Here is a 57308-nt window from a genome sequence, read left to right on the forward strand (position 1 = left end):
GAGAAGGCATACCGTTGGAATCGGGAAAAATACTCTAGCAAACGGCGTTTTGTGGACATTTGGTCTTTTGTCTTGACCTTACTGTTCAAACTTTGGCTATACAACAAATCTTGGAGTTATCCGGGAGGTGTGACTGATGTAAAGCAAGCTGCAAGACGCAAAACCCAAGCAGTCTGGATTCGCAATACTCTATTGGATTTAGGACCAACCTTCATCAAAGTTGGGCAACTGTTTTCTACCCGTGCTGATATATTCCCTGGTGAATATGTAGAAGAACTAGCCAAGTTACAAGACAAAGTACCCGCATTTAGTTATGAGCAAGTAGAAGCGATCGTTGAGAAAGAACTAGGCAAGAAAATTCCTGAACTCTTCCATAATTTTGAACCTATTCCCTTAGCTGCTGCTAGCTTGGGGCAAGTACACAAAGCTGTACTACATACAGGGGAATTGGTTGTTGTCAAAGTGCAACGTCCTGGACTAAAGAAGTTATTTGAAATAGATTTACAAATTCTCAAAGGAATTACCCGCTACTTTCAAAACCATCCCAAATGGGGACGGGGGCGAGATTGGTTAGGTATTTACGAAGAATGTTGCCGCATTCTTTGGGAAGAAATTGATTATCTCAACGAAGGCCGTAACGCCGATACTTTTCGCCGTAACTTTCGTGGCTATGATTGGGTGAATGTCCCAAGAGTATACTGGCGTTATGCCACTTCCAGAGTGCTGACTTTGGAATATCTCCCTGGAATTAAAATTAGCCAATACGAAGCTTTAGAAGCAGCAGGTTTGGATCGAAAAGCGATCGCTCGTCAAGGCGCTCAAGCCTACTTACTACAATTACTCAATAGTGGCTTTTTCCACGCCGATCCTCATCCAGGTAATATTGCCGTCAGTGCAAATGGCGCTCTGATATTCTATGATTTCGGCATGATGGGGCGGATTAAGTCCAACATCCGCGAAGGATTGATGCAAACACTGTTTGGCATTGCTCAAAAAGATGGCGATCGCGTTGTGCAATCTCTGATAAATTTAGGTGCGATCGCCCCAACTGATGATATGGGCCCAGTCCGGCGTTCCGTCCAGTATATGCTGGATCATTTTATGGATAAGCCCTTTGAAAATCAATCAGTTGCAGCAATCAGTGACGACCTTTACGAAATAGCTTATAATCAGCCATTTAGATTTCCAGCAACTTTCACTTTTGTGATGCGAGCCTTTTCTACCCTAGAAGGGGTAGGCAAAGGCTTAGATCCAGAGTTTAACTTTATGGAAGTTGCCAAACCGTATGCAATGCAACTTATGACCGATATGAATGGTTCTGAGGGGAATAGCTTTCTTAACGAATTAAGTCGCCAAGCAGCTCAGGTAAGTAGTACCGCCTTTGGTCTACCACGTAGATTAGAGGATACATTAGAGAAGCTAGAGCAGGGAGATATGCGCTTGCGCGTTCGGTCTATAGAAACTGAACGCCTGCTGCGGCGACAGAGCAGTATTCAGCTCTCAATAAGCTATGCTCTGTTAATCAGCGGTTTTACGCTTTCAGCTACTATTTTAGTGGTTAAGGATTATGTATGGTTGGCACTGCTGCCTGGTTTAATTGCAGCGGCGCTTTCAGCGATCATGATCCGATTACTTTTACGCCTCGACCGTTACGATCGTATGTATTAATTGTTGCAAAAAATTTATGAAACTTAATTTCACGGGTTTTAGCGATCCGGGACTTATTCGTTCTAATAATCAGGATGCTTACTATATAGACCCAGAAGGACGATTTTTCGTTGTTGCCGATGGTATGGGTGGTCATGCCGGAGGTGAAGAGGCAAGTCGCATTGCCACTGGAGAAATTCAGGCGTATTTAGTAGCAAATTGGGAAACTTCTAAGTCTTCTCAAGAATTGCTAGAGCAAGCTTTGTGGGGAGCCAATGAAGCAATTTTGCAGGATCAGCAAAATCATCCCGAACGCGCCGACATGGGGACAACAGTTGTAGCAGTGATTTTTCGCTCTCCTGAGTCGCCTTGGTGCGCTCATGTTGGCGATTCGCGGCTGTATCGCTTCCGCGAGTCGCACTTAGAACAGGTGACGGAAGACCACACTTGGGTAGCACGAGCAATCAAAATTGGTGATATCACTTTAGATGAAGCACGATTACATCCTTTTCGTCATGTATTATCGCGCTGTTTGGGGCGCGAAGACTTGCATCAAATTGATGTGCAACCACTAGATGTAAAAGTTGGCGATCGCTTGCTGTTATGTAGTGATGGTCTTACAGAAGAACTTGTCGAGCAGAAGATTGCTAACTGCCTCCAAGATAGTCCTTGGCTTGATAAAGCCGCCATCTCTCTTGTTGAGGCTGCCAAAGAGCATGGAGGGCACGATAACATTACAGTTGTCATCGTCTCGCTTGAAGAAAATAGTCATTAGTCATTAGTCGATGCTTAGTAACTTTAAACAAATAACTAAGGACATAGACGCGCCAGCGGCTTCCCGCAGGGTAAGACAAAGGACAAATCTGGTAAATATACTCAGTAATTTGTTCAGCGTGAGCATTTTTCCTTTTTACAATTTGATACAAATATTTTTAGCCTCTAAAATGACCCAAAGAGGCTAAATTTGTATAAATTGGTAAATTGACATCTTGCACGTAATAAGGTAAAGCGACTATAATTCACGCTTATTACCATTAATTCTCCAACCTCCTTAAAATTTCCGTCCTCCGAAGCTTCTTCCACGCTTACGGAGACACAATCTTAGGCTTTTTAAACACAAAGACTAAGACGGGTTTTGCATAGCACAAAATATTCTCTTTAAAAGAAATTTGTGCAAAGCAGAATGAATTAAAGAGGTAGTTATACCTATCTAAGACCAAATAGAGCTTATTTTCCGGAATATGGTTCAGCTGACTTGGGTGGTATATCAGTAGGATTAGGTGCAATATATCAGAGCAGAAAAAGTCCACACTTTGGATGTGGGCAATCTGTCAAACAATTGTTATCTTTCGTAATACGGAGGAACAAATGTTGGACAGATATGAGTCCAAATATTATCCCATTTGGACTTCTGTGAGCGATATCACCTTTACACGTTGTTTTTTCGGAGTAATTATGAATCAACCAATGAAACTATCCTTGGAACAGCAATTCAGCATCTGCTCATTTGCTACTCAGGTACAAAATATGAGCCACGATCAAGCTAAAGATTTTTTAGTCAAGCTATATGAGCAAATGGTCGTGCGCGAGGCAACTTATCAAGAGCTTCTTAAGCATCAGTGGGGCTTAGATTCCGGTTCCACTATGGCATAGAGTCGTTCTAATGTCGCAGTGGGCGACCTCCTTCTCTTGCTTGGTTCCAAGGAGGAAAAGAGCTGGGGATGCCGGGGCGTCAACTTCGATAACTAAATTCCACAAGATTGCACAAAAGTTCAATTCACGAAATTAACTAAGAATGAGTAAACATTGTCTACGCCATATCTGCTGGAGTCTAGACTAACTTTAGCGTTGCAGGCTAAATCTGTTGTTTGCTTTAGCCAAACTTCTTGTTGTTTCGTCTAGCGGTGGATCAAACCTGCGTAAATTGACAATCCACTAGAATATTTGCACAGGAAGATTTAGAGATAATTTGGATACCACTGCTTTAACAGCTAGTGATTTCACTCTTTATACATATAACTAGAAGTTACATCTTTATATATCTTTTGTTTATAAAACGTTACATTCTTGGAGCGACCACCTATAAAACACGTAACATAAAGAAATTATGCCTAGCTGGAAAGATCGTATGGAGAATCTGTATCAATACTTTCCAGTTTTGTTATAATCTGAGGCTTAATCTTTTCGTACTCGTTTTTGAGTAAGCTTTTACTCATTTGCGGGTCGGCAGAGGACATCAACGTATTGCTCATTGTGACCCACTCTTGCAGTCGTTGCCGCTGGGCAGAAGCGACGCTAGAAAGTAAGATGTGGGTACAGTGATTTGGTGCTTCTCGTGCGAAGAATAAGAGGCGGTAGTAACCTGTGTGCTGTAATAACCGAGCAATTTCTTGACCAAGGCTGGTTTTGAGATCGAGGTAATAAGGCAACCATTTAGCGCCATGCTTGCGATTGTAGATGACAGTAATCCATAGCAGCATGGGATGGGGGATAGAGATGAACAGAAATTGGTTATAGCGTGTACAGAGTAAGCGTTTTTGAATTTCCTCTTGCGGTAGCATCACCCACAAAGCTGGTAAAACCTCCCCATTGGTATGAATGGGCTGGGGAAAAACAATATCGGCAATTGGTTTATTTTTGGGCCAAGAAATGGCACGAGCGATTTCATCGTTTGACCAGGATACCCGTAAATCGGCTTTGGTCTTTTGTTCAAGCTCAGTGCTAGCTGTAGTAGCAGGAACGAGGGAATGGCTGGCTTGCTGAATTTTGCGTGTATGCTCAGGCTTTTCTAAAGATGCTAAAACTCTGAGGATTTCAGTAATACTTTGAGGGCGATCGCATGCTCTTTTAGCTAGACAACTCATCACCAAATTTTCAATTTCTTTTGGTAGTTCTAATCCAGGCGCAGCCTCAGCAAAAGAACGTGGTTTTTGATAGTGATGTGTTTTATACCACGCACCAAAAGAGTGAGTTGGTGCCACCAGTGGCATTTTGCCTGTCAGCATCTCAAACATCATGACGCCCAAACTATAAATATCAGCACGGTTGTCTAATTCCTTACCCTCCATCTGTTCGGGAGAAGAATAAGCCAATGTACCCAAATAAAATTTTGTATGGTCGCCATCTGACTGTAATAACTTAGCAATACCAAAATCTAGAACTTTGACCAATTCTCCAAAACTGGGATCTTGAATCACCAGCATATTGCTTGGCTTGACATCGCGATGGATAATTGGGCAAATAGTGCCATCAACCGGGATGCCATCATGGGCGCACTGTAACCCCAGGCTGAGTTGACGCGCCATACTGAGGAATCTTCCTAAAGGTAATCGTTGCTTGCGAATAATATTGTTCAGGCTTTGTCCTTGTAAGTATTCCATAACGTAGAACGGGGTGTTATTGTCATCTACGCCATAATCCATAACTCGGACAATATGGATACTTTTTTGCCCTAGTAAAGCACAGGTTTTTGCTTCTCGCTCAAAGCGGTCTTGCAATCGCATCTTTTCATTTTGGATTGATAGAGCCAGAAACTTAACCGCAACAGGTACACCTCCCAACAATGTATCTTTAGCACGATAAACCCGACCCATTGCTCCAGTACCGATTAACTCTTGGAGTTGGTAGCGTTTGCTGAGTAAGCGACCAATGTTGGGGTCTGACATAGAAAATTCGACTCCAAAAGCAGGTTGTAAATGTTTGGGAGGACAAGTGCATTCAAAAATTGTGGTGTAGTTTTAGTTTGCCCAATTTTGACTAATGCGCTATCACTCTTGGCATCTCCTCTTCTCTACAAGACGTTGGTTTATGTTGGGAGAAGACGGCATTAGTTTGGCTACACGAAACCTTACCTGTCTTTGTAGGTTAACAAACCCTTCAATTCGCATTAGTCCACGAAGGTAGGCTTAATTTATATAATAACGAATTATATTCACCCAATACTTTTAGAACATTTTATTATTACCTAATAATCTTTTTAACCTTCAAACTAATTGTTACTATGTAATGATGCATTATTTATTAGTAAACCTATTATATTCTAAGTGTTATTTTTTCGTTTTTTCTGTTGATTAGGATATAGATCGAAAGTTGATTTATTATTCATCACATAGTATTGAATTCGACGTTCCACAATACTATTAAATCGGGACATGAAATCATAAAAGAAACCTGGATATTTCCTGATTTCTGTGAATGCTGTTAACCATTTTTTTTGTTTTATAGGTTCTACAACTTTAAGATAAGCTAGATTTTTCTTATAGATTGAGAGATTATAAGATAGAGCACGCATTAGAGTAGGATTTTTTTTCACAATGTCTTGTTGCATGAAAGAAGTAGTAGCTTTGCAATATTGATTTAGACGTGGTAATTGACTTTGATATACAAGAGAACCAGGGCGTGAACGGTAGAAATAATAGGGTTTTGGCTCAATAAAAAACCTAGCTCCTTTGATTAAGCATTTCATGTCAATCCAAAAATCTTGACCCATTCTAATTTCTTCATCGTACTCGATGCCGTTCTTAATCAGGAATTCTCGTTTGAATAGAGGCTTGCTTAAGCCAAGATGCAAACCTGGTTGCCCATAGACATCAGTTTCTACAAAATAAACGATATCAATTTGGAAGATTTTATCTATACATTCTCCACTTTCTTGAATCAATGTACTCCAAGGAGATGTTGTACCGTCTTCGATCAAATAAACATCATCAGCAATCATGTCTGCATTTGTTTTATTTGCCAGAGACACAAGCTTTTCCAATCTTTCGGGAGCATACCAATCATCTGAATCAAGTACAGCAATCCATTCTCCTTGGGCTGCTCTGAAGGCGCGATTACGTGCAGCCGCCGCTCCAAGATTTTGCTGATTAACTATCACTTTGAAACGTCGATCGCTGAAACTTTTAGCGACTTCTACAGTTTTATCACTTGAGCCATCATCGACCATGATAACTTCAATGTCAGTGAGTGTTTGCTTTAAGGCTGACTCTATTGCCTTCCCAATATAAGTTTCAGTATTGTAAGCAGGGATAATAACGGAGACTTTAGGATTCACGAAACTGAACTCCTGACTACATAGTTAGGTAAAATACTAAAATTCTGACCATAATTCGATCGTTTCTTTTTTACTATACAACTCAGTAGGTCGGTGAGAATAAACGATGAGTGGTTAAAGTTGGGCAGGAGGATATTAGGCGTTGGTAAACCAGTGCGTTGCCAGAGTTTTTTGAACGGCGGTGTTTGGCTTAGAAGAACAGCAAAGCGGTGAAGCAGCACTGCTTTTAAGCTGACTGACGCTCTAGGCTAGCTTCCATTGTGTTAGTTAAAAAATGACCAGCCAAGATACCACTACTGAGGTAATATGTATCTTGCGAAATCCGGTGTAGGGTTTCAAAGCCACTACGACGCTGACGATCGCCTAGTACCCAGTAACGCTGTACGATCGTATCCAGACCAATCCAGCCTTCGCCTTCAACCTGCCCCAAAATATTATGTTGTAGTAAAAAAGTATACTGACGCTCTCCATCATGCAACCGCCCCTTATATTGCAGAGAGATTTCAGAGCGATCGCTACCTGGGAATATCAGTTTTGTGGCCATAGTGAACCAGTTATCTCGATTCCAAGCGACCAAGGTCATACCCTTGACGCTAATTGGCATACCATTACGTTCCAGCCAATTTCCTTCCATTGCCCAGCGTCCTGGTTCCAATAAAAAAGTATGAGCCACCTTTTGTTCCCTGTCTTGCTCGAGTGCTGCCAAGACTATAGTTATAGCAGTGCTAAGTTACGAGTGCTGAGTTGCGAGTAAAGAATGAAGAAATTTTTTATCTTGTTTATTGTTCCTGACTCAGCATTCAGAATTGACCTTGGTGAATTTCTCCCAAAAGTACTTCTTGAGGTGCACCTGTAGCAGTAGGTAGGTTGCCAGGAATACCCAAATGTCGCCAGTAGGCTAAAACTGCGAAAGCGATCGCTTCTTTAAAATCTGCACTCAAGCCGACTTCATCTGTCGTCGAGACTGGTATCGATCCCAACAACAACTGTAACCTTTGTTTCAAATAGAGATTGCGACTACCACCACCACATAATAGTACTCGTTGTGGCATTTCTGGCAAAAAAGTGTGGTAACTATGAAAAATTGAAGCAGCTGTAAGTTCTGTGAGAGTTGCTAGTACGTCAGCAGGATTGAGTTGGTATGCTTGAGCATCTTTTAAACACTGATGCAAGTAAGTCACACCAAATAATTCGCGTCCAGTGGATTTGGGTGGCGGTAGATGAAAGTAGTCTTGGTTGAGCCATTGTTCTACTAATTGATGGCAAGGAGTACCACTTGCTGCCCAATTACCATCTTCATCATAAGTTTTAGCACCATTGCTTAAATGCTCCACCGCTAGATCCAACAGACTATTTCCTGGGCCAGTATCCCAACCACGAATTTTTAAGAGCCAGTCTCCATGCCGAGGCGGAATATAGGCAACATTGCCAATACCACCAATGTTTTGAATACAACGTCCTTCCTGGAGATGACTGAGCAAATAAGCATCGACCCTGGGAACAAGAGGTGCACCATGACCACCAATAGCAATATCAGCAACGCGGAAGTTGCTCACAGTCGCAATGTTCGTAAGATAGGCAATTAATGCACCTCGCCCTAGTTGAAGACTGTAACCCAAGGGACTGCCCAGTGACGTTAGCGGATAGCTAGGGTTTAGCTCGTGGGTAGTGAGCATTTCTCTCCCCCTACTCCCCTGCTCCCCTGCTCCCCCTGCTCCCTCTTTGGGTGGTCGATGATAAACCGTTTGACCGTGGGAACCAATGAGAGTGGCGCGCTGATGACCAATTTGAATATTTTGGGCGGCTTGGGCAAAGACTTGGGCGATCGCATCATCTATTTCTGCTAATTCTGCCATTGAGATGGCAACGCCTGCACCAACAGCTAATATTCTTTCTCTGAGTTGGGCTGGATAAGGATATGTTGCCCCGGCGAGCAACTCAACTTTGAGATCCAATTCTGTACCGGAAATCTCTACCAACGCAGCGTCTATGCCATCTACGGATGTGCCACTAATTAAACCAATAACGCGAGTAGGGACAACAGCTTTTTCAGTTGGATGCATCGATCGAGATTCTTTTGTTGATTGCAAGAGTTTAGTTTAATTCATGTTAATAGCTATGTCAAAACACTCAGGTTGCATAGTTGACTATAGAAGAAAAAGTAAATAGAGCGAAGGAAGAATCTCAAAACCAATAGCAATGACCACGAATCTATTTATATTTACCAGCAAACAAAGAATTTAAAACAATTTTGTTTGTTATCTTGATCGATCCTTAATCAGGACAACATTTGAAGATACAAATTCTTAATATATGCAGGCTAACTTTACATATTTTTTATCTTCAGATAAAGAACAGATATCCTATCCACTTTCACGGCAAGTGAAACTACTTATTTATATTCGAAAATAGGGCAAATTATTGGCTAAATCCAGGAATTTTTCAATAAATACAAATCCAGTAGTTTCATCCTATTGTTTCTTCTAGAAGACACTACATAATGAATCCAAGTCGCACAACGAACTTTTCAAAAATTAAAAATACAGAATTTCAAAATTATGTCTCTTACAAAAATTGTTTGTATCGCTGCTTTATCTCTATCTGCAATCTCCTCATTTATCTATGCAGGTTCTGCCCAAGCTATATCCTTCCAAGTAACCACTGGCATTGCAGGCCCTAATGGAGAAACTGACCAAGGTGCTTTTTCTGAGTTTACTCAACTTCCCGGTACGACAACTGTTAACTTCAATAATGGTCAAGCACCAACCACCGGTTTTGCTAAATACTCATTTGAGAATAACAGTGGAACCAGCAGTGTGAGGTCAGATGTATGGGCACCTGCTGGGGCAAATGGTGAGGTCAATAATGGGAACTATTTGGCAGTTTTCAACGGCGATAAAGTCACAATTAACCTTGCAAGTTCCCTCAATTATTTCGGTATTGACTGGGGAGCTATTAGTTCTGGTAACGTTTTTTCCTTCTACAATGGCGATAATCTAATCAAATCATTTTCAACTGAGGATGTGAATCCAGTTGCTCCAATTCGTGCATCACAGCATGGCGGTGAAGGAAATGGCTACCTTCACTTCTACTCAGATAGTAGCAACGATATTTTCAACAAGATTGTCATTACCCAAACAGGTGGTGGTGGATTTGAAAGCGACAACCATTCTTTCCATCTAGGAACTGACAAATTTACAGGTTTTGACCCTAAATCTGTTCCTGAGCCTAGTATTACATTAGGTATGCTGGCTGTAGGTGGTATGTTTCTACGCAAGCGCAAGAACGAAAAGTTACAAAGTGTAAGACAATCTCATTAAATATATCAATTTGAGCTAAGTAAGATTTTCTCTATACTCTAACCTTAGCCTGTACAAGCATTTCAAAACTTAGTTAATATTAAATACCAATCAGGGTGAGTTTACTTAGTTAAACTCGCCCTAATCCTTTTGCCATTTATAATCGGGGCTTATTCTACGGTCAATGCTACGCGCAGCAAGCTGAGAAAATTTTCTTTAACTAGACTTTTTATTCATGCAAAATTGGGAGAAGGGGTTGGGGGATGTAGCAAGATCCCGTAGGGTGGGCAAATTTTACATTTCATTTGTGCAAGGGGTCTACTCAATACTGCTTAGAGCTTAACCAAACCGGATTGAGAGTGAACCGTAATTTTGACTTCTATAGGTTGTTGCATGAATAAAATATACGTGGATTAGTTTAGATATAATAATGACTCATTCTTTGTTGTCCTAACTGGAGAAATTAATGGGTCGCGCCAAAAAGGTTGTCCTGGCATATTCTGGTGGAGTGGATACCTCAGTTTGCATCCCCTACCTCAAGCAGGAGTGGGGTGTGGAAGAGGTGATTACCCTAGCAGCAGATTTAGGTCAGGGAGATGAATTAGAGCCAATCAGAGAAAAAGCTCTGAAATCGGGTGCAAGTGAATCCCTAGTGGCGGATGTCAAAGACAGCTTCGTTAAAGATTACGCCTTTGGAGCGATTCAAGCCAACGCCCTTTATGAAAATCGTTATCCTCTAGGAACCGCTCTTGCTCGTCCACTGATTGCCAAAGTATTAGTAGAAACAGCCGAAAAATATGGTGCTGATGCGATCGCTCACGGTTGCACCGGTAAAGGCAACGATCAAGTTCGCTTTGATGTCTCTGTCACTGCCTTAAACCCCAACCTGAAGATCCTCGCACCAGCCAGAGAATGGGGGATGAGCCGTGAGGAAACGATCGCTTATGGGGAAAAGTTTGGTATTCCCTCACCAGTTAAAAAATCTTCTCCCTATAGTATTGACAAGAATTTGCTTGGTCGTAGTATTGAAGCTGGTTTACTCGAAGATCCGTCATTTGAGCCACCAGAAGAAATTTATGAAATGACCAAAGCGATCGCTCACACTCCCAACGAGCCAGAGTACATCGAAATTGGTTTCCAGGGTGGTATTCCTACAACCCTCAACGGTATAGCCAAAAAGCCAGTTGAGCTAATTGAAGAACTCAATCAGGCGGTAGGAAATCATGGCATCGGACGGATCGATATGATTGAAAACCGTCTAGTGGGGATCAAATCGCGGGAAATCTACGAATCACCCGCGATGTTGGTGTTAATTCAGGCACATAGAGATTTAGAAAGCTTGACCTTAACGGCAGATGTCACCCATTACAAGCGTGGGATTGAAGAAACTTACAGCCAAATTGTTTACAACGGTTTGTGGTACAGTCCACTCAAAGTTGCACTCGATGCCTTTATTCAAAAGACACAAGAGCAAGTCTCTGGAACTGTGCGAGTGAAGTTGTTCAAGGGTAACTCTACAATAGTTGGGCGTTCGAGCGATAATTCCCTCTATACTCCCGATTTGGCAACCTACGGAGCCGAGGATAAATTTGACCACAAAGCCGCTGAAGGCTTTATATACGTTTGGGGACTACCGACTCGCATTTGGTCAAAGCAGATTAGGGGTTAAGAGTTAGGAGTTGGGAGTTAGGAGTTAGGAGTTAAAAAAGCAAAATACAAAAGTAAAAGTTAAAAAAATTCACTTTTTACTTTACTCTTTACTCCTCACTCCTCACTTCTGACTTAGTTTATGCTTGACTTACTCTTCTGCTGCACCTTTAACTTGGCGAGACTCCAGCCACAGGGGCACAATAATTAAGGCAGCGAGGATTAGTAAAGCTGCGATCGCAAATTGACCCACCCAAGCAACCAATTGTTCTAAAGAGACTATTTTGCCAGCAAAAAAAGCTAATGTCACCATCAAACTAGCCCAAGCAACTGCTCCTAAAAAGTTGTATAAAAAGAATTTTCTAAAGGGCATTTCAGCTATACCGGCTAGTGGTGCAGCAAAAACTCGTAACAATGCCAAAAAACGCCCAAAAAACACCCCTTTAGCAGCGTTTTGACTAAATTGATCTTTAATACTCAGCAGCCGCACTTCAGAAATCCGAAATATGCTGCCAACTTTTACCAGAAAAGCCCAACCGCTAACTCTACCAATCCAATAGCCACAAGTACCACCAATGACAGCACCCATGATTGCGTCACCGAGAACCAGCCAGAAATTTAGTTCATCGCTGCCAGCTAAAAACCCGCCCACTAGGGTCACGGTTTCACCAGGAAGGGGAATGCCTAAATTTTCTAGCAAAATTCCGAAAAAAATTGCCCAATATCCGTAATTATGAGCAACTTCCTGGATATTTTCTAGTGAAATCAGCTCTAAAGACATTCCGCACCGCCGTCTTTACAAATTTTTACTTTTACTATATTTTTGCTTGTTTTTGGGTGGGGTGTCAATCAAACTAATACATAGCTTTTAGTCTATAGTAACTGTTAACTTTTGACTATTAACTATACAATTTTTGGGATTCTTACCACATGTTCATAATTTATTAAAAAAAGATTAAAAATTTTATAGAAAATTTATAAATATCCCTTTAAATTATGAAAATCTTGTAAAAGATACGGTTGATACCGAAATTGTTAGGCGCTTATGCCTATATTGATGAAAGTTATCACAAATTATACGACATGGATACTGAATTAATTTATCTTAACTGTAGGACTGCAATTGCCCAAATATCTGGGTAAAAGAGTCATTTCACCGTTGAAAGAGAAGAAGTATTGATGTCTTTTTCAATTTTTTGTCAAGTGTTCCAATTACCCTGTTAAATTCATGGCTTTTACACAAGAACTTCAAGTGATTTTGTTCAAACCCCAAGGAAGCATAGATTTGGAAGGCGGTAAGGCTTTGAGCCAACAGATGGCTGGAGTAGTACCTCAAGCTTATCAACTCTGGGTTATCGACCTAGCAGAAGTTAACTTCATGGACAGCTCTGGGTTAGTTCCTTTAGTAAAAGGCTTAAAAGCTGCACGTCAGAGTGGTTGCCGCTTGGTTCTATGCAACGTACAAGCTCCTGTACGGTTGATTTTAGAACTTACCCAACTCGATACAGTGTTTGAAATTTTTCATACTTACCAAGATATTTTTACCAACTCAAAGATAACAGTCTGATGCTAGCAGACTAACTAATAAATCTACCTAAAGAAGGATGGTGGAGTCAAGCAATATTTGCATTTTTTCACATTCTCTTAAGATAACAGTCTGGTGCTAGCAGGCTGATTTTCTTTATTGTCCAGAGAATAATGTTGAGAGAAACTGATGTCTTTGAGCTAGGTAGTATAAATTGCATTATTGGAAGTCATCTACCTAAAGCAGTAAAGTCAGAAATTGCCAAAATCGATCGAAGCAAATGCAACTATTCGTGACACTCCCCAGCCTTTTAAATACAGGGTTATGCAAATTACTCTAAGCTAATTGTTTTATATGGGACGTAACTAGTGAAAGGAAGCACGAGGTAAGAAAGGTTAGATTTTCAGCTTTTAGGTTATTTCTAACTTTATAGTTATTTTTGCCTCGATCTACTACTTGGATGCCTCCAAGATGCTTTGATGCACCAATTTCTTACCTCTTAGATTCCACCATAAGTGTAATTTTAGGCATTCTGGGGAGTCGAAATATTAGTTTGTTCGGATGCTGGACGGGGAAAATTTGGTAAATCAATACCGCTGTGACTAGCATTGCGAGTCTTGAGTGCTAAACGGTAACTCACACTTTGCAGTTCTGCTTGCAGTTGGCGGTTTTCCCGTTGTAGCATTGCTACCTTTTCTCTCACTGGCGTCATCCGCTCCTCAAACTTCCGACGGTAAATTTGAGGCAACTCTTGTACTACTTGCTCTAACATCCGAGTGCGATCGGTAAGTTCTTGAACTGACTGTCGCAATTGATAAATTTCGGAGTCACGAGTTGTAATTTGCTCTTGATAGAACGCCACCTGCTGTTCCACAGCTTGAAGTTGTTCTTGTAAAGCGTGTAACTGAGTCAGATCGCGTTCAAATTCCGGCTGCTGGGGCATAAAACTAGTGTTACCCTTTACCAGGCGGAAGAGTTCTTGAGATAGTTGTTGCACTAATTGATCGCGAAGTTGCAGCTCTTGGCGTAGCTGCGATACTTCCGTCGAGAGAACTTGAATATTAGGTGTATCAGATTGGCTCACAGTAGCTTAAAGCTCCCATTCAGAATCTTGTCCACTCTTAGGTATAACTGCGGGAGTACTACCTTTGGCAAGTATTTGTTAATTTAGCATTCCCAAACAAGTGACGAAAAAAGAAAAAGACAAAATTTTATTGAATGGGAGTGGGGATTGGACATTTAGTTTCTTCCCTAGTTCCTAGTCCCCAATCCTCAGTATCTTAAACTGTTGCAGGTGTTGCAGCTACTTTAGTAGGCTTTTCTTTTTCCTCTTTAGGGGGTTTTTCTTCTTCAATGTCCTGTTTAATTGTCAAATAGCGAATCACTTCTTCACTCAAACGCATGGCGCGTTCAAAGGGAGCGATCGCAGTTGCAGGCGCACTGTAGTTTAATTGGATGTAGATGCCATCCCGGTGTTTTTTGATTTCGTAAGCCAGACGGCGCTTACCACGATTTTGAATTTGGATCTCCTCAGCGCCTTGATCGCGAAGCAAATTCTGATATTTAGTAACTGCTTGCTCTACCTGTTCCTCTCCCAAGTCAGGACGGAGGATGTACATTGTTTCGTAATTTGTAGTCATATTTTTCAGTTTCCTCATGGACAAAAGTGGCTGCTGATATTAATTTATACCTAACTTTATTGAAAAAGCCAGTATTAATCAACATCTGAAGCAACAAGGAACTATAATCTTACCAGTTTTCAATTTGAATCATTAGCCAAATCGCCGAAGTTTAGATTTTTGGATGTCCCTAAATGAAAACTAGGTTGGGAGGCAATCCTGATATTTGTTTAACAAGATCGATCGAGCTATCAGGTTCGCTAAGGGGTATCTTTCTTTAAAGGGCATCTTAGTAGCGATCGCTTTTTTGCTCATGGCTCAATCGGTTCGCTAAACAGCTAACTGACGATTGCTACCTGCTCACAGCAACTAAAAAGCAGAAAAAAGGTATTCATCAAGGTTATGGCGCAGCGCTACGTGCGGATTCAAAATCCAGAAGGACAGATTTACTATGGGTTACTACAGCTATCCCTGAATGTGCAGGTGCTAGATGCTCCACCCTGGTTACAAGGACAACCCACTGATTTAACTTTGACACCAGAAAATTACCAAATTCTGGCTCCCTGCGCTCCCTCAAAAATTGTGGCGGTGGGTAAGAATTATGCAGATCATGCAGCCGAAATGGGAACTCCAGTACCTTCTGAGCCATTAATCTTTCTTAAGCCACCTACATCTATCATTCCATCTGAGAGGGAAATTAAGTATCCTCGCCAGTCACAAAGAGTTGACTATGAAGGAGAGTTAGCTTTAGTGATTGGCGATTATGCCTTTGAATGTACGCCAGAGGTAGCCCAAACCAAAATTTGGGGCTACACGATCGCCAATGACGTAACAGCGCGGGATTTACAAAAACAAGATGGTCAGTGGACGCGAGCCAAAGGTTTTGATACTTTCTGTCCTTTGGGGCCTTGGATTGTGCGGGAATTAAATCCAGGAGCGAGATTGCAGACTTTTGTGAATGACGATGCTAATCCAGTCCAATCTGCCTGTATCGATCGGATGGTGTTTTCCCCCGATGTTTTAGTTTCCTATATCAGTCAGGTGATGACCCTACTCCCTGGTGATTTGGTGCTTACAGGTACGCCGGAGGGTGTAAGTGCTTTGCATCCAGGCGATCGCGTCCGCGTAGAAATTGAAGGTATTGGTCGCCTGGAAAACACCATAGTGGCCCGTTAACTTCTAACGCACTTGCATATACACTGCATCGGAAATCGCTGGAATTTCTGCATAACGTCCGCTTACAGACTGGATGACTGAATATGCGACTGCTCCCACTATGCCAATAAAAATGGTTGTGGATAGAGTTTGGATGGCAAAACCACCGGAGGGAACTAGTCCCACAACATCAGTTAGGATGCTAAACAAAAAGATAATGATGTCCAAAAGGATTGCTTGCATGGTGTTGAAACGAATAAAGTGACTAATTTTTTCGTTTCTTACTACCAGCAAAAATAAAGCAAAGAAAATAATCATTCCTGCATAACGCACGCCATAGTAAATTCTCAACAATGGCAGAAGCGGCAGAAACAGTAGTTGTAGTGGTGGAAACTCTGAGAGCAAATATCTACCAAATACAAAAACTTCAATTAGAGGAAGCAAATAAGGCAAGGAAGCAAAAATCCGATCTGAAACTGTTGTAGACCCGCGCCAAGACATTATGCGTTCTCCTGTGGTTAAATTTTAATAGTTACTTGAGCTTAGGATAACGCAGTTGCTTGGTCTTGCTGAGAAATTCAACTATTCTATCTGGGCGATGCGAAAGCCCATCATGCACTCATACTGGTCTGGCTGCTGTTGAGTAAGTTTGCGAATGGCTTGACCACAGCGCAGTTGACCCCCACGCCAACGGGGTTGACCGCTCCCGTCAGCGAGTAAACAAGACTGGCAAACTTGCTCAGGGGCAAGGATTTGCTCGTCCATTAAAATGACTAGCATCGAATCCCTCCTGTAAATCCTCATTGTCAACCCACATTTCACTCAAGGGAAGACGTGTTTTATAGCGGTTCAAAGAGCCACTTCAGATAGATTGGATGCGTTTTGCGTGGTTAAGTGTTGTGATTTGCGATCTCGCTTTGCGCCTAACTTGGGCGATCGCAGAGGACACTTAAGAACCACATCCTACCTCTTTGTAGCAAAAATGTGGGCAATTACGATTCAATAACAATTCTCAAGTGAATTTTAATTTATTGTACGTTGTGTCTATTGCAAAGTGGAAATTCTAGTAAAAAATAATACAAAAATTTTTGCACTAAGTTGAGCACAGACAACTAACGGTATTCATTGCATCCCTGTTAATTTAGCACTAGGATCTGTGAAACTTAATATTCAGAAAACAACAAAAGCTTTACGCACAAGCAACACGGCGACTTATTGAAATTCCTTTGAGGTGAGTAGTTAAAGTGTGGGAAGTCAAGTCAGTAAAACTGAGTTAACTTGATAGCCATTTAAGTGAGGCATTTCTAAAATACTGAGGTAAACTTGCAAGCAAGTTAATCCACAATATTACTCAGCGGCTCGTCGGTCTGGGCATCACTTACAATGGAACACTGGCAATTTCTGATACAGAAACAAGGCGCTCGCTCGTGGCATATCCTAGAATCGCCAAATTTGGAAATTTTGGAAGGACAGTATAGAGTTTTGGCTCGTTCTAACCTTCTTAATACAGACGTGGAAGTGCGGGTAACTCACTCTTCAACCGAGGAAGTTCAACCAACGCGGCGAATTTTCAAGCGATCGCGTCGCACTAATTCAGAAGGCATAATGGCGGTAATTCCTTTTACCTACTTCCAGCCGGGAGTTTGGGAGTTGCGCTGTTCCGGCGATTTGATGTCGGATCTGCTCGGTAAATCTTGGCAATACAGCGTGCAAGTGCAAGTCTTCTCGCTGTTAGCAGAGAGAGAGCCGAGGAAAAATTTAGGATCGAGTTCACCTGACGATCGCCTAGATACTGTTTCTGAAAACTTGGAATCTAATGCCCCAGCAGAAACTGCAATTACGTTATTTACGTTTGAGAAAGCGATCGCAGTTTCTGAAGGACTGGCAATTACTACAGATGGCAACCTCACTGTTGCACCAGATGAAGAGAACTTGGAATCTAATGCCCCAGCAGAAACTGCAATTGAGCTAGATAATGCGATCGCAGTTTCTGAAGGACTGGCAATTACTACAGATGGCAACCTCACTGTTGCACCAGATGAAGAGAACTTGGAATCTAATGCCCCAGCAGAAACTGCAATTGAGCTAGATAATGCGATCGCAGTTTCTGAAGGACTGGCAATTACTACAGATGGCAACCTCACTGTTGCATCAGATGAAGAGAACTTGGAATCTAATGCCCCAGCAGAAACTGCAATTGAGCTAGATAATGCGATCGCAGTTTCTGAAGGACTGGCAATTACTACAGATAGCAACTTTGTTACTACTGTTGCGTCAGATGAAACGGAAGAAGATGAAGATATAGTTATCGATCGGCCTGTAAGTCCTGTATGGCTTAAAGGAGAGACGGCAGAGCAGATTTTACAAAATTTAATAGATTTAGCTTTACCCACCTCTGAACTGCTGCCCCAAGATGAAAAAGTTACAGATTCTTCGGCAACACAACTACCGCCACCATTACTGCTAACTTTAAGTCAGGATAATTATATTGCTCGTTGGGGACAAGCTCTTATAATCAACGGGTACATAGAATTCCAAGAAAAGACAAATCTAGATTGGGATGAAACATCATCTTCAAAAAGCTTGCGGGCGCTTGAAGTAGAAATTGAACTGCGATCGCCCAATAACTCGAAAATCTTGACTAAAGTACGGCAACCCTTATCAGATAAGGAGTTGCCCTTTAGTATCAATACCTCAATTGATATTCCTGCTGATTGTGAATCCAAGCTAATTTTGGCAGACATCAGTTTGTATGGTAAATTCGCTGATGGCGGTGAAGTCATGCCGTTAGCCACCCAGTCCTTCACCATTACAGCAGATGTAACAGAATTACTGGCAATCACAGCCGCAACAAAATCCAGTACATCTTTAAATGACCTTGTAGCAACATCGAACTCATCTGGTGCTTTCACAGAAACAGAGACACCTGTTAGGCTCGATTTGAAACTATTAAATTTGGTCAAGACTCCAAAAACAGACCAGTCTCAGATAGTTCATCTATCTCCAAACACACCTTTACCAGCGCAAATTAACCTGCAAGTTCTGCGAGAAGCTAATCTGCGGACATCTAAGTTCAAGAATTCAAGCATTTCGTTGCCTCAATTACCGAAACTACCCCCTATTCAAAGTGATGCCAACATTCCCACAGATGTTGTTGCAGAACCACAGACACGGGAGGAGCTTGTAGAAAAGGATACTATTATAGCCACCATCAACTTAGAGCAGTTGGTCATCAAGCAACGTCGAATGCCAATACTTGAGACTACTTTGCCATACTTGAAACGGTTACAAGCTTTGCCAGATGATGCCGAAGAAAAAGTAGAAAATAATGTTCTTCCAGATGCATTGGAAGTTAAAGCGGCTGAAGACTTACCAAAATTGGACGCAACTGTGGCTGAAGATGAAAATATACCTGAATTAGGAGTAGGGGACGCACAATTTCAGGAAGAATCTGTTGCTGAAGTCGAAGCCCCGCAAAATTCGCAATTCCAGGAAGAAGTTGCTGAAGTTGAAGCCTCACAAAATTTGCAATTCCAGGAAGAATCTGTTGCTGAAATCGAAACCCCCCAAAATGCACAATTAATTACAACCGGAAACCTTTATTCATCTCCCCTGTTGAGGAAGTGGATGCAGAGCCAAGGATACTCCTTGCCTGAATCTATCAACGATCTGCAACCTCAAGATTACAATAACTATGTTCCACCGCAGCAGATACCCCTTCCTCCTAGTGCAGAAAATGCGAATGTTGATGTTAACTTGCCATTAGACCTAGATGCCAACACGGAGAATAATCTGAGCGAAGATTGGAGCAGTTCACCACTTCTCCTGACTGAAACGCGCAAGGGAGAAGAGACATGGGAAGAAGTCGCAGGATTGGCTCGTGAACTGGAGAACTTTGGGGAAGATATAGACACAGCGCAGGAAGTGGAACTAGGGATTGGAGAAAATACGGAAATAGAAAAAGTACTAGAAGAACCAACAATCTCATCGGCTCTGTTAACACAAGTACCGCCCCCTCCCCCTCCAATAAAAATAAATATAGCGTCAGCTTGGTTGGCGCAAGAAATCGTTGTAGATGATACAGATAGCGAACTGGAAGGCGATACAAAGGAGAGTGACACCTTTGAAGAAAAGGAGCAACCACTTTTATATTCATCTTCTTCCTTACCTCTAATTGCGGCAGCCACTGAGCCTTTGCCAACTCCACATTTGTATGTGCCAGAAGGCGAATTAATTGCTGGCAAGTCTGTCATAGTGCGCGTAGTACTGGCAGAAGTACCTCTGCAAGTTGTTGTCAAGTTATGGCTTGAAGATTATCAAACTCGCTACTTACTAGATGGCCCCCATTTGTTGACAAATTTACTTCCTAATGCATCGGGAGGATTGGAAGTGATGACACAATTAAACATTCCCTTGGGCTGTTTGGAAATTCGCTTAGGAGCGATCGCACTCGATCTTACAACTCAACAGGAGAGTCACAAAGTCACAATAGTGCGAACCGTGATTCCTCCAGACTTGCCAAGCTTGCAACTAGATGAACTCCTAGGTATGTAACTCAGGTATGAAGGGTATTGGGCATTGGGCACAAGAGGCAGAGGGAAAAGAACTTGTACAATAACTCTCCTCTGCTCCCCTGCTCCCCTGCTCCCCATCTCCACATCTCCCAATTATCCCCTGTGTTAAAAATATGAAAGAATTTCAAAAATTTGGCAGAATTTGCAGTAAGCTCATTTTGAATTGTAGTGTGATTTCATAGGAACCTTTAACTATGGCAACATCTTTTTTACCTACTGTCTTGGCTAGTACTTCGTACTTGTCTGCTATCTTCGTGCCCATAATTGGTTGGGTTTTGCCAGGTGCGGTCTTCGCGTTTCTGTTTTTATACATTGAAAACGACGATATCAGCGATATCAACTGATACTGATGTAGTCATTAGTCACTTGTACTGAGCGAAGCCGAAGTATTAGTCATTTGCAGAAAACAAATGACAAAAGACAAATGAGAAATGACCAAAATTAATACCGCCCATCTCATAGAGACAGGCGGTTTTTTTAACGTTGATTTCTCAACAAATGCTAGAAAAATTCTAACTTATAGTATTCGGTTCAAACTAACTAATGTTAAATCGAAGAACCGAGTCCGGCGTAGGCACCATAAAAGAAAATGCCCAAGACTGTAATTATACCTAAACCTGCGATCGTAGCGACGACCCACAGGGGAATTCTCCCACTTCCAGACACAGCTTCTCTCCTCCCTTAACAACAAATCAACACACGTTCATAAACCAAGATTAACAACAGTACTTCTAATTAGTTAAAGAAGTAACTGGAAAACAGAATACCCAGAACGAAAATCATTAGTAATCCCAGGTATAAAGAAGTCCGGTTTAGTTCAACCGGCTGATTATTGGGATTGGGGGATCTTTCTACCATAATTGCTCCTAACGTTGAATAAATTGCATTGCGGCGATCGCGCCCAAAAAGAATACAGTTGGTACACCCAAAGTGTGTACTGCCAGCCATCTAACGGTAAAAATTGGATAGGTAACTGGTTGATTGATGTTATTTCCGCTAGTCATGATCTCAAACTACTTTCCAATAAATTCTTCAACTTGTTTTTTAGCTTCAAAACGGTTCTTCACAATGGGCACTTCCTGCCGCGCTGGTGTGAAATACTCGTTGGGACGGGGTGTGCCAAAGGCATCATAAGCCAGTCCGGTGCTGACAAATAACCAACCAGCAATAAATAATGCCGGGATGGTGATGCTGTGGATTACCCAGTAACGAACGCTAGTAATGATGTCCGAAAACGGACGTTCTCCAGTGGTACCTGACATTTAGCTCCCTACCTTATACATAGAGTGTTATTGAGTTTATTATCCTACAAAGATAAGAAAGAGTTACAAGTTGCAACGTTCTTCTCAGAAATTGTACGTTGGGAATGGGGCATTGGAAGAGGCAGAGGGGAAATAACCTACTGCAACTTCTTCTCTGCTCCCCTGCTCCCCTGCTCCCCTGCTCCCCTGCTCCCCTGCTCCCTACTCATTAAGCCGCCTCTGGGGAAGTTGCTTCAGGGTTTGGTAGATATTTGAGCAAAACGCCGCGATCGCCAATTATAAATCCCCGCTCTGGCTCTAAGAACACAATCTTGTACAAATTAGCCGCAACTTCTTCTATGTCACGGTCTTTTTCCCAAGTTTTGCCACCGTCGCCACTCCGTAGCAAATTACCGCTACCGCCACCTACCCAAATTTCATCGGGTGTGCGATATGCCAAATCCAGCAAACCCCAACTGGTGGATAACTCTGGATATTTTGCCTCTTGCCATTCTTCAGGTTTAGTTGGATCACTAAACTGAACTTGGCCTCCTCTAGCTAGCAACCACAATTGCCCATTGTCACCAAAGCCCATGTTTTCTACTCGCCGAGAACTATTGCGGTTATGGGGTACCCAAGCATCTTGGCCTGGTTCCCAAGTCGAGTAGAAGCTACCCTTAGCAGAAACAGCAATATATTTACCATCAGGAGAACGCTCTAAGTTACGCACCACACCCACTGCTGATTCCACCTGGGCTTTCCAGTTTTTGCCGCCGTCTGTGGTCTTATATATGGCTCCAACATTAGTAGCCATTTCAGCTGTATTGTCTGCTAGCGCCTTAACTGCGATCGGGCTACCAGGTAGCTTTTCGCTCAAGGGAATACGCGACCAAGAAGCACCTTCATCGGTTGTATGTAGTAAAAGTCCAGGCTCTCCGGCAATCCAGCCTTCTTTACCTGCAAAACTTACTGAGTCAAAGCGATACTTTTGCTCATCCAGTTGCAGTGTTATTGGTTTCCAGGTATTACCACCGTCATTGGTTTCCAATAGGGTGGCATTGCTACCGACTAAGTAGCCATGCTCAAGGTTATCAGTAAAAGCAATATCCAATAAATTCGAGTCTGTTGGCACAGAAATTACTTTCCAAGGGTTGTAGCTAACAGAGGGAACTTGGCTACACCCTATGCACATCACGACTACTATTAACAAGGCAAATATTCGTTGCCAACCTTTCACAATTGAATGCATCAGTATTTCTTAGTTATTTCTAAATTTTTGTAGGAGTTGGCAGCCAGGATGCTGTAAAACCCTGGCTTTTTCATTTTGAATTTTGTTAGCGCAGTGTAAACCCTCTGGTAGAGAGCGTTATTTGGAATTGCTTAAAGGCTGTCATTGTAAGCCGTAAAGACTGATAAAAAACAAGAAGCCAAGAGCCAAAGCACCAAAAATTAGGATATTTTTTTGGGTTGGCGTTAGGTTGTTAACACCCAAACCATAACCAAGATTTTCTTTAAAGCCGGATGCAGTACCGGCGGGGCCGATGTTGGCAAAAGCGGTCTTTTTAGCAGAACAAACTGGACAGCGCCAATTTATGGGCAGTTCTGCAAAGCTTGTCCCTGAAGGAATATCATCTTTGTCGTCTCCCTTTTCGGGTTCGTAAACATAACCGCAGGCGCGACACTCGTAGCGGTCTAACACCGTAGTCTCAACAGCTGGTTCGCTCATGGCTAAGGCCTCGCAAAGGAGAAATCTTAAATATACGTTAAAAATTATGACATAATTGTTAGACTTTTCTATCACTAGCAAAAGTGAATCAAATACTTGAAGTGCGTCTGTTTCCCAGATTTCAGAAAAACCAAACAGATATAATGTAAAAGAAAGTTACGCAGTTAAGGGATTGGGCGTTGGGTAAAACAGTTCCGAGTTCCGAAAGTTCTGAGTAAAGAAGTGAGATTCCCTACTCAGCATTCAGCACTCAGCACTCAGCACTCAGCACTCAGCACTCAAAACTCACTACTTAAAATAGTCCATAAGCGGTAGATACTCATTGTGTTTGTCCTCAGCGGTTACGAGTACCTTCTAGGTTTCTTCATCATCTGTAGCCTAGTACCTGCCTTAGCGCTCTCAGCTTCCAAGCTCCTACGACCCAGTGGTTACGCTCCAGAACGTCGCACCACTTATGAATCTGGGATGGAACCCATCGGGGGAGCCTGGATTCAGTTCAACATCCGCTACTACATGTTTGCTCTGGTCTTCGTCGTCTTTGATGTGGAGACTGTATTCTTGTATCCTTGGGCGGTAGCTTTCCACCGTTTGGGGCTATTAGCTTTTATTGAAGCGCTAGTCTTTATTGCAATTCTTGTAGTCGCTTTAGTTTACGCATGGCGTAAAGGAGCTTTGGAATGGTCTTGAATTCTAACTTAACAACCCAGGGTAAAGAACGAATCATCAACCCCATTGAGCGTACCAATGTCACTCAAGACCTTTCAGAAAACGTCATTTTGACGACGGTTGATGACCTCTACGACTGGGCGCGGCTTTCTAGTTTGTGGCCGTTGCTGTTTGGTACTGCTTGCTGCTTTATTGAGTTTGCAGCTTTAATTGGTTCCCGATTTGACTTTGACCGTTTTGGACTAATTCCCCGTTCTAGCCCCCGCCAAGCCGATTTAATTATTACGGCAGGGACTATTACGATGAAGATGGCTCCCCAACTGGTTCGTCTTTATGAACAAATGCCAGAGCCAAAGTATGTAATTGCGATGGGTGCTTGCACAATTACTGGCGGGATGTTCAGCGTTGATTCTCCTACAGCAGTGCGCGGAGTCGATAAACTGATTCCTGTGGATGTGTACTTACCTGGTTGTCCTCCCCGTCCCGAAGCAATTATCGACGCAATCATTAAGCTGCGGAAGAAAATCTCCAATGAGTCTATGCAAGAGCGGGATAAGATTAAGCAAACCCACCGCTATTACAGCACGACTCATAACCTGAAGCCGGTAGAGGAAATCTTAACTGGTAAGTATTTGCAGTCAGCAACTCGCTCTGCACCACCGAAGGAATTGGCGGAAGCAATCGGTATGCCAATACCACCTGCACTGCTGACAGAAAAGGCGCAAAAGGAGGAACAAACCCGTGGCTGAAGAAGAATCTAAACCAGTACCAGCAGCGAAAGAAGAGTCATTGGTACAAGCGGGTAAAGTTTCCCAGTGGTTGACGGAAAACGGCTTTGACCATGAGTTTTTAGCACCAGACAAAAATGGTGTAGAGATAATTAAGGTGGCAGCAGATTTTTTGGTTCCCACCGCTACAGCCCTTTATGCTTATGGGTTTAATTATCTCCAGTTTCAAGGTGGCGTTGACCTTGGGCCAGGACAGGATTTGGTGAGTGTGTATCACTTGATTAAAGTCGGTGATAATAGCGATCGCCCCGAAGAAGTTCGAGTTAAGGTGTTCTTACCACGGGAAAATCCTGTAGTCCCTTCTCTGTACTGGATTTGGAAAACCGCAGATTGGCAAGAGCGCGAGTCTTACGATATGTTCGGCATTATTTATGAAGGGCATCCAAATCTCAAGCGGATTTTGATGCCGGAAGATTGGGTAGGTTGGCCTTTGCGGAAGGATTACATCTCGCCTGATTTCTACGAGTTGCAAGACGCTTATTAGAGATTGCTGAAGAGAGACGCGATGAATCGCGTCTGTACAAGATAGTGGTTTCGGCAATGATTAACCCCTTTCCGGTGGCGGAGAGGGGTTATGTTTTTGGTGTTTTTATATAAAGTCGGTTGACAAAATTTGCTGTAATTCATTGGCTGTATTTACAGTTTTAATTGCCTGTTGAATTGCTTTTAATTTCTGCAAATCCGTAATTTGAGAGATCATCGGCATCAATTCTAAACCTTGATTGCCAAACTTAATTTCTAATGCCAATTCAATTCCTGAATATAACTCTTCTTTTCTTCCTCGCAGTTCTCCGCGTGCTTCTCCGCGTGCTTCTCCGCGTGCCTCTCCGCGTACTTCTCCTTCGCGTAAAATTTCTTGATACCAAGGCGATTCATGTAATACAGCCATATCCCACCTCATAATTTCTTGAACGAGCGTACTCTCTAAAACAAACGTAGCAAAAAAAGCCAAGACTGTTTCTAGTTGGTTTAGTTGTTCATCAGCACGAAGAATTTGTAATGCTTCTCTAATAGTAGATTCATTTTCACCACCTTTGAGAATTGGTACAAACGGCAGTAAGGATGGTAAAGGTTGTTGAAAAGCAATCTCGACATCAACTTCCCACAGGTTAATGACACGGTAATCTTGAATAGCACGTAACCCAGCAATATTTGATGCGTAACTTGTCGGTATTTCAGCGTCACTTGCCTTGAGGATATTAATTAGTACTGGATACGTTGGCAAATTATATTTTTCTTCTGCAAGTGCTGCATAAGCACGCATCCTGCGCGGCATTTCTGGTTTATAGCGGAGTTGTAATTCGTTAAGAACGAGAAATTTTCCATACTGGGGACTTTCGACACGGATTAAAACATCACTTTCTCGACTTATCCACTGAAATTCTGAGTTGAGAATTTCGCCAGCAACAATATCAGGAATTTGCGTTACCCATTTTACCCAGTTATCAGGTGCAAGGCTGATTAAGCGTTTGGTGCTGACATCGGCGGGTTTGATCATGGGGTTATAAACGCACTGAAAGTTATCAAATAATTGTACTTAAGACTGGATTACAGATATTTAGATTTTTGATTGGACTATTTAGGGAAAGCGATCGCACCCAATCTGAGATAATTTGAGACTATGCGATCGCTCCCAGAATCTTTATCATAATTGGTGCGATCGCTAAAATATTCAGTAAGATTTCGTGGTAATCGGAATCGCTTTCTCTACCGTTGTATCTGTATTTGTGGGAAGATTTAACGTAAATATTTAAAGTAATATGTCAGAAACACCCCAAAACGACGGCATTTGGATTGTGACGGATGATACCCCTCAAATATCGATTCCTGATGGTGCTAAAGGCGGGAGTAATAATACACGCAGTTGGGGAGACGAAACTATCAGGGAAAGCACTGGTAGCAAAGGGGTAGGAGATGCCGTTAAGGTTAGCGCTCAAACATTAGAGCAAAATATGACTCACTTTCTCAAACTCGTGGGAAGTTTGTTTAGTCAAGCTGAACAGCAAGCAAAAGTCAACTCCAAGATGCAGCTAGATGAAATTGAGCTATCGGTAGAAATTAGTGCAGATGGGGAAGTTAAATTAATTGGCAGTGGTGTCAAAGCTGGGAGTAAAGGAGCGATTAAGCTGAAGTTCAAGCGCCAAGAATCACAGTGAAATGGCAAAAAATTGGGCGATCGCGATCGGAATTAACCAGTATGATTATCTGCAACCGCTAAACTATGCCAAGCGGGATGCACTGTTAATGCAAGAGTTTCTGAGGAATGAAGCCGGATTTGAGCGGATATTCTTCTTCTCAGATGACTCCCCTGAACTTGCTGGAAAATCGACTCGCCCAACTCGCACTAACTTACTGCGAGTCTTGCGACAGTTATTTGACAATCCCTTTATGGGAGCAGGGGATAATTTCTGGTTTTTCTTCAGTGGTCATGGGATAAGATACGCTGACCGTGATTATCTCATGCCCTGTGATGGCGATCCAGAGGATATTGAAAACACGGCAATTGCGATTAACTTTGTAACTGAACGTCTGCGTCGCTGCGGTGCTGATAATGTTGTCTTGATTCTGGATGCTTGTCGCAATGAAGGCAAAAAAACAGGTGAAGGAATTGGGCGACAAACCGCAGAAGAGGCACGTCAACAAGGAGTTATCAGCATTTTTTCTTGTATTCCCCAGCAATATTCTTATGAAATTGAGGCTTTACAACAAGGTGCTTTTACTACTGCATTACTAGAAGGGTTAGGAATTCAAGGTCGATGCGCTACTGTTGAACGATTGGAGCAATATCTCAAGTTTCGTGTGCCTGAACTGGTTCGTCAGTATAAGAATACAAGGCAAACGCCTTATGTGATTGCTGAACCTGTGAATAAATCTCACCTAATACTTGTGCCACGATATGCAACTCTAGCGGATATCGCCACATTGAAAAATGATGCTTACCAAGCAGAAGTAAACAGGAATTTAGATTTAGCAGAGCAATTATGGATTCGGGTATTAGCTGCGGCTTCAGGGCAAGATATGGATGCAATCAAAGCAATTCAAAGAATTGAAAGGTTGCGGTGGAAACCTCAAGAACCATCTTCACCACGACCTAATCTTAGTATTGAAAATTCTACTAAGGGAATATTTGCAGTTGAAAAAAATTCCTTAAAAACCTTTCAATTTGAAGTCGTGACGGTAGACGCAACGGGGACAATCACCAACCGCAACAACTGTGAAGCGAAATATTTTGTAGAAGATTTAGGAAATGGTGTCACCTTAGAAATGGTGCAGATACCAGGGGGAACCTTTATGATGGGTTCACCGGAAGGAGAAGTAGAGAGATATAAAAGTGAAAGCCCACAGCATCAGGTGGCTGTTCCTAAGTTCTTCATGGGCAAATATGAAATCACCCAAGCGCAGTATCAAGCGATTATGGGAAGCAATATTTTTCACAAAATTATAGGTAATGCTAACAATAATCCTTCCTCTTTCAAAGGTGAGAAACGACCTGTAGAAAATGTTAGTTGGAATGATGCAGTAGAATTTTGTAAAAAGTTGAGCCAGAAAACAGGAAAAACTTATCGACTACCTACTGAAGCAGAATGGGAATATGCTTGTCGTGCTGGAACCAAGACGCCATTCTATTTTGGGGAAACGATTATCACTGAGTTAGTCAATTTCAAAGGCAAAGAAACAAAACCAGTCGGTTGTTTTCCAGCTAATGCCTTTGGTTTATACGATATGCACGGCAATGTTTGGGAGTGGTGTCAAGATTACTGGCATAACAATTACAACGGCGCACCTACTGATGGCAGTGCTTGGTTAACTGGTGAAGATAATACTCATCGGCTGCTGCGCGGTGGCTCTTGGCTCTATGGTCTCTGGAGCTGTCGTTGTGCTGATCGCGGCCTTGATATCCCTGCGTACCGCAACAGCAATATTGGGTTTCGGGTGGTTGGGGTGGTTGCGTGAGGACTCTTTGCCCACGCCAACCTACAATTAAGTCTAATTTAGAGTTTGACAACACCCTTAGTCTTTTTGCGATCGCACTCAGCATCTCTATCGTAATTGCTGCGATCGCTAGACTAATTAAAATCCTAAAATCTAGCTCATATTAATTATTCTAACTTTTGTCTAATTAAGATTTCAACTTCCTTAATATCAGCATTCGATTTTGGGATGTCAAAAGTCTCTGGAGACGCTTCAGAAGTTAAACGACAGAATATAGGATCGTGGTGCGTTGTCACAAAGGCCAACGCACCCTTATCTAAAGAAGCGGCAACTCCAAACAATTACTTCACAGATGTCACTGTTTGGTTTACTACTGGACGTGGTTTCTTGCGGTCTGACCTGCGCGTTCCACCAGCCATTTCATACTCATCACTATTTTTGCCATAGCAAGATGCAACATTCAACAGCATTTGCTCAGAATAAGTATTCAACTCACGTTCTGCTTCTAATAATGCATTGTGTGTCTTATCTACTATTGTTTGTGCTTGATTATAAGCGGCTAGCTTTTCTCGTAACTCAATTACTTTAGTGTTGTAAGTAGCAATTGAAAACCCATTACTAAAGTCTAACTCAGGGTTAATTGTCTGCATTCCTTCAATCCGTCGTTCAGCCTTGGTCAGTGACATGGAGTTTCGTTTGCGTTGCGTCATATAGTTTTCCTGTTTGGATTAATTTATAAATAACCATGAGCTTAAACACTGAGTTATTTATATATCATCACAATACGCAATAGGCAGATGCACCAGCCACAGTGAAGTTACAGAATTATAAAAGCATTGGATGGCATTAGCCAACTAGATAGATGCGGGTATATTTGCTGAAATTTGTTAAAAAAAGAAGGTTTTGAAGTCGCAAAAGCTGGTTTTGAAGTCACAAAAGCTGGTTTTGAAGTCGCAAAAGCTGGTTTTGAAGTCACAAAAGCTAGTTTTGAAGTCGCAAAAGCTAGTTTTGAAGTCGCAAAAGCTGGTTTTGAAGTTGCAAAAGCTAGTTTTGAAGTCGCAAAAGCTGGTTTTGAAGTCGCAAAAGCTAGTTTTGAAGTTGTAAAAGCTGGTTTTAAAGTCGCGGAGCTTTATCTCATGTAGAGACGCGATTTATCGCGTCTAAAAGACTGACACGTTAGAGAGACGCGATAAATCGCCGTCTCTACAATGAATGTACTCGTCAATTATTCGTTGACAGACTACTAACTAATAGTAACAACAGCTACCATCGCATCGGCTAGAAGGGAATGAGACGAAGCACATTAAAAATTTATTTTTATAACTGAAAATTTTATTTTATTTATGTGTTAAGTAGCTTTTAGGATGTTATCTGTATAATCTATCATTCAGTTTAAATTATCGAATGTATAATCTATCATTCAGTCTGATTGATTATTGACCTCTGTTACTTATTGATAGGTTAAAATTTGGAGATTGGGGGATCTCTTTTTAAGACATAACATCCCACTCACCTAGTAGTTATTTATTAACTGAATTTGAGAAGTTATGTAGACATACTCTATCTTAGACATTGCCTAAAGTTCTACTTCAAAAATCATGAGCCATTATATGGATAGTTACATTTACAGCACTATCCAATGTCTCAAGACTTATTAAACTCCTTTCAAGAAGCATACAGCAATCTCGAACTGTTTCCGTTGATGGAACGGAACGAAATGGAAAGATTTCGAGTCGAATATGGTGATGATTTGATTGCAGACCTGAACCAATTAGTAGAAGATAGTCCTAATGGAGATGGCAAAATTGTCTTTACAGGACATCGGGGATGTGGTAAGTCTACTTTGTTGGCTGAATTTAGCCGACAAATTCAAGATAAATATTTTGTAGTTCTGTTTTCTATTGCTGACAAAATTGAAATGTCGGCGGTTAATCATATTAATATACTGTTTGCGATCGCAGTTAATTTAATGACAGAGGCAGAAGCACGCAAAGTTGATATTCCGCAATCGACTAAAGACGCTCTTTATAAGTGGTTCGCTACTCGCACTCGCACTGAAGAATCAAATTTGCAAGCAGAAGTTAGTATCGGTTTTGACCTTTTAAAGTTGATTAGTTCTAAATTAAAAGCTGATGCTAGCGTTCGGGATGAAATTAAGCAAGAGTTTGAACGCAAGTTATCAGATTTAGTTGCCAGAATTAACGAAATCGCTGCTCTCATTCAAGCTGCAACTAAACAAAATGTTTTAGTAATTATTGATGATTTAGATAAACTTGACTTAGGAAGAGTTAACGAGATTTATCGAGATAACATTAAAGCTCTTTGTCAACCTAACTTTCAAATTATCTACACTATCCCGATCGCAGTCCTTCGAGAAACATTTATTAGCACAATTATTGCCACTGAAACTAACGATCAAGTTGTGGCAATGCCTGTCTTAAAAATATTTGATAAAGGTAAAAACCGCTTCCCAAATGCCCAACCTCGCCCGGAAGCAACAAAAATTCTCGGTGAAGTTTTACAAAAGCGGATTCCTAGTGAATTAATTGCGCCTGAAACTGCTGAAAAAATCGTAATTTACAGTGGTGGTGTATTACGAGAGTTAATTCGCATTTCTAAGGAATGTTGCCGTATATGTTTGCGAACTATCCGGCGAAATCCTTCAGCCGAAGTTATTATTGATGATAAAATTCTCTTGCAAGCAATCAATAAAATACGCAATGATTTTTCGATACGCTTAGGAAAAACTGATATCGATATTTTGCAGAGTGTGTACGAACAATTTATGCCCAATGACCCCAAACAAGCAGAGTTTTTAGATTTGTTACATGGGCTGTATGTTCTAGAGTATCGCACTGATGAAACTTGGTATGATGTTCATCCAATTATTATCGAAAGCTTGAGAAGACAGGGAGCCATTAATGTTAAATGAGGAATTATTGGATGATCAAGGAGAAAATCAAGATGCGTATGATGATTTAATTGTTTCTATTGAAGCTCAAAAGCGGGGATTAAATTTACTGATTGCGGTTTGCGATGATGCTAGCTTTCGCGATGAGATTATTGCTCAATATGAAGCTGAACTACAACCCGCCTTGCGTGCATATCGAGTAACTTTAGCACGTCAAGAACCTAGTCTCAAAGCTGCTCTTAACCAACTGGTACAACAAGAAGAATATCTCCGTCAGCAAAACCCGGCAGTAATCACTGTGACGGGTGCTGAACAATTGTATTTTCTCAGGTTGGGAAATGAGCAATCGGAACAGGAGAAATTTTTTGGTTACTTACAGTGGACAAGGGAAGGATTGCGCGAATTTCCATTTGCGATCGTGCTTTGGGTAACTAACCAAATTTTAGTCAACCTAATTAAAAAAGCTCCTGATTTTTGGAGTTGGCGCAACGGTGTATTTCGGTTTGAATCTCAAAAGACAAATGCTATCCCTGGTAAAGAATTAGAAAATATCCGCTTTGTTTTTCGAGATACAGAATTAGCTAGTACAGATACTAATGAAACTAATCGCTTTTTTTTACCCATTCAAGATTTACACAGGTTAATCGAGAAAGTAGAACAAGAACGAGGAACTAAAGACCCCACCTTGGCTACGTTATACTCAAGGTTGGGTGATATTTACCAAAGCAGATTAGAACGGGGTGAATCTCAAAATTATCAAGAAGAACAGGAATTAGCAATTAAATATTGGCGTCAGGCGAGTGAGTTACAAAATGAATTGGGTTTGCAGATAGACTTAGCTAATAGCCTCAACAATTTAGCAGGAATATATCGTGCAACAGGACACTACAACGAAGCCGAACCCTTATATAAACAAGCTTTAGAACTGAGGAAACGCCTGTTAGGAGAAAATCATCCTGCTTTTGCCACGAGCCTGAATAATTTGGCAGGACTCTACAAATCTACTGGACAATATAATAAAGCAGAACTCCTATATCAACAAGCTTTAGAACTGAGGAAAGGATTGTTAGGAGAAAACCATGCCGATGTCGCTGCCAGTCTGAACAATTTGGCATTACTATATGATGAACAAGGACGCTATGATGAAGCAGAACCTCTGTATTTGCAATCATTAGAACTCGAAAAACGTCTGGTTGGCGAAAATCATCTTTCTTTCGCTCTTATACTAAATAATTTAGCGCTACTTTATTATCATCAAGGACGCTACAGTGAAGCTGAACCCTTGTCGCAACAAGCAATAGAACTAGATAAGCAATTTTTAGGAGAAGAGAATCCCGATGTTGCAACAGATTTGCACAATTTAGGTTTAATATACCGCGCTCAAGGACGCTACGAGCAAGCCGAATCTTTGTTTTTGGAATCATTAGAACTCAAGCAGCATGTATTACAAAAAGCGCATCCGCTATTAGCAGATACGATCTATGCTCTTGGTTATATGTACAGGGAACAAGGACGTTACAATGAAGCAGAACCCTTATGTATAAAAGCCTTAGAACTTGATAAGCACCTATTGGGAGAAAATCATCCCAATGTTGCCGAAAGTCTGAATAATCTGGCAGAAATTTATCGTGAAACTGGACGTTACGGTGAAGCAGAACCGCTTTATTTGCAAGCTTTAGATATTTGTGAGCAAGTCTGGGGTGTAAATCATCAGCGTAGTCTCACTGTTCGTCAAAATTTAGAGAAACTTGCCACAGCAATGCAGAATAATGGAGAGTGCGATGTCTTGTCTACGACACGCTGCGCGAACGACAACCCCTTTGGGGAACCCATTGCATAGAGCAACAATATCATTTTAGGTTAATCTAGCCTAATCTAGAGATAGCAACATGGCTAAAGATGTTTTCCATCAACAGGTTAAAAAAGCATTAATTAAGGATGGGTGGATAATTACTCACGATCCTTTTACAATTCGTATTAGTGAAGCAATTAAACTACAAATAGACTTAGCGGCTGAAAATGCTATTGCCGCAGAACGTAATACAGAGAAAATAGCTGTTGAAATTAAGAGTTTTATTGCAGATTCAGATATCAGTGAATTTCATACTGCACTCGGACAATATCTCAATTACTGCCAAGCTATTGAAGAGAAAGAAGCAGACAGAGTAGTTTATTTAGCCGTTCCGCTCGAAACATATCAAGACTTTTTTCAACTTTCTTTTGTCCAACGCACCCTTCATCGTTACCAAGTTAAGTTGATAATTTACGACCCAAAACGTGAGGAAATTCGGCTATGGATAAAATAGAACATTATCGACAATTTATCAAACAAATTCTGAGCGAACATCAACAAATCACGTCTGATAACGATACTGTCAAATCACAATTAATTTTAGACAACGAAAACGACCATTATCAACTAGCTTACGTTGGCTGGCAAGGAGATAAGCGGGTGTTTGGCCCGGTCATGCATTTTGATATTCAAGATGGGAAAATATGGATTCAGTATAACGGTACAGAAGAGTCTGTTGCTGAACGATTGGTTGAGTTAGGTGTACCCCCTTCTGATATTGTTATTGGGTTCCATTCTCCTTTTAAGCGCCAGTTTACTTCTTATGCTGTTGAATGAACTTTAACTCAAGTGATGAATAAATAAATATTGAACAAGCAGTGAATAAATAGAAAAGCGATCGCTTCCCATAGATACCCAACCTCTTAAACAAGTCGGGTATCTCTGGAAAGCTTGCTCAATTGTCCTTCAAATAAATCTACTAGCGAACTCCAACAAAACCAGCTTGCTCAATTGCTCTTTGCCCTTGGTCAGTTAATAAAAGATTGGCATAAGCATTTCCAATCTGCTGTTCTGAACCTTTATTCTGCTTAATAATCACAAACAAATTAGCAATCATCGGATAGCTGCCATTTTTGATCGCCTGAGTATTTAGCTGGTTGCGCTGACGCGGACATTGCTCAGGCGAAACCATCGGCTCTTGGTAGGGGGTAATTAGCTGACCGGAAGTGCTACCCAATGGCAAAGCCTTCACGCTACATTGAAAGACTACTGAACGGGCAGAAGCATAATACACGCCACCAGGGGTTTTACTGAGTTGGCGCACTCCCTCTGTGGCAGAGTAGACATATTGCACATTAGAGCCAAATGCTTGCCCCTTTAAGTCGCTATTGTTAGGAAATATTACTGTATCTGCGTCCTCTGGTCGTTGAGAAAAAGCTGTGATGGGTAGATTTGGCCCACCGACTTGATTCCAGTTTGTAATTTTCCCTAAATAAATTTGCTGCAATTGTTCAACAGTTAAACCAGGCACATTAAGTGATGGGTTGACTACCACTGCTACGCCATCCATACCCACTTGACGTTGCTCAAGGGTGAAGCCTCGCTCTTTTGCCGTAGCTTGTTCTTCATCTGTGAGGGGACGGGAAGACTGAGCAAAGTCTAGTTTCCCATCAAGCAACATCCGAATGCCGGAGCTAGAACCAGGACTAGCATTAACAGGGTTTACATAGCGTAATTGTAGTTCCGGGCGATCGCTCTGGATCTGAGCATCTACCAATTGCCGAATAGATGCCCAAGCCGTACTACCTCCGTAGTTGAATGATGCAGGGGGAACATCAGCAACTGTCTGAAAAGTTGATTCATTCTTAGAGACGCGATTGAAATTTTGATTAGAGGAATTAACACTGTTGCCGGACAATAAATTTGGCTTCAATAACCACCAAAGTAATCCGCCAATAACCATAAGTGTGAGAACTTTACCAATAATCAAACCTCTGAGAAAGAGAGAGATTTCGCTGTTAATTAAAGCTTTTCTTTGATTTGTATTGTCCATATTTTTAAATATTGTTTCATTGTATTTATCTTACAGGAATATCTAAGTATTTATCCTATAGTAATCATGAAATATTTAAATTTAAACTAAATCTGTAATAGCTAGTTAATAGACAGTCTGATGATTGCTACTAGATAATTAACTTTTCTAAGGTAGTGAAATTAAATTTACTCTTTGGTAGTTTTTGCAATGGTGCAATTGCTTTGACAGATTCTTCTGTTAGGTGCTGATTTTAGCTAGTAGACTACTTATATTAGTTAGCGGGAACTCAACCTTTCTATAAAACTCTTTAGTGGAGTAGGTTGGTTTGGAAGCGATGTCCCCGTCTTAAGGAATGTATATATTAAAACTATTACTATCAAACTCGTAGTTGCACCAAGACCGATGCCCAGGAGCAAAATAAAGTTTCTATAAGTTAGCAAATAGGTATCATCAGCCTTGTGGTTGATGTCAGCAGATTGTGAAGGCTGTGATAACGCTACATCAGAATTAAGTGCTTGTAAAGCTTCTGTGGCAGACTGATAACGTTGGTTGTAGCGATCGCGAACCATTGTATCTAAAATATTTGCCAGAGCATCACTTACCTCTGCCTTGTCGCGCCAGATAACTTCTCCAGTACTGGGATCTTCTGGTAATTGCTCAGGCATTAAACCTGTTAAAGCTTGAATGCCAATCATCCCGACTGCATAAATATCGCTGCAAAGTTTTGGCTTTCCCTTACCCTGTTCGCTTGGCATATAGCCAGGAGTCCCAACCGCAATTGTTAAGCCTGCTCCCAAAGCACCAATTCTCTTAATACTCCCAAAATCAATTAGCACAATCTTTTGATCGGAGTACCGCCGCATTAAGTTTTGAGGCTTAATATCTCGGTGAATAATATCGTGCTGATGAACGAAAGCCAGTACTTCTAAGATGTCTTTTAATAAATTTACGACTGTATTCTCGTTCAAACGCTGACCTGGGATAATTTCTTGAGTCAAGGCATGACCGTCAATATATTCCTGAACTAAATAAAAATCCCCGTCTTCATCAAAATGAGCAAACAGTCTCGGAATTTGATCGTGGTTGTTGCCTAGCTGGTATAAAACTTCTGCTTCCCTATCGAATAGCTTTTTAGCGATGGGTAGAACAGCAGGGTTGGAATCTTTCGGATGGAAATGTTTGACTACACAATGAGGTTGTCCTGGTAAATCCAAGTCAATGGCCAAGTAGGTATCACCAGAACCGCCACTTCCTAACTGTTTGACAATCTCAAAGCGATTCCGAAGTGTTTTTCTGTTAAAAGAGTATCGATGTCTGTTACGTATAGCACCCCCTACTAAGTAAGTATTACCAGATTCTCCGCTTCCCATCACTTTGACAGTTTCAAAGCGACTTCGGAGTGTTTTTCTGACTAGAGGGTTCTGGCTCATGTGGCGTATACTACTTCTTAATTTACTGACCATTCAGAGCTTGAGTGAGGTTATGAATAACTGCTTGCTGCTAGATTTGCTGATATTTGCGGCAGTTAGCCATCGCGCGACCTATGCTTTAGATATTTTTGGTGCTTAGTTGCTTGACTGCTTTGTTTAATACCCTTATAAGTATCTTAATACAAAATTCATTTATGAAATACTTCTGTAATATTATCACTTAAGTAAATTTAGCACGAGTCCCCAGTATTTAAACTGTGGGCAGAGAATAATATTTATGAGTTAAGATGCCTATTTATTTTAACTATTAAGTCTGATTACTGACAAAACCTTGAGGAGTTAAATTTAAAAGCACAAATAACACTTAAAGTGTTCGCTACAATTTTGTTGTCAGATTTTAGTCGTTACTAACTGCGATCGCGTTGTCAGATCGATGTGAGTTTGACGAAAAAACTAAAAAAGATTGGGTAAGTTTTTGAGATAGTTAGGTGTAACTTTTCAATCACTCACGCATTTTACGAGCTCGATATACTCCTAATTCTGGCAAATCTTGAATGCGTATTCGCTTCTACGAAATGCCACAATTAATATGTGTGATCCCAATTGTTAAAAAAATCCATTCCTACCTACCCTTAGCAAGGGGAGGGTGCGCGTCAGCGCAGGTTAGGTTATCTACCGTAAACATTTTTTTGGTATCAACTACTTCAATGAAAAAGCAAAATTGCGAATTGCAATACTTGCAATCTCTCCAATAACTTCAAATTTCTACTTTTATGACTAGAAGAAATATTAGGATTGTATTTCCTTAAATTAAATCCGTATAAATTTGCGAACTTTCTTTATTTATTGGTTTACTTAGTCCTTAGAACATCAATTTACAGTATATTAACTGGTTCTTCAATACTTTCTCTAAAACATCCTACTTTTCCGACTTTTCCCACCTTTTACTTTACTCGCATTCATATCACTTCCAATCACTCAGTTGCATCTAGCAAAAGTAATAGTTCAAATAATTGAAGCTTGTTTTTATATATTTTTTATTTAACTTTTTTAAATACACTATAAGTATAATTTATAGTTAAGCCATAAGCCAATACAGTTCAGTTAAGAAAAATTGTAGGTTAGGTTTCGCAAAGCCTCAAACGCCACTTACTTGCTACCTGAAGGGAACGCTAAAAGCGTAGCTTGCTTCCCCGTAGGGGTACAAGTCGGGAAACCGCAAGGGCGTAGTGGCTCCCCAACCTACGTAGTTTAAGGTTTTTGGGGCTAACCCAAGCGTATTGTTGTATGAGGTAGCACTGCTACGTCTTTAATACTCTTATTTCACTGATATTTTTATTCTGTTAATAAAAAAAGCCCCCTACTGGGGGCTTATTAAGTTGTCCGCGTGGATTAAACAACTAGTTAATTAATACTTACAGTAGATACAGTAATCCGAACAAAATAATCCAAATCACGTCAACGAAGTGCCAATAGATTTCGGCTGCTTCAATACCAAAGTGCTTTTCGTTACTATAGTGACCCGGAAGGCGCGATCGCCACAAAACAGCAACAATTGCCAAAACGCCGATAGTCACGTGCAATCCGTGGAAACCAGTCAAAACGTAAAATGCACTCGCAAATAAATTGGTAGTTAAACCAAATTCTAAATGGGTATATTCATATACTTGACCAACCAAGAAGATAGCACCCATTGCTGCGGTAATTGCTAACCAGATTTGCGCACCCCGCGCATCGTTCTTTTTGATAGCAGTATCGGCATTGTGCATGACAAAACTACTAGAAATTAGATTGATGGTGTTGACTCCAGGTAACAAAAGTTCTAATTCTGGAGTCCCTGCTGGCGGCCATGCAGGTAAGGTAGCACGGAAAGCCAAATAGGCTCCGAACAACCCCATAAAAATCATCCCTTCAGCAACCAGGAAGACAATCAGCCCAAACATCCGATGGTCTGGATGTTCTTCATGATGACCGACGGACGCTTCCGCTGCATGGTGATGATTTAGTTCGGTTTTAGCTGGGTCAATAGTTTGACTTTGCATGAATTTTTATAAGTGGGGAATGGGGAATGGGGAATGGGGAATGGGGAATGGGGAATGGGGAATGGGGAATGGGGAGTAGAGACGCGATTAATCGCGTCTGTACAGGAGTTAGGAATTGTCATAACTCTTCACTCCTAACTCATAACTCTATTTACGATCTTCGGGATTAGCAGCAACCGCTGGATCGGGTTCTGCTCTTAATACTGAGTTCGGCCCGCCAGATAAGATGGGATTGGGATCGGATAAGGGTACACCTTGATTAGCATTTTCCAAACCGTAGTCGTAGGGGCCTGTAGCCAGTACTGGGGTTCGATCGAAATTCTCGATCGCTGGTGGTGAGGTTGTCATCCACTCTAAGGTAAGTGCCCTCCAAGGATTATTACCAGCTTTCTCGCCGTATAACCAACTCCAAATCGCATTGATGATGAAAGGGAATGTCGAAACTGCTAGTATATAAGCGCCATAAGTGCAGATTTCGTTGAGAAAGGTAAATTTGGGGTCATACTGGGCGATACGGCGGTTCATGCCCATTAATCCCAGCTTGTGCATTGGTAAGAAGGTCATATTTAGACCAACTATTGTTAAGGCAAAGTGAACCTTACCCCAAAATTCGTTTACCATCCGTCCCGTCATTTTCGGGAACCAGTGGTAAATCGCCGCATAAATGCCGAGAACACTACCACCAAAAAGAACGTAGTGCAAGTGTGCCACCACAAAATAGGTGTCGTGAACGTGAATATCAAAGGGCACTGCTGCCAACATCACGCCACTGATCCCGCCGATTACAAAGGTGCCAACAAAGCCGATGGCGAAGAGCATGGCGCTGTTAAGCCGGATTTTCCCGCCCCACATGGTTGCTAACCAACTGAATATTTTAATTCCCGTGGGTACGGCAATGATCATGGTGGTGATCATAAAGAACATCCGCAACCAACCGGGGATACCGCTGGTAAACATGTGGTGCGCCCAAACAATTAGCCCCAGAAAGCTAATGGCAAGAGACGAATAAGCGATCGCTTTATAGCCAAAAATCGGCTTGCGGGAATGAACGGGGATAATTTCTGAAATTGCTCCAAAGAAGGGCAAAATCATGATGTAAACGGCTGGGTGGGAGTAAAACCAGAACATGTGCTGGTATACCACTGGGTCGCCACCGCCAGTTGGGTTAAAAAATGTCGTTCCCGCCAATAAGTCAAAAGCCAACAGAATTAGACCAGCTGCTAGCACTGGTGTAGATACCAAAGTCAATGCCGAGGTAGCAAACATCGCCCAGCAGAACAAGGGCATTTGGTGAACCCCCATACCAGGGATACGCATCTTGAGCAATGTGACGAGGAAATTGATTGCCCCTAAAATCGATGACGTACCTAGTAGGAGAACGCTCATAATCCAAATTCCCTCACCTACTTGACCTGTTACCAAGCTCAGGGGAGGGTAGGAAGTCCAACCCGCATCCGGTGCATCGCCTACCACTAAACTAGCGATCAACAATAAACCCGCAGGGGGAATCATCCAAAAGGCAACAGCATTCAAGCGTGGGAATGCCATATCCTTTGCCCCAATCATCAAGGGAATGAGGAAGTTAGCAAAACCCGCACCGGCTGGCACGATCCACAAGAAAATCATGATCGTGGCGTGCAGCGTAAATAAGCTGTTGTAAACTTCAGGGGTGACGAAATCGACTTCTGGAGTTCGCAGTTCTGTACGAACCAAGTCAGCCATCACGCCACCGATACAGTAAAAAATGAATGTAGTGACTAGGTATTGAATCCCAATCACCTTATGGTCGGTGTTGAAACTAAAGTAGTCTTGCCATTTTCTAATCCCTGGCTCCTCATCAAGAGCAGGGGCGTTGGCAGTTTCTTGCACTTGAGCTTGGGTCATAGTCATTAGTCATTGGTCATTAGTCATTAGTCATTAGTCATTGGATTTTGACTAAATAACATATTGACTAATGGTGAACTTGATGGAGGATTTCTGGCTTAATTCCCATGTCCTTTGTATAAGGAGCAAGAAATTCATTTGGGGATAGATTGGCAGGGTTAACAGCAATGGCTTGATTTAGCGTTTCTTTACTAGCAACTAGCTGTTCTTGCATCCATTTATCAAAGGCTTCTTGTGGCTCAACAACTACTGGTGCTCTCATTGCACCGTGGTAGGGGCCACAAAGTTCAGCACAGATTAGGGTATAATCTCCTGCTTTTTGGGGGGTGAAGCGAATCTCGCTTTGCCTACCAGGAATCGCATCTTGTTTCAGGCGGAACTCTGGTACCCAGAAGGCATGAATGACATCGTTGGCGGTCATACTGATTTGCACTTCTCGCCCGATGGGGACGTGCATTTCACCTGTAGTTATACCAGTTTCAGGATAGGTGAAAATCCAGGCATATTGTAGACCTGTGACGTTGACTTGTAATTCAGCTGGTTTACCTGCTTTATCAGGAGTTCCCCCAATTGTCGGAGCTACAATACCTACACCTGGGGCATTCCGCAGTTGGGGAATTTGGTCAGCATTACGAACTTCTGCCGTAGCTGGATCTTGCATTGCCTCATCAGATTTTTCTTGATTGAGGTTGGGTTCAGTGCTGGGAGGAGTATCGCTTAAAGTTGCAGCGATCGCACTTCCAGGCATTGCCATTGACTCCTGACTCATCGGTGCTTCATGGATAGCATGGGGATCAAAGCCACCGATTTCGTTGTAGACATCAAAGCTGTAAACAGAAATACCAATAACGATAATTGCTGGGATCGCCGTCCAGAGAATTTCTAAAGGTACATTGCCCTCAACTGGTGGGCCGTCTTCATTGTCACCTGCACGCCGACGGTATTTAAATGCAGAGTAAATTAAAACACCTTCAACGAGCAGAAATATACCCGTAGAAACGATCATCATCGCGTTGAACAGACCATCCACTAAGACGGCTTCATCCGTGGCTGCTGCTGGCAACAGACCGTGATTTTGACCGTACCAAAGGCTGGCGAGCGTTAGCACGATGCCAATGAGTAATGTCCAGATTGAACTTGGAATCTTCACGGCTTACTTAATTGAATTTACTACGTTATCTTAAAGCTGCTCACTTACTAAGGTAGTCTAGGCTGTCAGACATGGGGGAGAAAGGTCTGAAATTTTTATTAATTTTTTTGGCTATTTCATTAATTTTGAGTATGAGTTTACTATCATACAACGCCAAAAATAGATGCAAATCAGTAAAAAAATTTAAGGAAAAATTTAGGATGTTTAAATTAATTGCCATTAATCAATTTTTCACATCTTGAAAAATACCTAAAGCTTCAGGCAAAACCTTGTTGAAGTGATTCAAAGTATAAGTGAGTGCTAATCTATAAACCTTTAGCCTATACGCTAGGGTGGAGATGGGACACTAAAAGAAAATTGAAAATTTTAAGAGATCCACCAAAAGCGGGCAGAAGGTATCCTTCATGAGCGAATTTGTCCTACAACAACAAAATGAAGCGGCGCTTCAGCAGCAAAAACCCAAGGAAATGATTCGTCGCTTGGTGTGGAAAATATGCATAGCCACCTTAATTTTGATGGCAATAGGCAGCGCCACCCGCGTGATGAATGCTGGACTTGCTTGCCCAGACTGGCCCTTATGCTATGGCGAACTGGTACCAGCCAAGCAAATGAATCTCCAAGTGTTTTTGGAGTGGTTTCACAGATTGGATGCAGCTTTAATTGGTTTAAGCGCGATCGCACTTTTCGGTTTGTCCTGGTGGCATCGTCGTTTCTTACCCAAATGGCTGCCTTGGGCATCAACATTCGCCCTATTTTTAATTGTCTTCCAAGGCATCTTGGGTGGACTCACCGTCACCGAACTATTGCGGTTTGATATCGTTACCGCCCACTTAGGAACGGCGCTGTTATTTTTTAGCACCCTCCTAATTATCGGCACAGCGCTCACGCCCTATCAGGGAAATGGAACGGTTGGTAAGTTGCCTTGGGTCGGTTTAACTGCCGCTATTCTGGTTTACCTGCAAAGTTTGCTAGGTGCTTTGGTAGGCTCTCGCTGGGCGCTACACCAATGCCTCGGCGGTTCTCAACTTTGTACTGTAATGTACAGCCATATTGCTGGTTTGGTGCCGCCAACAGTAGCAACCTTGGCAATGGTATTTATCTGTTGGCGGACACCAGCACTACATCCAGCCTTGCGGCGACTGGCAAATATGGCTGGTGCGTTGCTAACCTTACAAATCTTGTTGGGATTCGCCACTTTCAAATTACACCTCCAAGTCGAGCCTCTTACAGTTTCTCACCAAGCTATAGGAGCTACTTTGCTAGGTACTTTGGTGGCTTTCACAGTTTTATCACTACGTGACTCAGTGAGTGCTGAGTCACGGGTGCTGAGTGCTGAGTAGGGAATGGAGGAGATGAGGGAGCAGGAAAAGAACTCCTAACTCTTGTACAGAGGCGATTAATCGTGTCTCTAATCTTAACTCAGCACTGATGATGCGTCTGTGTTTTCATTTGCCTGAAAGAGCCAGCTTGAGCGGGGGCTGCATATACAGCAGATTTCAAGGAAAGTGTTGTACACAAGCTTGCGTCTCAAAGCTAGGTATAAAACCTGTTTTACTTCTGAATTCTGAATCCTGACTCCTGAATTCTGCTGTAAGTTGTTGAAAAATAAGGAACCAGAGCCAAAATGATTGAGACTAATGTCTCTCGCCACCACCAAACATTTTTACAGGTAGTTCAAAGTTATTACCAGCTAACCAAGCCTCGGATTATTCCGTTGCTGTTGATTACCACAGCTGGGAGTATGTGGATTGCTGCTAAGGGAGAAGTAGACCCATTGCTGTTGCTAGTAACTCTCACTGGTGGCACTTTGGCTGCTGCAAGCGCTCAGACAATTAACTGTATCTATGACCGGGATATTGATTATGACATGGAGCGGACGCGCCATCGTCCGATACCTTCGGGTAAGGTGCAGCCACGCGATGCTCTAATTTTTGCGATCGCACTGGCGACGATTTCCTTTACACTCCTAGCAGTATTTGCCAACTTGTTAGCCGCGCTGCTAGCTTTCTCTGGCATCGTCTTTTATATTTTGGTCTATACCCACTGGCTAAAACGCCACACCACCCAGAATATCGTTGTTGGTGGGGCTGCTGGGGCAATTCCGGCGTTAGTGGGTTGGGCTGCTGTCACAGGTACTTTAAGTTGGTCAGCATGGTTAATTTTTGCCATCGTCTTTTTGTGGACACCACCCCATTTCTGGGCTTTAGCTCTGATGATTCGGGACGATTACGCAAAGGTCGGGATACCAATGCTACCTGTGATTGAAGGTGATACGGCAACCGTGAAGCAGATTTGGTACTACACGCTGGTGACAGTATTTGCAACCGTGTTATTGGTTTATCCCTTGGGCGCGAGTGGAATTCTTTATGCTGCGATCGCTCTAAGTCTGGGAGGATTATTTATCCACAAATCTTGGCGGTTGTTGCAGAATCCAGAGGATCGCACTGTCGCTAGAGAGTTATTTCTTTATTCCATCTCCTACATGATGCTGTTGTGTCTGGGGATGGTAGTGGATAGCCTTCCCGTTACCCATAATCTAATTAATGCAGCGATCGATCAGTTGCATTTTATTGCTTAGGGGATGGAAAATTTAGCGATCGCGTTTGGTAAAGGGGCGCGATCGCATTTTCATAAATTAAAAAATATACATAATAATTAGAGTTTGGCGGATTTGCGATGTCTACGACGGGCTACGCCTACGTGAGTAAAGTTTCAGTCATAAGTGAATTTATTAAACATTAATTACACTTACCTATTTATCCATTTTTAATAGCTATGGAAAAAGCAACGCAAGTAATTCGTCACGAGTGAAACCAGCATGAGCAGCAACATCTCTCAGTATGGCGTTAAGAGTACCAATTTTAATCGGGTCATGGGCGGGAACTGTGATATGATGCTCACCATTCTGTTGAGTAGTTAACCGAATGTGACTGCCCTTTTGATGACTGACCTCGTATCCTAGAGGAGCAAGAGCGTTAACTAATTCTAAACCAGATAAGTCTCGTGGGAGCTTCAAGAAGCTATTACCTCATCACGGACTATGTGTAACCGAATAATTTTAGGACGGTTTTGTTCATTAGGAAAATGGCAATGAACCGCATCACGGATCATTTCGCGTAGTGTTTCTATATTGTCAGCCTGAGTAAAAATTGACTCGGTTAAAGCTCTAGCTGTATAACCACCATCTGGATCATCTTCAACGAGAAATACAATTTCAGTCATAGCGAATCTTTTCATAAATACTAGATTTTACAGTCCACACTCTTCACATCGTGAGAAGATTAAACTTATTACTAATGTCATACCAAGAAGTCCAAAACATGGCAAATGTCCTTTTGGAGCTTTTATGGTGAAAGTAAGGTCATAAAACCATACAGCAGGCTTTTGTTCAAAAAACAAATCTGCCTGAAAAAATAATTCCTTTCTTCCTATTTTAGGACGCAGCCATCCTACTTGAGTGCCAAAACGACACAAACTTTCCTCATCAGCCTCTTGGTTTCCTCTTATATTTTTTTGCCAAATTTGTTTTTGTATACTTAAACCGAAATGCCCATTGCTATATTTAGTCCAGAGGTTGTCAATGGTGTGAAGTTCATGACAAGACAATTTTTTTACGTCTTCCAGATAGAGTGAGCCTTGTTTTTCTCTATCAGCTATTTTAAGTAAAATATCAAAAGTTTTTTCATTAGCATCTTGCCATCTGCCAGAAGCTAGTAGCTCATTAAGTCTAGCAAAACTTGCTGTTACTGATGAATTTAGATTATGATGCGGCGAACTTTGATAGTTTAGTTGACTAGCTTTAGTAGTTTTTATATATTTTCCATATCTGAATTTAGAAGATGGAGAACTGACAGCATTAACAATTTTTATTACTTCCTCAGATGATTGATAGCGTTCCTTTACATAATCCTGAATTAATTTATCCAAAACTTGCCCTAAGTGAGTAGTAATACTTCTACCTTGTGGTAAGTACTTTCTCCAAATCCAGCAACCCCTGAGCGCATCATAAAGTTCATCAGAACCATCTGCTTTTGGTAAACATTGCGTTAACAGCCGAATACAAGTTACACCCAAACTATAAAGATCACTTGCAGGGAATACTTGACCGCGCATTTGCTCTAGCGCTGTATATCCAGGCGTTCCTACTCTTGTACCAACACCTATAAAAGTTTTTGTAATTTGTTTAGAAACACCAAAATCAATTAATATTAACTTGCCATCCAGACGGCGCATGATATTTTCTGGCTTGATATCTCGATGAATTACACCACGTTCATGGATAAACTTCAGGATAGGCAATAAATCAGTTAAAATCTGTTTTATCTTTTCTTCGCTAAAGGCTCCCTGCTGCTGCAATTCTTGTAATAAATTCTGCCCCTGAATCAACTCTTGTACCAAATAAAGCCGCTTATCCTGTTCAAAATAAGCAATCAGGCGGGGAATTTGCGGGTGTTCTCCCAAATCATACAGACGCTTCGCTTCTTGCTTAAATAATTCCGTTGCTTTCTCAAGTGCAGCCGTTCCTTCAAATTGAGGGACAAATTGCTTAATTACGCAAGGTTCATCTATCCTATCTGCATCCGTAGCTTCATAAGTTCTGCTAAATCCACCCTCACCCAAAAGTCGTATTACTCGGAAACGGTTTCTAAATAATGGTGTAAGTGTTTGTCCACACTTAATGCAAAACTTATTGTCATCAGGGTTAAACGGATTTGTACAACTGGAACTAGAACAGTAAAGCATATTTGGGAATAAGCAGAGGTGTCTATGTTCAGTTTTCCCAACTTATGCTTACTGGGTTTCACGAGTCTTTATATTTTTGAGCGGATTTACTTCTAGTGGCGGCTACAGTCTCAAGTTACTTTTGCTAGCGTAGTGATATAAGGTTTATCGCTCCCCAGTATGCGGCTGGAAGCAAAAGGATTAATATGGCTCATTTAAATCAGCGTCGTCCCCAAAATGTCAACGGCGATTTTTATGTAGATACTACCTGTATTGATTGTGATACCTGTCGCTGGATGGCTCCTGAAGTATTTTATGATGTTGATGACCAATCGGCTGTTTATCATCAACCAGCGAATGAGGCTGAAAGATTAGCCGCGCTTGAAGCACTTTTAGCTTGTCCTACTAGTTCTATTGGCACAGTTGAGAAACCAAAAGATATCAAAGTTGCTCAAGAAAAGTTTCCAATATTAGTAGCGGAAAATTTTTACCACTGCGGCTATCATTCTGAAAAATCTTACGGTGCTGCTAGCTATTTAATTCAACTTCCAGAAGGTAACATTTTGGTGGATTCTCCCCGGTTTACGCCGCCTTTAGTCAAGCGTTTAGAAGAATTGGGGCCAATTCGTTATATGTACCTAACTCATAAGGATGATGTGGCAGATCATCAAAAGTTTGCCGAGCATTTTCAGTGCGATCGCATCCTTCATGCTGATGATATTACTGCGGGTACTCGCAATGTAGAAATACAGCTAACAGGTTCCGAACCATTTACTTTGACACCAGATTTATTAATTATCCCAGTTCCCGGTCACACCAAAGGACAAACCGTCCTACTTTATAAAAATAAGTTTCTGTTCACTGGCGATCATCTCGCTTGGTCAGAAAGCTTGCATCAATTAGCTGCATTCCGCGATTTCTGCTGGTATTCTTGGTCAGAACAGATTAAATCAATGCGTAACTTGGCTAATTACTCTTTTGAGTGGGTACTACCAGGTCATGGGCGAAGGTTTCATGCTGATAGAGAAACCATCCGCCAGCAGATGCACAAGTGTATTGAGTGGATGGAATCTGTGAATTGACCAAATAATTTATAATTATTCGGTTATATGGCAAAACCCAACGATTGACCTAACCCCCTAACCCTCTTCCCGACGCGGGAAGGGGGAAATTTCAAAGTTTCTCTCCTTTTAGGAGAGAGATTTAGAGAGAGGTCAGACTATATTGCATACAAACCAGAAGCGCTATAACCTGGGTTTTAGCACCCTTTTAACCAAACACGGATTATGAAAAAGCTGATCAACAAGCCGGAAGACTTTGTGCGGGAAAGTCTAGAAGGTATGGCGGCGGCTCATTCCGATTTAATTAAACTGAACTACGATCCTGCTTTTGTCTATCGAGCCAATGCACCTATTCCGGGTAAAGTAGCAATTATTTCAGGTGGTGGCAGTGGACATGAACCAATGCACGCTGGCTTCGTGGGCAAAGGAATGCTTGATGCAGCTTGTCCTGGTGAGGTTTTCACTTCACCTACTCCAGACCAAATGCTAGAAGCAGCCAAACAAGTAGATGGAGGTTCAGGTATCCTTTATATCGTCAAAAATTACAGTGGCGATGTGATGAACTTTGAGATGGCAACAGAGTTAGCCCGTGGTGAGGGCATTCGATCGCTAAATATTTTGATTGATGACGATGTAGCAGTGAAGGATAGTCTCTATACCCAAGGACGGCGGGGTGTGGGAACAACAATACTGGCGGAAAAAATTTGTGGCGCGGCGGCTGAGGCTGGGTATGATTTGCCACAAATAGCAAATTTATGTCGCCGAGTAAATCTAAATGGGCGAAGTATGGGAATTGCTCTAACATCTTGTACAGTCCCCGCTAATGGAACACCGACATTTGAATTAAGCGATCGCGAAATCGAATTAGGTATCGGTATCCACGGTGAGCCAGGAACAGAACGTACAGCTATCAAACCAGTAGATGAGATTACCGAAATTTTGACGCGATCGCTCCTTGAGGATGCAGCATACAGCCGCACACTGCGCGAGTGGGATGAAGACAAAGGAGAATGGGTAGATGTAGAACTAACAAATCTCCCATTTGCAAAAGGCGATCGTTTATTAGCTTTTGTCAATAGTATGGGTGGAACCCCAATTTCTGAGCTGTATATTGTTTATCGCAAACTCGCCCAAATCTGCGAACAGCAAGAATTACAAATTGTGCGAAATTTAATAGGCCCTTACATCACATCTCTAGAAATGCAAGGTTGCTCCATTACCCTGCTGAAATTAGATGATGAGATGATCCGGCTTTGGGATGCACCAGTCAAAACACCAAGTTGGCGCTGGGGAATTTCATAATCACGAACTTGTACTGAGCGTAGCCGAAGTATTACGAATTATTTTAATATGGTGAGTCAGGCACAAATATTACAATGGTTGCAAGCTTATGCAACCGAGATAGAGCAGAATAAAGCATATTTGACAGAATTAGATGCTGCGATCGGAGATGCCGATCACGGGATCAATATGGATCGGGGCTTCAAAAAGGTAAGCGCTCAGTTACCAACTCTTACAGACAAGGACATCAGCAGCATTCTCAAAGCCGTGAGTATGACCTTAATTTCTTCTATTGGCGGTGCTAGTGGGCCTCTTTATGGCACCTGGTTTTTACGAGCCAGTACAGCAGTAGTTGGTAAGCAAGAATTAACAGAACAAGATGTTTTAGGAATACTCCAAGCAGGCTTAGACGGTGTGCTGCAACGTGGCAAAGCGCAACTAGGAGACAAAACGATGGTGGATGTGCTATCTCCATCTGTAGCCGCTTTTGGGCAAGCTGTAGAAGAAAGTAAGGGAACGCTGGAAGCTATGCAACAAGCTGTAGTAGCAGCCCACAAAGGATTGCAGGAAACTATACCAATGCAAGCGAAAAAGGGACGGGCTAGCTACCTGGGGGAACGGAGTATTGGACATCCAGATCCAGGAGGGACATCTGCTTATTTGATGTTGAAAAGTTTGTTAAGGGTATTGGAAACCTAAACATTACCACTTATCTAATTATCTGATTCACAACAGATGCACTCTGAATAAGCCATTTACCTCGTTGTCTAATCAAATCATACCGAACTCGTAAATTCTCGTTAGAAGAGTTTTTATACTGACCATTTTCATATAACTGCGTCACTTCCTTTACCGTAGCTACCACTGCGGCACGATCTGCAAACAAATCAATTTTCTCTACAGATTCCACCTTCAGACTATGGCCGTACTTGCGGTAGCGGTTGTCAGACCTAGCTTGTTGAGCGATCGCCCGCCATTGAGACAAAGCTGAACCAGTTAAAATCTGCTCTAAATTATTAATCTCATGATTCGGCCCTAAAGCTTCGGCTTTAGTAGATAGCCAAGTGCGAATGATTTGCTCTGCCGCTGCATCTGTTAAAGGGCCATCTAGTCCTTGTGGTGGACTATTTGGAGGGGGAATAGATATTGGTGGTTGATTTATTTGTACAAACAACTGTGAAGGAGGTACAGACCTTGTTGGAAAAAACAGATTTTTTAACCATCCAAAAGTTGTTGTGGCTAACACCCAGAAAACTAAAATACTCACTAAAGAAATAAACACTCTCCATACCAGCCGTGTTTTCCCTTCAATGGTGTTAGCAAAAGTTCGCCGCCGCCGAGGACGACGAGAATGGGGACGATTATCCGGTACACGCTCCCGGATATTAGATGGAGTAGGTTTTCTCCGCCGACGCTTTTGGTTATGAGCAGGTGTAGCACTTTTAGCTGAACCGTTTAAATTCTGATTAGTGCCTCTGCTCGTTCGTTCAGCAGCAGGAACCTCTGATTTTACACTTCCAGATGAATTCCACATCGGTGGTGAGAAGTTTAAATGTTCTGGTGTTTCTGGTAAATCTAGGTCAGGTGTTCTGCTGTGGTTAAATTGCTTTGGAGTCCTAGTTGAATTTTTAGGCAAAGACGAATTATTTATCTGCGGCTGGGGAAAATTTTGGGGGTTAATTACAGCCCATTCATTAGTTGTTTCTGCATCCGTTGGCAGTGCTTCTAAATAAGCTTGTACCTGTTGGTTAGCAAAGTAATCTTTTAGAAAAGCTTGCTGGTTTGCTAAATCTCGAAAATGGGGAAATACTTCGTTTTGCAACCACTGTTCTGCATATAGACATAGCCCTGGTAACAAATCGGGAGAGTCTTGAGATTTTTCTCTAATAAAAGCTAAAGCTTCGTACTCCTGACTAAGTTCTAAAACACGAGTTGCTTCTTCAGTTTGTCCCAAAAGTAAAGCACATAACGACTGCTCTAAATGTACATCTTGGCGCTTGCCCAGACGTATAAGCATCTGCCTTGCTTGACGAATTAAAGCAGGTTGCCGTTGAGCAAATCCTCGCGCTATTAAGGCATAAACAGCTAAGTAAGTGGCAACAGCAGAATTGCGTTTGCTTTGGGCTTCAAATAACTTGTGCTGCTCGGCGACTGTTAAGTGGTTGCGTAACTGCTGGATAAACCGCAGAAAGTCATCTATGTTTAAACCAGAGTCATCATTGTTCGTGCCATCAATCCCCCCACGATCTTCTAACAAGTTTTGCAACAATTCCAAACCTTGGTTTCGTTCGGCAGTCTTTTCTAGAGGTAGTGCCAGCAACTCCAAAATTCGATATGGTCGCAATTTGTAAAGATCGGCCTGAATTTCCGCCTGGACACTGGCGAACAACCCTTCGCGTACTAACAGTTCTTGACCAGTTTCTAGGGATATGGCGGCATTTTCATAGTGACCTTGTTGCCACTGTTCGCGACCTAATTCTAGACAAGCAAGGGCAACAGTCAGAACAACATCTGGGTGTTCAGCACTTTCGTGTATTTCTTCGTCTGCTAAATTATTACCCTTTCTTGCACTTGTAGCACCATTTTTATTTACCAGGTACGGACGACCCAATTTCAGTACAAGTTCGTATTCCCCCAACTCTTGCAAAATTAATAAAGCACCAACTAATTCGTCTTGGCTAATTTCGATGCCCAGACTCTGGGTATCACTACCCCTTTTGGTGCCTTCTGGACGATTTTCCAGTGCTACTGCGGCAGCAGCAAGGTTATCAGGATCGTAGGCGTGGGCAAGATAGAGATGATCGTAGGTACTGCGTTGTTTTGGATCTGATAAAACCACGTAAGCTTCTTCTATGAGTTGTTTACGAGAAGAAATTGCTGCCTGAGAATACTCACGTCGCGGCAATTGTACAATGCGATCGCTGTATGCCTGTCGCAATTGTTCATCACTTGCCGCTAACGGTAGTCCTAAAATTCGGTAGTAATCTAGCGGAATTCGCACAGCCTACTTCCCCTGCACCGCGATCAACATAATTTACCTAGAGCGTTCCAGGCCGTAAAACCGTGCCATAAAAATGCCGTATAGAATTTACTCTACAAGTGTATATTGCAACAACTTGTTTTGTACCTTCCCGAAATTTTGAGTCACATTTTAGTACTAATTTTTTGCTTTCGCCTAGAAAGCCTCAATTGTTTGTTTTAATTCTTAGTATTTTTGTTTAACACAACTATTATCAGCCTTCGATACCACAAACCACAACTACCGCTTTTAATCACGGCATAATTGTTGTGGCTGGAAGAATCTATTGATGATTGATTTTTTTGGTACTTTCCCACAAGGCAGTAACAAAAATACCACTATTGACGGTTTATACCCTGATAACAGGAGACAAAAATCATATCATAATTTACCTTTCATTACAATTACCTATTTGGGTATTATAGATTTTTGCCTGCTTTTTTTTTAAATTGTTAATGGATATGCAGAAAGCAGTCTATCTTGATTGCTAGTCTGTGAAGGGGAATAGTGAAAGAGACAACCTAAAGCGGCAGATATTGCCGTTAGAGTCAAATCCTCACGGGGCATGAGCTGAAAAGTTAAAAATCAAAAATTAAAAATTCAGCTATTCCCCAAGACCCTTTTTTGGTGCATAAATAAAGTTTGATTGTTGAGTCTTACAAACGCTAGCCTGTTAAAAGCTGAGGTGTTATCAGACCAACTTATTTAAGACTGTAGCTTTAAGTTGTACAACAGGGATACTCAAAAATAATGGTTCAAGAGCGTACTTTACCCACTTTTAATTCTGCTACTACGCAAATTACTAAAGAAGAAGGGTTACGGTTGTATGAGGACATGGTACTAGGGCGCTTGTTTGAAGACAAGTGCGCTGAAATGTACTACAGAGGCAAAATGTTTGGTTTTGTCCATTTGTACAACGGTCAAGAAGCCGTTTGCAGCGGTGTTGTGCAGTCAATGCGACCGGGTGAAGATTACGTTTGTAGTACTTACCGCGACCACGTTCATGCTCTGAGTGCGGGAGTGCCAGCAAGAGAGGTAATGGCAGAATTATTTGGCAAAGCCACAGGTTGCAGTAAAGGGCGCGGTGGTTCCATGCACATGTTTTCTGCCGAACATCGCTTGCTGGGTGGCTATGCTTTTGTGGCTGAGGGAATTCCTGTAGCAGCTGGAGCGGCTTTTCAAAGCAAATACCGCCGCGAAGTGCTGGGAGATAAAAATGCTGACCAAGTGACAGCTTGCTTTTTTGGCGACGGTGCTGCTAACAACGGTCAATTTTTCGAGACGCTAAATATGGCAGCCCTCTGGAAACTGCCAATTCTGTTTGTAGTCGAAAATAATAAGTGGGCCATTGGGATGTCTCACGAACGAGCGACTTCTCAGCCAGAGATTTATAAAAAAGCCAGTGTATTTAACATGGTGGGCGTGGAAGTAGATGGCATGGATGTACTAGCAGTGCGAGCCGTGGCTCAAGAAGCTGTAGCCCGTGCCCGTGCAGGTGAAGGGCCAACATTAATTGAGGCGCTTACCTACCGCTTCCGGGGTCACTCCTTGGCAGACCCTGATGAAATGCGAAGCAAAGCGGAAAAAGAATTTTGGTTCGCCCGCGACCCAATTAAAAAGTTGGCAGCTTATTTGCTAGAGCAAAACCTGGCGGATGAGGGAGAAATCAAAGCAATTGACCGTAAAATTCAAGATGTAATCGACGAAGCGGTTAAATTCGCCGAAAGCAGCCCCGAACCAGACCCCAGCGAGTTATATCGTTTCGTGTTTGCAGAAGACGAATAAATAGTGCTGAGTTATGAGTGCTGAGTGCTGAGTACTTTTTATTCTGCTCAGGACTCAGCACTGAGCACTCAGCACTCCACCTTACCCAGGACTAAAACTTGTGTTTAGCATTGCAGTTCAACAGCAACAGTACAAGACTTATATTCTTTCTGACGAAGGCGCTGGTTCTCAGTTGGAAGTCGTACCAGAACGCGGCGGTATCATCACCCGTTGGCGCATTCAAGGGCAAGAAGTTTTCTACCTAGATACTGAACGCTTTACTCATCCTGAGTTGAGTGTCAGAGGTGGGAATCCAATTTTGTTTCCTATTTGTGGCAATCTACCAGATAATACTTACACTCATAACGGTCAAAAGTATACTCTTAAACAACATGGTTTTGCCCGTGAATTGCCGTGGAAAGTAACAGAACAAGAAACTGGAAATAAAGCTAGTCTCACTGTTGTTCTTGATAGCAATGAGCAAACTAAGGCAGTTTATCCTTTTGATTTTCAGTTGGCTTTTACCTACGAACTTCAAGGTAATACCCTAGAAGTCCGTCAGCAGTATAAAAACTTGTCATCTACACCAATGCCCTTTTCGGCTGGTTTCCATCCCTACTTTCTTTGTGGTGATAAAACTCAGTTAGAGGTTGAAATTCCCTCTAAGCAGTATCAAGATAATCAAACTAAAGAAATTCACTCTTTTGATGGCAATTTTGACTTTAGCCGTGATGAAATTGATTTTGCCTTTGGACAGCTAACAAGTCAATCGGCCACTGCGATAGACCGCAGCCGGAAGTTAAAACTCACCTTGGATTACGATAATTTCTCTACCTACCTAGTATTTTGGACAGTCAAAGGCAAAGAATTCTACTGTTTAGAACCGTGGAGTGCCACTCGCAACTCTCTTAATACTGGCGATAACCTGACTGTGTTAGCACCAGGAGCTAGCCACACAGCATCTGTAAGGTTTACTGCCAATTTTTTCTAAACCCCTTTACAAATCTACAGATGTATATGCTATGATTGCAAAGTTGCGAAATGCAGCGAAAGGGTCGCTAACTCAACGGTAGAGTACTCGGCTTTTAACCGATTAGTTCCGGGTTCGAATCCCGGGCGACCCATATAAAAGTTTATTAAATGATGTAAAGAAGCGATCGCTCTTCTTTTTAATTGCGGGAAGAAGCATTTGGGATAATGGGCTACCATAGCTACTAATTCTAGGGTAGCTAAATGTACAGCAATACAGAGCAACTGTAGGGCATAGTACAGCAGTAGAGAGCAAGTATAGAACATATTTATAATAACTATGGCGTAAACTTTTTCAACATAGATACACCACACTAGTTATAATTTCCTATAAGTAAGTTGAAAAAACTCTTAAGATTTAGCGTAATGATTACGCTTCTCTCAGACCGACTAGCTGACAACCACATTAGGAGGACTATCTATGGCGCTTGTACCACTGCGGCTGCTGTTGGATCACGCAGCTGAAAACGGTTACGGCATCCCAGCTTTCAACGTTAACAATTTGGAGCAGATTCAGGCGATTCTGAAGGCTGCTGTCGAGACAGATAGCCCCGTAATTTTACAAGCTTCACGCGGCGCTCGTAATTATGCAGGAGAAAACTTCCTTCGCCACCTGATTTTGGCAGCGGTAGAAACCTATCCTCATATTCCCATTGTTATGCACCAAGATCATGGGAATGCGCCTGCTACCTGCTACTCAGCAATTAAGAACAACTTCACCAGCGTGATGATGGATGGTTCTTTAGAAGCTGATGCGAAGACTCCCGCTAGCTTTGAGTACAACGTTAACGTTACTCGCGAAGTTGTAAATGTAGCTCATGCTTTGGGTGTCAGCGTTGAAGGTGAACTCGGTTGTTTGGGTTCTCTAGAAACTGGTGCTGGTGAAGCTGAAGATGGTCACGGGTTTGAAGGTACACTCGACCACTCGCAATTGCTAACCGACCCCGATGAAGCTGTTGACTTCGTAGAAGCAACCCAAGTAGATGCTTTGGCTGTTGCCATTGGCACAAGCCACGGTGCTTACAAGTTTACTCGCAAGCCGACTGGCGAAATTTTGGCTATCAGCCGCATTGAAGAAATTCACCGCCGTTTGCCTAACACCCACTTGGTAATGCACGGTTCTTCTTCTGTGCCTGAAGATTTGCTTGCACTGATTAACCAATATGGTGGTGCAATTCCTGAAACCTACGGTGTACCTGTAGAAGAAATCCAAAAAGGCATCAAGAGTGGTGTACGTAAAGTAAACATCGACACCGACAACCGTTTGGCTATTACTGCTGCTGTACGTGAAGCTTTGGCTAAAAAACCAGAGGAGTTTGACCCCCGTCACTTCCTCAAGCCTTCTATTACATACATGCAGAAGGTTTGTGCTGAACGCTATCAGCAATTTGGCACAGCTGGCAATGCAAGCAAGATTAAGCAAATTTCTTTGGAAGATTTTGCTGCTAAGTATGCTAAAGGTGAACTTAACGTTGTTACCAAATCCGCTGCTAAAGTTTAATTTTGACAGCAAATAAATATGGGCATAGTTTTTCTATGCTGCTAAAAAACTGAAGATTTTAATGTTGTCAGAAACCGGGTGTTTACCCGGTTTTTTATTTTATTCATCAGGGTTGGGAATGGGGCATTGGGCATTGGGGCATGGGGTACAAGAGGCAGAGGTGCAAAGGGGCAGAAGGGCAGAGGGGAAAGAACTTGTACAAGAACTCTCCCCTGCTCCCCTGCTCCCCAGTCCCTAAAATACCCGATGTTGTAAAGAGGGCATTTGACGGCGGACTTGTTCGAGCCTAGTGGGCTTGATTTCTGCGATCGCAATTCCCGGTTTCTCTCCAGCATCGGCTAAAATTACACCCCAAGGGTCGATAATGACCGCGTGACCGTGGGTTAGACGGCGGGCGTAGTTATTCCCTGTTTGGGCGGGAGCAATGACGTAGGCGGTATTTTCGATGGCTCTGGCTTGTAGTAGTACTTGCCAGTGGTCTTTACCTGTAAAGGCAGTAAAGGCGGCGGGAATAAAGATAACATCAGCTCCCTTATCTGCTAGATGACGATACAGTTCCGGGAAGCGGACATCATAACAAATAGAAAGCCCTAAATTACCGAGTTTTTCTGAAAAATGGACGGGTGGTAGTTGCGTACCAGCCACAACCGTGCTGGATTCGCGATAGGTGTTGCCGTCAGGGACATCAACATCAAATAAATGTACTTTGTAGTAGCGGGAAAGTTCTTGACCGCTGGGATCGATGAGTAGAGTGGTGTTATAAACTTTGCCTGTATTATCTACCGGAAGTGGAAAGCTGCCGCCCAAGATGGTA

Annotated in this window: 56 protein-coding genes and 1 tRNA gene (2 of these 57 cut by a window edge); 30 read left to right on the plus strand and 27 right to left on the minus strand. The window is 42.1% G+C overall.

Features of this window, described 5'->3' with window-relative positions; genetic code table 11:
• The 3 genes from AC1F2U_RS19270 to AC1F2U_RS19280 form a co-directional block, all read left to right on the plus strand.
• Window positions 1-1668, plus strand: the 3' portion of a protein-coding gene (locus tag AC1F2U_RS19270; RefSeq protein ID WP_480262559.1) for an ABC1 kinase family protein. Its footprint begins 18 nt before the window's first position; the window shows 1668 of its 1686 coding nt (coding positions 19-1686); its start codon lies beyond the left edge, outside the window; it ends in the stop codon at window positions 1666-1668.
• 16 nt (window positions 1669-1684) lie between these two features.
• Window positions 1685-2422 (plus strand): Stp1/IreP family PP2C-type Ser/Thr phosphatase, encoded by a 738-nt coding sequence (locus AC1F2U_RS19275; RefSeq protein ID WP_099101680.1) that lies wholly within the window; start codon window positions 1685-1687, stop codon window positions 2420-2422.
• Between the two features lie 680 nt (window positions 2423-3102).
• Window positions 3103-3300 (plus strand): NblA/ycf18 family protein, encoded by a 198-nt coding sequence (locus AC1F2U_RS19280; protein ID WP_041565841.1) that lies wholly within the window; start codon window positions 3103-3105, stop codon window positions 3298-3300.
• 458 nt (window positions 3301-3758) lie between these two features.
• On the opposite strand, the gene AC1F2U_RS19285 is transcribed toward AC1F2U_RS19280, so the two are convergent.
• The 4 genes from AC1F2U_RS19285 to AC1F2U_RS19300 form a co-directional block, all read right to left on the minus strand.
• Window positions 3759-5312: a serine/threonine-protein kinase gene (locus tag AC1F2U_RS19285; RefSeq protein WP_480262560.1), complete on the minus strand. Its 1554-nt coding sequence runs from the start codon at window positions 5310-5312 to the stop codon at window positions 3759-3761.
• Window positions 5313-5686: 374 nt separating this feature from the next.
• A complete protein-coding gene (locus tag AC1F2U_RS19290) occupies window positions 5687-6700 on the minus strand; it encodes a glycosyltransferase family 2 protein (protein WP_480262561.1) in 1014 nt (337 codons plus the stop codon).
• A 226-nt stretch (window positions 6701-6926) separates the two neighbouring features.
• Window positions 6927-7373, minus strand: coding sequence for a hypothetical protein (locus AC1F2U_RS19295; protein WP_094348018.1), 447 nt, complete (start codon window positions 7371-7373; stop codon window positions 6927-6929).
• A 127-nt stretch (window positions 7374-7500) separates the two neighbouring features.
• On the minus strand, window positions 7501-8763 hold the full coding sequence (locus tag AC1F2U_RS19300; protein WP_480262618.1) for an anhydro-N-acetylmuramic acid kinase: 1263 nt from the start codon (window positions 8761-8763) through the stop codon (window positions 7501-7503).
• A gap of 495 nt (window positions 8764-9258) precedes the next feature.
• On the opposite strand from AC1F2U_RS19300, the gene AC1F2U_RS19305 reads away from it, so the two are divergent.
• Window positions 9259-10020 carry an Npun_F0296 family exosortase-dependent surface protein gene (locus AC1F2U_RS19305; protein WP_480262562.1) on the plus strand — a complete coding sequence of 254 codons (762 nt, stop codon included), beginning with the start codon at window positions 9259-9261 and terminating at the stop codon, window positions 10018-10020.
• A 445-nt stretch (window positions 10021-10465) separates the two neighbouring features.
• A complete protein-coding gene (locus AC1F2U_RS19310; protein ID WP_480262563.1) occupies window positions 10466-11668 on the plus strand; it encodes an argininosuccinate synthase in 1203 nt (400 codons plus the stop codon).
• A gap of 129 nt (window positions 11669-11797) precedes the next feature.
• On the opposite strand, the gene AC1F2U_RS19315 is transcribed toward AC1F2U_RS19310, so the two are convergent.
• Window positions 11798-12427, minus strand: a complete 630-nt coding sequence (locus AC1F2U_RS19315; protein ID WP_322670292.1) for a DedA family protein — start codon at window positions 12425-12427, stop codon at window positions 11798-11800.
• A 447-nt stretch (window positions 12428-12874) separates the two neighbouring features.
• Between AC1F2U_RS19315 and AC1F2U_RS19320 the strand changes: the two genes are divergently transcribed.
• Window positions 12875-13213, plus strand: a complete 339-nt coding sequence (locus tag AC1F2U_RS19320; RefSeq protein ID WP_480262564.1) for an STAS domain-containing protein — start codon at window positions 12875-12877, stop codon at window positions 13211-13213.
• A 481-nt stretch (window positions 13214-13694) separates the two neighbouring features.
• Here the strand turns inward: AC1F2U_RS19320 and AC1F2U_RS19325 are convergent, their stop codons facing one another.
• Entirely contained in the window at window positions 13695-14255 is a 561-nt protein-coding gene (locus AC1F2U_RS19325) for an Npun_F5560 family protein (protein ID WP_194042165.1), read from the minus strand.
• Window positions 14256-14451: 196 nt separating this feature from the next.
• Entirely contained in the window at window positions 14452-14811 is a 360-nt protein-coding gene (rpsF, locus tag AC1F2U_RS19330) for a 30S ribosomal protein S6 (protein WP_194042163.1), read from the minus strand.
• A gap of 381 nt (window positions 14812-15192) precedes the next feature.
• On the opposite strand from rpsF, the gene AC1F2U_RS19335 reads away from it, so the two are divergent.
• Complete coding sequence (locus tag AC1F2U_RS19335; RefSeq protein WP_480262565.1) at window positions 15193-15966, plus strand: fumarylacetoacetate hydrolase family protein; 774 nt, start codon at window positions 15193-15195, stop codon at window positions 15964-15966.
• A gap of 3 nt (window positions 15967-15969) precedes the next feature.
• Here the strand turns inward: AC1F2U_RS19335 and AC1F2U_RS19340 are convergent, their stop codons facing one another.
• Both AC1F2U_RS19340 and AC1F2U_RS19345 read right to left on the minus strand, forming a co-directional pair.
• Window positions 15970-16446, minus strand: coding sequence for a Tic20 family protein (locus tag AC1F2U_RS19340; RefSeq protein ID WP_094348027.1), 477 nt, complete (start codon window positions 16444-16446; stop codon window positions 15970-15972).
• Window positions 16447-16527: 81 nt separating this feature from the next.
• Complete coding sequence (locus tag AC1F2U_RS19345) at window positions 16528-16725, minus strand: hypothetical protein (protein ID WP_480262566.1); 198 nt, start codon at window positions 16723-16725, stop codon at window positions 16528-16530.
• A gap of 603 nt (window positions 16726-17328) precedes the next feature.
• Between AC1F2U_RS19345 and AC1F2U_RS19350 the strand changes: the two genes are divergently transcribed.
• Together AC1F2U_RS19350 and psaI are read left to right on the plus strand one after the other, a co-directional pair.
• Entirely contained in the window at window positions 17329-20499 is a 3171-nt protein-coding gene (locus AC1F2U_RS19350) for a hypothetical protein (protein ID WP_480262567.1), read from the plus strand.
• Between the two features lie 214 nt (window positions 20500-20713).
• On the plus strand, window positions 20714-20863 hold the full coding sequence (psaI, locus tag AC1F2U_RS19355) for a photosystem I reaction center subunit VIII (RefSeq protein ID WP_480262568.1): 150 nt from the start codon (window positions 20714-20716) through the stop codon (window positions 20861-20863).
• Window positions 20864-21065: 202 nt separating this feature from the next.
• Here the strand turns inward: psaI and AC1F2U_RS19360 are convergent, their stop codons facing one another.
• The 6 genes from AC1F2U_RS19360 to AC1F2U_RS19385 all read right to left on the minus strand — a co-directional run bounded on the left by AC1F2U_RS19360 (window position 21066) and on the right by AC1F2U_RS19385 (window position 23486).
• Entirely contained in the window at window positions 21066-21185 is a 120-nt protein-coding gene (locus AC1F2U_RS19360) for a photosystem II reaction center protein J (protein WP_012411803.1), read from the minus strand.
• Window positions 21186-21254: 69 nt separating this feature from the next.
• On the minus strand, window positions 21255-21377 hold the full coding sequence (psbL, locus tag AC1F2U_RS19365) for a photosystem II reaction center protein PsbL (protein WP_322670285.1): 123 nt from the start codon (window positions 21375-21377) through the stop codon (window positions 21255-21257).
• 8 nt (window positions 21378-21385) lie between these two features.
• Window positions 21386-21523: a cytochrome b559 subunit beta gene (gene psbF, locus AC1F2U_RS19370; RefSeq protein WP_015115279.1), complete on the minus strand. Its 138-nt coding sequence runs from the start codon at window positions 21521-21523 to the stop codon at window positions 21386-21388.
• A gap of 9 nt (window positions 21524-21532) precedes the next feature.
• Window positions 21533-21781 (minus strand): cytochrome b559 subunit alpha, encoded by a 249-nt coding sequence (gene psbE, locus AC1F2U_RS19375; RefSeq protein WP_094348030.1) that lies wholly within the window; start codon window positions 21779-21781, stop codon window positions 21533-21535.
• Between the two features lie 208 nt (window positions 21782-21989).
• Window positions 21990-23009, minus strand: a complete 1020-nt coding sequence (locus AC1F2U_RS19380) for a photosynthesis system II assembly factor Ycf48 (protein ID WP_480262569.1) — start codon at window positions 23007-23009, stop codon at window positions 21990-21992.
• Window positions 23010-23150: 141 nt separating this feature from the next.
• Window positions 23151-23486, minus strand: a complete 336-nt coding sequence (locus AC1F2U_RS19385; protein WP_322664193.1) for a rubredoxin — start codon at window positions 23484-23486, stop codon at window positions 23151-23153.
• A 324-nt stretch (window positions 23487-23810) separates the two neighbouring features.
• On the opposite strand from AC1F2U_RS19385, the gene ndhC reads away from it, so the two are divergent.
• Genes ndhC through AC1F2U_RS19400 form a run of 3 tightly spaced genes read left to right on the plus strand, consistent with a single transcriptional unit; the run spans window position 23811 to window position 25424 of the window.
• Entirely contained in the window at window positions 23811-24173 is a 363-nt protein-coding gene (ndhC, locus tag AC1F2U_RS19390; RefSeq protein ID WP_012411797.1) for a photosynthetic/respiratory NAD(P)H-quinone oxidoreductase subunit C, read from the plus strand.
• On the plus strand, window positions 24164-24901 hold the full coding sequence (gene ndhK / locus AC1F2U_RS19395) for a photosynthetic/respiratory NAD(P)H-quinone oxidoreductase subunit K (RefSeq protein ID WP_292779064.1): 738 nt from the start codon (window positions 24164-24166) through the stop codon (window positions 24899-24901). Before ndhC ends, ndhK begins: the two co-directional genes overlap by 10 nt.
• A complete protein-coding gene (locus AC1F2U_RS19400; protein ID WP_480262570.1) occupies window positions 24894-25424 on the plus strand; it encodes an NAD(P)H-quinone oxidoreductase subunit J in 531 nt (176 codons plus the stop codon). The genes ndhK and AC1F2U_RS19400 overlap by 8 nt, the downstream gene beginning before the upstream one ends.
• Window positions 25425-25529: 105 nt before the next feature.
• Here AC1F2U_RS19400 and AC1F2U_RS19405 read toward each other — a convergent pair whose 3' ends face one another.
• Window positions 25530-26438, minus strand: coding sequence for an Rpn family recombination-promoting nuclease/putative transposase (locus AC1F2U_RS19405; protein ID WP_480262571.1), 909 nt, complete (start codon window positions 26436-26438; stop codon window positions 25530-25532).
• 262 nt (window positions 26439-26700) lie between these two features.
• Here AC1F2U_RS19405 and AC1F2U_RS19410 point away from each other — a divergent pair, with 262 nt between their 5' ends.
• Genes AC1F2U_RS19410 through AC1F2U_RS19420 form a run of 3 tightly spaced genes read left to right on the plus strand, consistent with a single transcriptional unit; the run spans window position 26701 to window position 29040 of the window.
• Window positions 26701-27096 carry a Pepco domain-containing protein gene (locus AC1F2U_RS19410; RefSeq protein ID WP_480262572.1) on the plus strand — a complete coding sequence of 132 codons (396 nt, stop codon included), beginning with the start codon at window positions 26701-26703 and terminating at the stop codon, window positions 27094-27096.
• 1 nt (window position 27097) lies between these two features.
• Complete coding sequence (locus AC1F2U_RS19415) at window positions 27098-28894, plus strand: SUMF1/EgtB/PvdO family nonheme iron enzyme (RefSeq protein ID WP_480262573.1); 1797 nt, start codon at window positions 27098-27100, stop codon at window positions 28892-28894.
• Window positions 28891-29040 (plus strand): hypothetical protein, encoded by a 150-nt coding sequence (locus AC1F2U_RS19420; protein WP_480262574.1) that lies wholly within the window; start codon window positions 28891-28893, stop codon window positions 29038-29040. Before AC1F2U_RS19415 ends, AC1F2U_RS19420 begins: the two co-directional genes overlap by 4 nt.
• Window positions 29041-29214: 174 nt before the next feature.
• On the opposite strand, the gene AC1F2U_RS19425 is transcribed toward AC1F2U_RS19420, so the two are convergent.
• Window positions 29215-29583: a hypothetical protein gene (locus AC1F2U_RS19425; protein WP_480262575.1), complete on the minus strand. Its 369-nt coding sequence runs from the start codon at window positions 29581-29583 to the stop codon at window positions 29215-29217.
• Window positions 29584-29757: 174 nt separating this feature from the next.
• On the opposite strand from AC1F2U_RS19425, the gene AC1F2U_RS19430 reads away from it, so the two are divergent.
• From AC1F2U_RS19430 to AC1F2U_RS19450, 5 genes are all read left to right on the plus strand, one after another.
• A complete protein-coding gene (locus AC1F2U_RS19430; protein WP_480262576.1) occupies window positions 29758-30015 on the plus strand; it encodes a hypothetical protein in 258 nt (85 codons plus the stop codon).
• A gap of 497 nt (window positions 30016-30512) precedes the next feature.
• Window positions 30513-31805: an ATP-binding protein gene (locus AC1F2U_RS19435; RefSeq protein WP_480262577.1), complete on the plus strand. Its 1293-nt coding sequence runs from the start codon at window positions 30513-30515 to the stop codon at window positions 31803-31805.
• A complete protein-coding gene (locus tag AC1F2U_RS19440; RefSeq protein ID WP_480262578.1) occupies window positions 31795-33624 on the plus strand; it encodes a tetratricopeptide repeat protein in 1830 nt (609 codons plus the stop codon). The genes AC1F2U_RS19435 and AC1F2U_RS19440 overlap by 11 nt, the downstream gene beginning before the upstream one ends.
• A gap of 49 nt (window positions 33625-33673) precedes the next feature.
• Entirely contained in the window at window positions 33674-34090 is a 417-nt protein-coding gene (locus AC1F2U_RS19445) for a XisH family protein (protein WP_480262579.1), read from the plus strand.
• Window positions 34078-34413, plus strand: coding sequence for a XisI protein (locus AC1F2U_RS19450; RefSeq protein ID WP_480262580.1), 336 nt, complete (start codon window positions 34078-34080; stop codon window positions 34411-34413). Before AC1F2U_RS19445 ends, AC1F2U_RS19450 begins: the two co-directional genes overlap by 13 nt.
• Window positions 34414-34555: 142 nt before the next feature.
• On the opposite strand, the gene AC1F2U_RS19455 is transcribed toward AC1F2U_RS19450, so the two are convergent.
• From AC1F2U_RS19455 to AC1F2U_RS19475, 5 genes are all read right to left on the minus strand, one after another.
• Window positions 34556-35629 carry a PstS family phosphate ABC transporter substrate-binding protein gene (locus tag AC1F2U_RS19455; RefSeq protein WP_480262581.1) on the minus strand — a complete coding sequence of 358 codons (1074 nt, stop codon included), beginning with the start codon at window positions 35627-35629 and terminating at the stop codon, window positions 34556-34558.
• 257 nt (window positions 35630-35886) lie between these two features.
• The gene (locus AC1F2U_RS19460; protein ID WP_480262582.1) at window positions 35887-37041 is read right to left on the minus strand and encodes a protein kinase domain-containing protein; all 1155 of its coding nucleotides are present in this window, start codon (window positions 37039-37041) and stop codon (window positions 35887-35889) included.
• Between the two features lie 1415 nt (window positions 37042-38456).
• Window positions 38457-39083 carry a cytochrome c oxidase subunit 3 gene (locus AC1F2U_RS19465; RefSeq protein ID WP_480262583.1) on the minus strand — a complete coding sequence of 209 codons (627 nt, stop codon included), beginning with the start codon at window positions 39081-39083 and terminating at the stop codon, window positions 38457-38459.
• A 147-nt stretch (window positions 39084-39230) separates the two neighbouring features.
• The gene (gene ctaD / locus AC1F2U_RS19470; RefSeq protein ID WP_480262619.1) at window positions 39231-40967 is read right to left on the minus strand and encodes a cytochrome c oxidase subunit I; all 1737 of its coding nucleotides are present in this window, start codon (window positions 40965-40967) and stop codon (window positions 39231-39233) included.
• A gap of 67 nt (window positions 40968-41034) precedes the next feature.
• Complete coding sequence (locus tag AC1F2U_RS19475; RefSeq protein ID WP_480262584.1) at window positions 41035-42117, minus strand: cytochrome c oxidase subunit II; 1083 nt, start codon at window positions 42115-42117, stop codon at window positions 41035-41037.
• Window positions 42118-42521: 404 nt separating this feature from the next.
• Between AC1F2U_RS19475 and AC1F2U_RS19480 the strand changes: the two genes are divergently transcribed.
• Both AC1F2U_RS19480 and AC1F2U_RS19485 read left to right on the plus strand, forming a co-directional pair.
• Window positions 42522-43457, plus strand: coding sequence for a COX15/CtaA family protein (locus AC1F2U_RS19480; RefSeq protein ID WP_480262585.1), 936 nt, complete (start codon window positions 42522-42524; stop codon window positions 43455-43457).
• A 284-nt stretch (window positions 43458-43741) separates the two neighbouring features.
• Window positions 43742-44695, plus strand: a complete 954-nt coding sequence (locus AC1F2U_RS19485; RefSeq protein WP_480262586.1) for a heme o synthase — start codon at window positions 43742-43744, stop codon at window positions 44693-44695.
• A gap of 195 nt (window positions 44696-44890) precedes the next feature.
• Here the strand turns inward: AC1F2U_RS19485 and AC1F2U_RS19490 are convergent, their stop codons facing one another.
• The 3 genes from AC1F2U_RS19490 to AC1F2U_RS19500 are packed head-to-tail and all read right to left on the minus strand — an operon-like array spanning window position 44891 to window position 46860.
• Window positions 44891-45133 (minus strand): type II toxin-antitoxin system HicA family toxin, encoded by a 243-nt coding sequence (locus AC1F2U_RS19490; RefSeq protein ID WP_480262587.1) that lies wholly within the window; start codon window positions 45131-45133, stop codon window positions 44891-44893.
• Window positions 45130-45339 (minus strand): 2-oxoisovalerate dehydrogenase E1 subunit beta, encoded by a 210-nt coding sequence (locus tag AC1F2U_RS19495; RefSeq protein WP_480262620.1) that lies wholly within the window; start codon window positions 45337-45339, stop codon window positions 45130-45132. Before AC1F2U_RS19495 ends, AC1F2U_RS19490 begins: the two co-directional genes overlap by 4 nt.
• 27 nt (window positions 45340-45366) lie before the next feature.
• Window positions 45367-46860: a protein kinase domain-containing protein gene (locus AC1F2U_RS19500; protein ID WP_480262588.1), complete on the minus strand. Its 1494-nt coding sequence runs from the start codon at window positions 46858-46860 to the stop codon at window positions 45367-45369.
• Window positions 46861-47045: 185 nt separating this feature from the next.
• On the opposite strand from AC1F2U_RS19500, the gene AC1F2U_RS19505 reads away from it, so the two are divergent.
• The 3 genes from AC1F2U_RS19505 (at window position 47046) to dhaL (ending at window position 49880) form a co-directional block, all read left to right on the plus strand.
• Window positions 47046-47921 carry an MBL fold metallo-hydrolase gene (locus AC1F2U_RS19505; RefSeq protein ID WP_480262589.1) on the plus strand — a complete coding sequence of 292 codons (876 nt, stop codon included), beginning with the start codon at window positions 47046-47048 and terminating at the stop codon, window positions 47919-47921.
• A 204-nt stretch (window positions 47922-48125) separates the two neighbouring features.
• A complete protein-coding gene (dhaK, locus tag AC1F2U_RS19510; RefSeq protein ID WP_480262590.1) occupies window positions 48126-49202 on the plus strand; it encodes a dihydroxyacetone kinase subunit DhaK in 1077 nt (358 codons plus the stop codon).
• Window positions 49203-49250: 48 nt separating this feature from the next.
• Window positions 49251-49880: a dihydroxyacetone kinase subunit DhaL gene (dhaL, locus tag AC1F2U_RS19515; RefSeq protein WP_480262591.1), complete on the plus strand. Its 630-nt coding sequence runs from the start codon at window positions 49251-49253 to the stop codon at window positions 49878-49880.
• 10 nt (window positions 49881-49890) lie between these two features.
• On the opposite strand, the gene AC1F2U_RS19520 is transcribed toward dhaL, so the two are convergent.
• Entirely contained in the window at window positions 49891-52182 is a 2292-nt protein-coding gene (locus AC1F2U_RS19520) for an IMS domain-containing protein (protein ID WP_480262592.1), read from the minus strand.
• 768 nt (window positions 52183-52950) lie between these two features.
• On the opposite strand from AC1F2U_RS19520, the gene pdhA reads away from it, so the two are divergent.
• From pdhA to AC1F2U_RS19545, 5 genes are all read left to right on the plus strand, one after another.
• Window positions 52951-53985 carry a pyruvate dehydrogenase (acetyl-transferring) E1 component subunit alpha gene (pdhA, locus tag AC1F2U_RS19525; protein WP_480262593.1) on the plus strand — a complete coding sequence of 345 codons (1035 nt, stop codon included), beginning with the start codon at window positions 52951-52953 and terminating at the stop codon, window positions 53983-53985.
• 100 nt (window positions 53986-54085) lie between these two features.
• A complete protein-coding gene (locus AC1F2U_RS19530) occupies window positions 54086-54955 on the plus strand; it encodes an aldose epimerase family protein (RefSeq protein ID WP_480262594.1) in 870 nt (289 codons plus the stop codon).
• A 61-nt stretch (window positions 54956-55016) separates the two neighbouring features.
• Window positions 55017-55088 (plus strand) — tRNA-Lys (locus AC1F2U_RS19535).
• Between the two features lie 326 nt (window positions 55089-55414).
• Window positions 55415-56494 carry a class II fructose-bisphosphate aldolase gene (gene fba / locus AC1F2U_RS19540; RefSeq protein WP_012411833.1) on the plus strand — a complete coding sequence of 360 codons (1080 nt, stop codon included), beginning with the start codon at window positions 55415-55417 and terminating at the stop codon, window positions 56492-56494.
• Window positions 56495-56555: 61 nt separating this feature from the next.
• On the plus strand, window positions 56556-56732 hold the full coding sequence (locus AC1F2U_RS19545; protein ID WP_480262595.1) for a hypothetical protein: 177 nt from the start codon (window positions 56556-56558) through the stop codon (window positions 56730-56732).
• On the opposite strand, the gene AC1F2U_RS19550 is transcribed toward AC1F2U_RS19545, so the two are convergent.
• Window positions 56729-57308 carry the 3' portion of a carbon-nitrogen hydrolase family protein gene (locus AC1F2U_RS19550; protein ID WP_480262596.1) on the minus strand. The gene runs 233 nt beyond the window's last position, so only the last 580 of its 813 coding nucleotides appear in the window; its start codon lies beyond the right edge, outside the window; its stop codon occupies window positions 56729-56731. The two genes, AC1F2U_RS19545 and AC1F2U_RS19550, sit on opposite strands and share 4 nt — an antisense overlap.

It is taken from the genome of Nostoc sp. LEGE 12454 (assembly GCF_056620565.1).

What these genes read in the sequence shown, in the direction of transcription:
- rpsF (WP_194042163.1), bottom strand. Translation starts at nt 14,811, where the DNA reads ATGACTACAAATTACGAAACAATGTACATCCTCCGTCCTGACTTGGGA.
- AC1F2U_RS19345 (WP_480262566.1), bottom strand. Translation starts at nt 16,725, where the DNA reads ATGCTAGTCATTTTAATGGACGAGCAAATCCTTGCCCCTGAGCAAGTT.
- AC1F2U_RS19505 (WP_480262589.1), top strand. Translation starts at nt 47,046, where the DNA reads ATGGCTCATTTAAATCAGCGTCGTCCCCAAAATGTCAACGGCGATTTT.
- AC1F2U_RS19340 (WP_094348027.1), bottom strand. Translation starts at nt 16,446, where the DNA reads ATGTCTTGGCGCGGGTCTACAACAGTTTCAGATCGGATTTTTGCTTCC.
- AC1F2U_RS19485 (WP_480262586.1), top strand. Translation starts at nt 43,742, where the DNA reads ATGATTGAGACTAATGTCTCTCGCCACCACCAAACATTTTTACAGGTA.
- psbL (WP_322670285.1), bottom strand. Translation starts at nt 21,377, where the DNA reads ATGGTAGAAAGATCCCCCAATCCCAATAATCAGCCGGTTGAACTAAAC.
- AC1F2U_RS19500 (WP_480262588.1), bottom strand. Translation starts at nt 46,860, where the DNA reads ATGCTTTACTGTTCTAGTTCCAGTTGTACAAATCCGTTTAACCCTGAT.
- dhaL (WP_480262591.1), top strand. Translation starts at nt 49,251, where the DNA reads ATGGTGAGTCAGGCACAAATATTACAATGGTTGCAAGCTTATGCAACC.
- AC1F2U_RS19460 (WP_480262582.1), bottom strand. Translation starts at nt 37,041, where the DNA reads ATGAGCCAGAACCCTCTAGTCAGAAAAACACTCCGAAGTCGCTTTGAA.
- AC1F2U_RS19440 (WP_480262578.1), top strand. Translation starts at nt 31,795, where the DNA reads ATGTTAAATGAGGAATTATTGGATGATCAAGGAGAAAATCAAGATGCG.
- AC1F2U_RS19495 (WP_480262620.1), bottom strand. Translation starts at nt 45,339, where the DNA reads ATGACTGAAATTGTATTTCTCGTTGAAGATGATCCAGATGGTGGTTAT.
- AC1F2U_RS19450 (WP_480262580.1), top strand. Translation starts at nt 34,078, where the DNA reads ATGGATAAAATAGAACATTATCGACAATTTATCAAACAAATTCTGAGC.
- AC1F2U_RS19455 (WP_480262581.1), bottom strand. Translation starts at nt 35,629, where the DNA reads ATGGACAATACAAATCAAAGAAAAGCTTTAATTAACAGCGAAATCTCT.
- AC1F2U_RS19415 (WP_480262573.1), top strand. Translation starts at nt 27,098, where the DNA reads ATGGCAAAAAATTGGGCGATCGCGATCGGAATTAACCAGTATGATTAT.
- AC1F2U_RS19305 (WP_480262562.1), top strand. Translation starts at nt 9,259, where the DNA reads ATGTCTCTTACAAAAATTGTTTGTATCGCTGCTTTATCTCTATCTGCA.
- AC1F2U_RS19310 (WP_480262563.1), top strand. Translation starts at nt 10,466, where the DNA reads ATGGGTCGCGCCAAAAAGGTTGTCCTGGCATATTCTGGTGGAGTGGAT.
- AC1F2U_RS19410 (WP_480262572.1), top strand. Translation starts at nt 26,701, where the DNA reads ATGTCAGAAACACCCCAAAACGACGGCATTTGGATTGTGACGGATGAT.
- AC1F2U_RS19380 (WP_480262569.1), bottom strand. Translation starts at nt 23,009, where the DNA reads ATGCATTCAATTGTGAAAGGTTGGCAACGAATATTTGCCTTGTTAATA.
- AC1F2U_RS19405 (WP_480262571.1), bottom strand. Translation starts at nt 26,438, where the DNA reads ATGATCAAACCCGCCGATGTCAGCACCAAACGCTTAATCAGCCTTGCA.
- AC1F2U_RS19335 (WP_480262565.1), top strand. Translation starts at nt 15,193, where the DNA reads ATGGCGCAGCGCTACGTGCGGATTCAAAATCCAGAAGGACAGATTTAC.
- AC1F2U_RS19315 (WP_322670292.1), bottom strand. Translation starts at nt 12,427, where the DNA reads ATGTCTTTAGAGCTGATTTCACTAGAAAATATCCAGGAAGTTGCTCAT.
- pdhA (WP_480262593.1), top strand. Translation starts at nt 52,951, where the DNA reads ATGGTTCAAGAGCGTACTTTACCCACTTTTAATTCTGCTACTACGCAA.
- AC1F2U_RS19350 (WP_480262567.1), top strand. Translation starts at nt 17,329, where the DNA reads ATGGAACACTGGCAATTTCTGATACAGAAACAAGGCGCTCGCTCGTGG.
- ndhK (WP_292779064.1), top strand. Translation starts at nt 24,164, where the DNA reads ATGGTCTTGAATTCTAACTTAACAACCCAGGGTAAAGAACGAATCATC.
- AC1F2U_RS19545 (WP_480262595.1), top strand. Translation starts at nt 56,556, where the DNA reads ATGTTGTCAGAAACCGGGTGTTTACCCGGTTTTTTATTTTATTCATCA.
- AC1F2U_RS19320 (WP_480262564.1), top strand. Translation starts at nt 12,875, where the DNA reads ATGGCTTTTACACAAGAACTTCAAGTGATTTTGTTCAAACCCCAAGGA.
- AC1F2U_RS19435 (WP_480262577.1), top strand. Translation starts at nt 30,513, where the DNA reads ATGTCTCAAGACTTATTAAACTCCTTTCAAGAAGCATACAGCAATCTC.
- ctaD (WP_480262619.1), bottom strand. Translation starts at nt 40,967, where the DNA reads ATGACCCAAGCTCAAGTGCAAGAAACTGCCAACGCCCCTGCTCTTGAT.
- AC1F2U_RS19385 (WP_322664193.1), bottom strand. Translation starts at nt 23,486, where the DNA reads ATGAGCGAACCAGCTGTTGAGACTACGGTGTTAGACCGCTACGAGTGT.
- psbE (WP_094348030.1), bottom strand. Translation starts at nt 21,781, where the DNA reads ATGTCAGGTACCACTGGAGAACGTCCGTTTTCGGACATCATTACTAGC.
- AC1F2U_RS19280 (WP_041565841.1), top strand. Translation starts at nt 3,103, where the DNA reads ATGAATCAACCAATGAAACTATCCTTGGAACAGCAATTCAGCATCTGC.
- fba (WP_012411833.1), top strand. Translation starts at nt 55,415, where the DNA reads ATGGCGCTTGTACCACTGCGGCTGCTGTTGGATCACGCAGCTGAAAAC.
- AC1F2U_RS19445 (WP_480262579.1), top strand. Translation starts at nt 33,674, where the DNA reads ATGGCTAAAGATGTTTTCCATCAACAGGTTAAAAAAGCATTAATTAAG.
- psaI (WP_480262568.1), top strand. Translation starts at nt 20,714, where the DNA reads ATGGCAACATCTTTTTTACCTACTGTCTTGGCTAGTACTTCGTACTTG.
- dhaK (WP_480262590.1), top strand. Translation starts at nt 48,126, where the DNA reads ATGAAAAAGCTGATCAACAAGCCGGAAGACTTTGTGCGGGAAAGTCTA.
- AC1F2U_RS19465 (WP_480262583.1), bottom strand. Translation starts at nt 39,083, where the DNA reads ATGCAAAGTCAAACTATTGACCCAGCTAAAACCGAACTAAATCATCAC.
- psbF (WP_015115279.1), bottom strand. Translation starts at nt 21,523, where the DNA reads ATGACTAGCGGAAATAACATCAATCAACCAGTTACCTATCCAATTTTT.
- AC1F2U_RS19285 (WP_480262560.1), bottom strand. Translation starts at nt 5,312, where the DNA reads ATGTCAGACCCCAACATTGGTCGCTTACTCAGCAAACGCTACCAACTC.
- AC1F2U_RS19480 (WP_480262585.1), top strand. Translation starts at nt 42,522, where the DNA reads ATGAGCGAATTTGTCCTACAACAACAAAATGAAGCGGCGCTTCAGCAG.
- AC1F2U_RS19425 (WP_480262575.1), bottom strand. Translation starts at nt 29,583, where the DNA reads ATGACGCAACGCAAACGAAACTCCATGTCACTGACCAAGGCTGAACGA.
- AC1F2U_RS19275 (WP_099101680.1), top strand. Translation starts at nt 1,685, where the DNA reads ATGAAACTTAATTTCACGGGTTTTAGCGATCCGGGACTTATTCGTTCT.
- AC1F2U_RS19300 (WP_480262618.1), bottom strand. Translation starts at nt 8,763, where the DNA reads ATGCATCCAACTGAAAAAGCTGTTGTCCCTACTCGCGTTATTGGTTTA.